This is a genomic window from Paenibacillus solanacearum, from assembly GCF_910593845.1.
GTDB classification, from domain to species: Bacteria; Bacillota; Bacilli; order Paenibacillales; family NBRC-103111; genus Paenibacillus_G; species Paenibacillus_G solanacearum.
In genome coordinates, this window is sequence record NZ_CAJVAS010000002.1 from 57,672 (window position 1) to 115,342 (window position 57,671).

General features: G+C 52.5%; 58 protein-coding genes (1 of these 58 only partly in view). All 58 read right to left on the bottom strand.

The genetic code is table 11. The features are described 5' to 3' along the window. Positions 1-183, bottom strand: partial view of an RNase P modulator RnpM gene (gene rnpM, locus KXG62_RS02570; RefSeq protein ID WP_218090361.1) — the 5' portion only. The gene continues 132 nt to the left of window position 1, outside the view; the window shows 183 of its 315 coding nt (coding positions 1-183); the start codon lies at positions 181-183; its stop codon lies off the left edge, out of view. Between the two features lie 33 nt (positions 184-216). Beyond that, on the bottom strand, positions 217-1,314 hold the full coding sequence (nusA, locus tag KXG62_RS02575; protein WP_218090362.1) for a transcription termination factor NusA: 1,098 nt from the start codon (positions 1,312-1,314) through the stop codon (positions 217-219). Between the two features lie 39 nt (positions 1,315-1,353). Further along, entirely contained in the window at positions 1,354-1,812 is a 459-nt protein-coding gene (gene rimP, locus KXG62_RS02580) for a ribosome maturation factor RimP (RefSeq protein ID WP_218090363.1), read from the bottom strand. A gap of 206 nt (positions 1,813-2,018) precedes the next feature. After that, positions 2,019-6,356 (bottom strand): PolC-type DNA polymerase III, encoded by a 4,338-nt coding sequence (locus tag KXG62_RS02585; protein WP_218090364.1) that lies wholly within the window; start codon positions 6,354-6,356, stop codon positions 2,019-2,021. A gap of 209 nt (positions 6,357-6,565) precedes the next feature. Beyond that, complete coding sequence (gene proS / locus KXG62_RS02590) at positions 6,566-8,014, bottom strand: proline--tRNA ligase (RefSeq protein ID WP_218090365.1); 1,449 nt, start codon at positions 8,012-8,014, stop codon at positions 6,566-6,568. A gap of 28 nt (positions 8,015-8,042) precedes the next feature. Further along, on the bottom strand, positions 8,043-9,299 hold the full coding sequence (gene rseP, locus KXG62_RS02595; protein ID WP_218090366.1) for an RIP metalloprotease RseP: 1,257 nt from the start codon (positions 9,297-9,299) through the stop codon (positions 8,043-8,045). Positions 9,300-9,479: 180 nt separating this feature from the next. Beyond that, on the bottom strand, positions 9,480-10,619 hold the full coding sequence (locus tag KXG62_RS02600) for a 1-deoxy-D-xylulose-5-phosphate reductoisomerase (RefSeq protein ID WP_218090367.1): 1,140 nt from the start codon (positions 10,617-10,619) through the stop codon (positions 9,480-9,482). A 24-nt stretch (positions 10,620-10,643) separates the two neighbouring features. After that, on the bottom strand, positions 10,644-11,432 hold the full coding sequence (locus KXG62_RS02605) for a phosphatidate cytidylyltransferase (RefSeq protein WP_218090368.1): 789 nt from the start codon (positions 11,430-11,432) through the stop codon (positions 10,644-10,646). A gap of 19 nt (positions 11,433-11,451) precedes the next feature. After that, a complete protein-coding gene (uppS, locus tag KXG62_RS02610) occupies positions 11,452-12,219 on the bottom strand; it encodes an undecaprenyl pyrophosphate synthase (RefSeq protein ID WP_218090369.1) in 768 nt (255 codons plus the stop codon). Between the two features lie 60 nt (positions 12,220-12,279). Then, positions 12,280-12,834 (bottom strand): ribosome recycling factor, encoded by a 555-nt coding sequence (frr, locus tag KXG62_RS02615; RefSeq protein ID WP_218090370.1) that lies wholly within the window; start codon positions 12,832-12,834, stop codon positions 12,280-12,282. 3 nt (positions 12,835-12,837) lie between these two features. Further along, a complete protein-coding gene (gene pyrH, locus KXG62_RS02620) occupies positions 12,838-13,563 on the bottom strand; it encodes a UMP kinase (protein ID WP_218090371.1) in 726 nt (241 codons plus the stop codon). A 226-nt stretch (positions 13,564-13,789) separates the two neighbouring features. Further along, positions 13,790-14,440, bottom strand: a complete 651-nt coding sequence (gene tsf, locus KXG62_RS02625; RefSeq protein WP_218090372.1) for a translation elongation factor Ts — start codon at positions 14,438-14,440, stop codon at positions 13,790-13,792. Between the two features lie 91 nt (positions 14,441-14,531). Further along, positions 14,532-15,230, bottom strand: a complete 699-nt coding sequence (gene rpsB, locus KXG62_RS02630) for a 30S ribosomal protein S2 (protein WP_218090373.1) — start codon at positions 15,228-15,230, stop codon at positions 14,532-14,534. Positions 15,231-15,455: 225 nt separating this feature from the next. After that, positions 15,456-15,959, bottom strand: coding sequence for an endolytic transglycosylase MltG (locus KXG62_RS02635; RefSeq protein ID WP_218090374.1), 504 nt, complete (start codon positions 15,957-15,959; stop codon positions 15,456-15,458). Further along, positions 15,946-16,554, bottom strand: a complete 609-nt coding sequence (locus KXG62_RS02640; protein ID WP_218090375.1) for a DUF6115 domain-containing protein — start codon at positions 16,552-16,554, stop codon at positions 15,946-15,948. Before KXG62_RS02640 ends, KXG62_RS02635 begins: the two co-directional genes overlap by 14 nt. A 25-nt stretch (positions 16,555-16,579) precedes the next feature. Further along, positions 16,580-16,900 (bottom strand): hypothetical protein, encoded by a 321-nt coding sequence (locus tag KXG62_RS02645; RefSeq protein WP_218090376.1) that lies wholly within the window; start codon positions 16,898-16,900, stop codon positions 16,580-16,582. Between the two features lie 46 nt (positions 16,901-16,946). Continuing rightward, the gene (locus tag KXG62_RS02650; protein ID WP_218090377.1) at positions 16,947-18,356 is read right to left on the bottom strand and encodes a flagellar assembly protein A; all 1,410 of its coding nucleotides are present in this window, start codon (positions 18,354-18,356) and stop codon (positions 16,947-16,949) included. A 26-nt stretch (positions 18,357-18,382) separates the two neighbouring features. Beyond that, positions 18,383-19,165: a FliA/WhiG family RNA polymerase sigma factor gene (locus KXG62_RS02655; protein WP_218090378.1), complete on the bottom strand. Its 783-nt coding sequence runs from the start codon at positions 19,163-19,165 to the stop codon at positions 18,383-18,385. Positions 19,166-19,182: 17 nt separating this feature from the next. Continuing rightward, on the bottom strand, positions 19,183-19,605 hold the full coding sequence (locus KXG62_RS02660) for a hypothetical protein (RefSeq protein WP_218090379.1): 423 nt from the start codon (positions 19,603-19,605) through the stop codon (positions 19,183-19,185). Between the two features lie 3 nt (positions 19,606-19,608). Further along, positions 19,609-20,103, bottom strand: a complete 495-nt coding sequence (locus KXG62_RS02665) for a chemotaxis protein CheD (protein WP_218090380.1) — start codon at positions 20,101-20,103, stop codon at positions 19,609-19,611. After that, a complete protein-coding gene (locus KXG62_RS02670; protein ID WP_218090704.1) occupies positions 20,100-20,708 on the bottom strand; it encodes a chemotaxis protein CheC in 609 nt (202 codons plus the stop codon). The genes KXG62_RS02665 and KXG62_RS02670 overlap by 4 nt, the downstream gene beginning before the upstream one ends. Positions 20,709-20,723: 15 nt before the next feature. Next, positions 20,724-21,185 (bottom strand): chemotaxis protein CheW, encoded by a 462-nt coding sequence (locus KXG62_RS02675; protein ID WP_218090381.1) that lies wholly within the window; start codon positions 21,183-21,185, stop codon positions 20,724-20,726. Positions 21,186-21,350: 165 nt separating this feature from the next. Beyond that, positions 21,351-23,414 (bottom strand): chemotaxis protein CheA, encoded by a 2,064-nt coding sequence (locus KXG62_RS02680; RefSeq protein ID WP_218090382.1) that lies wholly within the window; start codon positions 23,412-23,414, stop codon positions 21,351-21,353. Positions 23,415-23,544: 130 nt separating this feature from the next. Then, positions 23,545-24,669: a protein-glutamate methylesterase/protein-glutamine glutaminase gene (locus tag KXG62_RS02685; RefSeq protein ID WP_218090383.1), complete on the bottom strand. Its 1,125-nt coding sequence runs from the start codon at positions 24,667-24,669 to the stop codon at positions 23,545-23,547. A 48-nt stretch (positions 24,670-24,717) separates the two neighbouring features. Continuing rightward, positions 24,718-25,590: a MinD/ParA family protein gene (locus KXG62_RS02690; protein ID WP_218090384.1), complete on the bottom strand. Its 873-nt coding sequence runs from the start codon at positions 25,588-25,590 to the stop codon at positions 24,718-24,720. After that, positions 25,583-26,977: a flagellar biosynthesis GTPase FlhF gene (flhF, locus tag KXG62_RS02695; RefSeq protein WP_218090385.1), complete on the bottom strand. Its 1,395-nt coding sequence runs from the start codon at positions 26,975-26,977 to the stop codon at positions 25,583-25,585. Before flhF ends, KXG62_RS02690 begins: the two co-directional genes overlap by 8 nt. Next, entirely contained in the window at positions 26,974-29,007 is a 2,034-nt protein-coding gene (flhA, locus tag KXG62_RS02700; RefSeq protein ID WP_218090386.1) for a flagellar biosynthesis protein FlhA, read from the bottom strand. Before flhA ends, flhF begins: the two co-directional genes overlap by 4 nt. Positions 29,008-29,034: 27 nt before the next feature. Continuing rightward, the gene (gene flhB, locus KXG62_RS02705; RefSeq protein WP_218090387.1) at positions 29,035-30,120 is read right to left on the bottom strand and encodes a flagellar biosynthesis protein FlhB; all 1,086 of its coding nucleotides are present in this window, start codon (positions 30,118-30,120) and stop codon (positions 29,035-29,037) included. 15 nt (positions 30,121-30,135) lie between these two features. Then, entirely contained in the window at positions 30,136-30,915 is a 780-nt protein-coding gene (fliR, locus tag KXG62_RS02710) for a flagellar biosynthetic protein FliR (protein ID WP_218090388.1), read from the bottom strand. An 11-nt stretch (positions 30,916-30,926) separates the two neighbouring features. Then, on the bottom strand, positions 30,927-31,196 hold the full coding sequence (fliQ, locus tag KXG62_RS02715) for a flagellar biosynthesis protein FliQ (protein ID WP_218090389.1): 270 nt from the start codon (positions 31,194-31,196) through the stop codon (positions 30,927-30,929). Between the two features lie 25 nt (positions 31,197-31,221). Then, positions 31,222-31,986, bottom strand: coding sequence for a flagellar type III secretion system pore protein FliP (gene fliP / locus KXG62_RS02720; protein WP_218090390.1), 765 nt, complete (start codon positions 31,984-31,986; stop codon positions 31,222-31,224). Continuing rightward, positions 31,983-32,618, bottom strand: a complete 636-nt coding sequence (locus KXG62_RS02725) for a flagellar biosynthetic protein FliO (RefSeq protein WP_246627266.1) — start codon at positions 32,616-32,618, stop codon at positions 31,983-31,985. The genes fliP and KXG62_RS02725 overlap by 4 nt, the downstream gene beginning before the upstream one ends. A 56-nt stretch (positions 32,619-32,674) precedes the next feature. After that, positions 32,675-33,037, bottom strand: a complete 363-nt coding sequence (locus KXG62_RS02730) for a response regulator (protein ID WP_218090391.1) — start codon at positions 33,035-33,037, stop codon at positions 32,675-32,677. A gap of 34 nt (positions 33,038-33,071) precedes the next feature. Next, positions 33,072-34,388, bottom strand: a complete 1,317-nt coding sequence (gene fliY / locus KXG62_RS02735) for a flagellar motor switch phosphatase FliY (protein ID WP_218090392.1) — start codon at positions 34,386-34,388, stop codon at positions 33,072-33,074. After that, complete coding sequence (fliM, locus tag KXG62_RS02740) at positions 34,378-35,376, bottom strand: flagellar motor switch protein FliM (protein ID WP_218090393.1); 999 nt, start codon at positions 35,374-35,376, stop codon at positions 34,378-34,380. The genes fliY and fliM overlap by 11 nt, the downstream gene beginning before the upstream one ends. Before the next feature lie 43 nt (positions 35,377-35,419). Further along, positions 35,420-35,896, bottom strand: coding sequence for a flagellar basal body-associated FliL family protein (locus KXG62_RS02745; protein ID WP_246627267.1), 477 nt, complete (start codon positions 35,894-35,896; stop codon positions 35,420-35,422). Then, positions 35,897-36,118: a flagellar FlbD family protein gene (locus KXG62_RS02750; RefSeq protein ID WP_218090394.1), complete on the bottom strand. Its 222-nt coding sequence runs from the start codon at positions 36,116-36,118 to the stop codon at positions 35,897-35,899. It lies immediately after the preceding gene. Between the two features lie 59 nt (positions 36,119-36,177). Continuing rightward, positions 36,178-37,011 carry a flagellar basal body rod protein FlgG gene (flgG, locus tag KXG62_RS02755; protein ID WP_218090395.1) on the bottom strand — a complete coding sequence of 278 codons (834 nt, stop codon included), beginning with the start codon at positions 37,009-37,011 and terminating at the stop codon, positions 36,178-36,180. Positions 37,012-37,099: 88 nt separating this feature from the next. Next, complete coding sequence (locus KXG62_RS02760; RefSeq protein ID WP_218090396.1) at positions 37,100-37,486, bottom strand: TIGR02530 family flagellar biosynthesis protein; 387 nt, start codon at positions 37,484-37,486, stop codon at positions 37,100-37,102. Then, positions 37,483-37,923 (bottom strand): flagellar hook assembly protein FlgD, encoded by a 441-nt coding sequence (flgD, locus tag KXG62_RS02765; protein ID WP_218090397.1) that lies wholly within the window; start codon positions 37,921-37,923, stop codon positions 37,483-37,485. Before flgD ends, KXG62_RS02760 begins: the two co-directional genes overlap by 4 nt. A gap of 39 nt (positions 37,924-37,962) precedes the next feature. Continuing rightward, the gene (locus KXG62_RS02770) at positions 37,963-39,480 is read right to left on the bottom strand and encodes a flagellar hook-length control protein FliK (RefSeq protein WP_218090398.1); all 1,518 of its coding nucleotides are present in this window, start codon (positions 39,478-39,480) and stop codon (positions 37,963-37,965) included. Positions 39,481-39,507: 27 nt separating this feature from the next. Next, positions 39,508-40,437 (bottom strand): MotE family protein, encoded by a 930-nt coding sequence (locus KXG62_RS02775; protein WP_218090399.1) that lies wholly within the window; start codon positions 40,435-40,437, stop codon positions 39,508-39,510. Positions 40,438-40,469: 32 nt separating this feature from the next. Next, positions 40,470-40,910, bottom strand: a complete 441-nt coding sequence (fliJ, locus tag KXG62_RS02780; RefSeq protein WP_218090400.1) for a flagellar export protein FliJ — start codon at positions 40,908-40,910, stop codon at positions 40,470-40,472. A gap of 8 nt (positions 40,911-40,918) precedes the next feature. Continuing rightward, complete coding sequence (gene fliI, locus KXG62_RS02785; protein ID WP_218090401.1) at positions 40,919-42,241, bottom strand: flagellar protein export ATPase FliI; 1,323 nt, start codon at positions 42,239-42,241, stop codon at positions 40,919-40,921. Between the two features lies 1 nt (position 42,242). Continuing rightward, positions 42,243-43,064, bottom strand: coding sequence for a FliH/SctL family protein (locus KXG62_RS02790; protein WP_218090402.1), 822 nt, complete (start codon positions 43,062-43,064; stop codon positions 42,243-42,245). Then, positions 43,057-44,064, bottom strand: a complete 1,008-nt coding sequence (gene fliG, locus KXG62_RS02795; protein WP_246627288.1) for a flagellar motor switch protein FliG — start codon at positions 44,062-44,064, stop codon at positions 43,057-43,059. The genes KXG62_RS02790 and fliG overlap by 8 nt, the downstream gene beginning before the upstream one ends. 22 nt (positions 44,065-44,086) lie before the next feature. Next, entirely contained in the window at positions 44,087-45,682 is a 1,596-nt protein-coding gene (gene fliF, locus KXG62_RS02800) for a flagellar basal-body MS-ring/collar protein FliF (RefSeq protein WP_218090403.1), read from the bottom strand. Positions 45,683-45,725: 43 nt separating this feature from the next. After that, positions 45,726-46,025 carry a flagellar hook-basal body complex protein FliE gene (gene fliE, locus KXG62_RS02805; RefSeq protein ID WP_218090404.1) on the bottom strand — a complete coding sequence of 100 codons (300 nt, stop codon included), beginning with the start codon at positions 46,023-46,025 and terminating at the stop codon, positions 45,726-45,728. 26 nt (positions 46,026-46,051) lie between these two features. Next, positions 46,052-46,507, bottom strand: coding sequence for a flagellar basal body rod protein FlgC (gene flgC / locus KXG62_RS02810; RefSeq protein WP_218090405.1), 456 nt, complete (start codon positions 46,505-46,507; stop codon positions 46,052-46,054). 2 nt (positions 46,508-46,509) lie between these two features. Next, entirely contained in the window at positions 46,510-46,911 is a 402-nt protein-coding gene (gene flgB, locus KXG62_RS02815) for a flagellar basal body rod protein FlgB (protein WP_218090406.1), read from the bottom strand. A gap of 239 nt (positions 46,912-47,150) precedes the next feature. Then, positions 47,151-47,924: a GTP-sensing pleiotropic transcriptional regulator CodY gene (gene codY, locus KXG62_RS02820; RefSeq protein ID WP_218090407.1), complete on the bottom strand. Its 774-nt coding sequence runs from the start codon at positions 47,922-47,924 to the stop codon at positions 47,151-47,153. Positions 47,925-47,954: 30 nt separating this feature from the next. Beyond that, entirely contained in the window at positions 47,955-49,352 is a 1,398-nt protein-coding gene (hslU, locus tag KXG62_RS02825; RefSeq protein ID WP_218090408.1) for an ATP-dependent protease ATPase subunit HslU, read from the bottom strand. 246 nt (positions 49,353-49,598) lie between these two features. Then, positions 49,599-50,144: an ATP-dependent protease subunit HslV gene (hslV, locus tag KXG62_RS02830; protein WP_218090409.1), complete on the bottom strand. Its 546-nt coding sequence runs from the start codon at positions 50,142-50,144 to the stop codon at positions 49,599-49,601. 111 nt (positions 50,145-50,255) lie between these two features. Next, complete coding sequence (trmFO, locus tag KXG62_RS02835) at positions 50,256-51,584, bottom strand: FADH(2)-oxidizing methylenetetrahydrofolate--tRNA-(uracil(54)-C(5))-methyltransferase TrmFO (protein WP_218090410.1); 1,329 nt, start codon at positions 51,582-51,584, stop codon at positions 50,256-50,258. 47 nt (positions 51,585-51,631) lie between these two features. Further along, the gene (topA, locus tag KXG62_RS02840; RefSeq protein WP_218090411.1) at positions 51,632-53,740 is read right to left on the bottom strand and encodes a type I DNA topoisomerase; all 2,109 of its coding nucleotides are present in this window, start codon (positions 53,738-53,740) and stop codon (positions 51,632-51,634) included. A 36-nt stretch (positions 53,741-53,776) separates the two neighbouring features. Then, positions 53,777-54,880, bottom strand: a complete 1,104-nt coding sequence (gene dprA, locus KXG62_RS02845; RefSeq protein ID WP_218090412.1) for a DNA-processing protein DprA — start codon at positions 54,878-54,880, stop codon at positions 53,777-53,779. 141 nt (positions 54,881-55,021) lie between these two features. Beyond that, entirely contained in the window at positions 55,022-55,954 is a 933-nt protein-coding gene (gene sucD, locus KXG62_RS02850; protein WP_218090413.1) for a succinate--CoA ligase subunit alpha, read from the bottom strand. 76 nt (positions 55,955-56,030) lie between these two features. Next, complete coding sequence (gene sucC, locus KXG62_RS02855) at positions 56,031-57,191, bottom strand: ADP-forming succinate--CoA ligase subunit beta (protein ID WP_218090414.1); 1,161 nt, start codon at positions 57,189-57,191, stop codon at positions 56,031-56,033. Between the last annotated feature and the right edge of the window lie 480 nt (positions 57,192-57,671).

Here is a 57,671-nt window from a genome sequence, read left to right on the forward strand (position 1 = left end):
TTTCTTGGCCAGCTTGAAACAGGAGAGCTTCCCGCACAAGTAAGCGCCGCGTCCGGCTTTTTTGCCGGTCAAATCGATCAGGAGCTCGTCGTTTGGCGTTTTGACCACGCGAATCAGCTCTTTCTTCCCCATCATTTGCTGGCAGGCAACGCATTTACGCAGAGGTATTTTTCTTGGCTTCATCGGATTTCATCCCCTCCCCGCACCATGCGTTTCTTAATCGATGCTGACCGAATCCTGGTGCATGCCGTCGGATTCGGATTTTGGACGGCCGTACTCCTGCTCCGCTTGCGTTTCGCTCTTGATGTCGATTTTCCAACCGGTCAATTTCGCCGCCAGCCTTGCATTCTGGCCTTTAATCCCGATCGCCAGCGAAAGCTGATAATCCGGCACAATGACGCGAGCCATCTTCTCCGCTTCGAATACCTGCACCTCAAGCACCTTGGACGGGCTCAGCGCGTTGGCCACGTATTCTTCCACGTTCTCCACCCAGCGCACGATATCGATCTTCTCGCCTTTCAGCTCGGTGACGATCGTCTGTACGCGCAAGCCTTTCGGGCCGACGCAGGAGCCGACGGGGTCAACTTCCGCATTACGGGAATAAACGGCGATCTTGGAACGGAAGCCCGCTTCCCGGGCGACGGAACGAATCTCGACGACCCCTTGGAAAATTTCCGGAACTTCCAGTTCGAACAGCCGTTTCAGCAATCCCGGATGCGTACGGGACAAAATAATTTGCGGACCTTTGGTCGTGTTTTCCACCTTCGTGATGTAGGCTTTAACCCGGTCACCCTGCTTGAACTTATCCGTCGGCATCAGTTCGCCGAGCGGCATGGCCGCTTCGATTTTGCCGAGGTCGATATACAAATTGCGCTGATCCTGCCGCTGGACGATACCGTTGACGATATCTTCTTCCTTATCGACATAAGCGTTGTAAATCAGTCCGCGTTCGGCTTCGCGGATTCGCTGCGTTACGACCTGCTTGGCCGTTTGGGCGGCAATGCGCCCGAAATCCCGCGGCGTGACTTCGATTTCCACAATATCGTTCAACTGGTAGTTGCCGTTAATTTCACGCGCCGCGTCCAGCGAAATTTCAAGCCGTGCGTCCAGCACATCATCGACGACGGTTTTGCGGGCGTATACTTTGATTAACCCGGTGTGGCGATTGATGTCGACACGCACGTTTTGCGCCGTATTAAAATTCCGTTTATAGCTTGAGATCAGCGCCGCTTCGATCGCTTCGATCAAAATATCTTTGGCAATGCCTTTCTCTCTTTCAATTTCATTCAGTGCTTCGATAAAATCCATGTTCATTTGAACGGAGTTCCCCCTCTCATAAAATACGGCCGTGCGTTAAAATTGTATGGCTAATCGGGCGCTGGCCACTTTCGTATATGGAATGCTGTGCTTCTTCTTGCCGATCTCGACGACGACCGTCTCTTCATCGAACGAAGCAAGCGTACCTTCAAACTCCTTCAGCCCGTCGACCGGCTCATACGTCGTCAGGAAGACGTAGTCTCCGACGGCTTTATGGAAGTCTTGCGCTTTCTTGAGAGGACGCTCGGCTCCCGGTGAAGAAACCTCGAGAAAATAAGCGGCTTCAATCGGGTCTTTCTCATCCAGTCTTGCACTCAAATATTCGCTAATGCGTCCGCAATCGTCGATATCGATGCCGCCTTCTTTATCGACGTAGACACGTAAAAACCAGTTGCCGCCTTCTTTTACATACTCGATGTCGACAAGCTCAAATCCGTTCTCGTCCAAAAAAGGGCGAACGAGCTCTTCCACAGTGGATTTGATATGTGTGCTCAAACTGCTTTCCTCCTAACAGGTAGCGGTGAGTGCCGCTGTAAGCGATGCTCACGGCGATATGCCTTATACAAAATGTAAAGAGTGGGTTTCCCCACTCTCTGCTCACGAGATATTACATTGATACCGTAACAGATTATACCATAAGTGCCGTGTCAATGCAAGATTAGCCAATCGCGTCATTGTGCCGGTCTTTGGGCACGAAGCCGCTAAAACAGCGACAGCTGATTCGACTCCGGAAGCCCGCGGAAGCAGCCCATGCCGCCGAGCAGTTCGATGATGGTCTTCGACGCTTTGCTCCTCTTCTGAAAATCCTCGATAGAGAGGAACGAACCGTCGTCTTTCGCGTCAGCAATATTTTTGGCCGCATTTTCCCCGATCCCGGCCAGTGCGGAAAATGGCGGGATGAGCGAATCGCCGTCGATCAAAAACTTAGTCGCATCCGATTTGTACAGATCGATGCTTTTGAACGAAAACCCCCGCGCCGTCATTTCCAGCGCCATCTCGAAGATCGAAATCATATTTTTCTCTTTCGGCAGCGCCTGGAACCCTTTCTCCTCGATTTCGACCAGCCTGCGCAAAATCGCGTCATAACCTTGGCACAGCACGTCGAGCTCGAAATCGGTGGCGCGAACCGAAAAGTAAGTCGCGTAATAAGCAATCGGATGATACAGCTTAAAGTAAGCGGTGCGCACGGCGGAAATAACATAAGCCGAGGCGTGCGCCTTCGGGAACATGTACTGGATTTTCTCGCACGAATCGATGTACCAGAGGGGCACGTTGCATTTCTTCATTTCCTCTTTCCACTCGTCCGTGAGTCCTTTCCCTTTCCGCACGCTTTCCGTAATTTTGAACGCCAGCGCCGCATCCATGCCTGCTTTATAAATCAAATACAGCATAATATCGTCGCGGCACCCGATCACGGTCTTGATCGTACAAATGCCTTTCTTGATCAGTTCCTGCGCATTGTCGAGCCAGACGCCGGTTCCGTGGGAAAGCCCGGAAATCTGCAGCAAGTCGGCGAAGCTGGACGGCTTCGCTTCCTCAAGCATTTGCCGTACGAACTTCGTTCCCATCTCGGGAACGCCGTAGGTTGCAACCGTCGTCCGGATTTGCTGCGGCGTTACACCGAGCGAGTCGACCGAGTTGAACATGCTCATGACCTTCGGGTCGTTCATCGGAATCGTCGTCGGATCGACACCGGTCAAGTCCTGCAGCATCCGCATCATCGTCGGATCATCGTGCCCGAGAATATCGAGCTTGAGCAGATTCGCATCGAAGGCATGGTAATCGAAGTGCGTCGTCATCCACTCTGAGCTCGTATCGTCGGCCGGATACTGTACCGGCGTGATTTCATTCACATCGATGTAATCCGGCACAACGACGATGCCGCCCGGATGCTGGCCGGTACTCCGCTTGACGCCGGTGCAGCCGAGAGCCAGACGGCTCAGCTCGGCGCCGCGCCACTTCTTGCCTTGATCTTCCTCGTATTTTTTCACGAAGCCGAATGCTGTCTTCTCCGCGACCGTACCGATCGTCCCTGCACGGAATACCTGTTTCTCACCGAACAGCACTTTGGTGTAATTATGGGCGTGCGGCTGGTACTCCCCGGAAAAGTTAAGATCGATATCGGGCACCTTGTCGCCTTTAAAGCCAAGGAACGTTTCGAACGGTATGTCCTGGCCTTCGCCCTTCAATTTCTCACCGCAGTTCGGACAAACTTTATCCGGCAAGTCGAAACCGCTTGGGACGGAGCCGTCGAGTATCCAATCGCTGTGCTTGCAAGACTTGCAAATATAATGCGGCGGGAGCGGATTAACCTCGGAAATGCCGAGGAATGTCGCGACAACCGAAGAGCCGACCGATCCCCGCGAGCCGACGAGGTAACCGTCCGCGTTCGATTTTTTCACGAGCTTCTCCGAAATCAAATAGTTCGCGGAGAACCCGTATTTGATAATCGGCACAAGCTCCTTCTCCAGCCTGGCCGAAATGACTTCCGGCAGCGGTTCACCGTAGATCGACTTGGCCGTTTCGTAGCACGTACTGCGAATTTCTTCGTCGGCGCCATCGAAGATCGGCGTGAACAACCCGTTGTCCGTCGGACCGCCCTTGGTCGGGAACAACTCCAGCTCCTCGAATTGATCGGCCAGCTCGGACGTATTTTTTATGACGACTTCATAAGCGGTTTGCTCGCCCAAATAGCGAAACTCCTCGAGCATCTCTTTCGTCGTGCGGAAATGAACATCCGGCTTGCGGATATCTTTCAACGGGCTGAATCCGGTAATGCCGTGTATCGTGATGTCACGGCTAATTTTTTCACGCGGGTGCAAGTAGTGCACATTCCCCGTAGCGATGACCGGCTTGCCGAGCTTCCGGCCAATTTCGATAATTTTCCGGTTCGCGTCCTCCAGCTGGGCAGGGCTGCCGACAAGCCCTTTATCCACCAGATGCATATTGACGCAGGTCGGCTGAATTTCGAGCACGTCGTAAAATTCGGCCACCAGCTCCGCCTCTTCGACTGACTTGTTCAGCACGGTTTCGAAAAACTCGCCCTTCTCGCAGCCGGAAGATATGATCAAGCCTTCGCGCATCTCCGTCAGCTTGCTCTTGGGTATGCGAGGCTCGCGATGGAAATATTCCGTATGCGAAAGCGAGATGAGTGTGTACAAATTTTTCTTGCCGGTCATATTCTTGGCATAAATGCAGCTGTGAAACGGCCGTTGTGTATTGAGATTTTTGCCGACCTGATCGTTCAACTGTTCCAGTGTCGCATAGCCGCGATCGCCGGCGTCCTTCAGCAAATGATACAAGACGTGACCAAGCGCGATGGAGTCGTCGATCGCACGGTGATGATTTTCAAGACTGACCTTGAATTTGTCGGCCAGCGTATTCAGACGGTGGTTTTTCATCGTCGGGAACAGCAGTCTCGCCAGCTCCAGCGTATCCAGCACCGGATTTGGCACCTCGGGCAAGCCGAGCTGCTTGCAGTTCGCTTGGATGAACCCGATATCGAATCGGGCGTTGTGCGCCACCAGGATGCTATCGCCGACAAATTCGATAAATTTGGGCAGCATCTCCGCCAATTCCGGCGCGTCTCTGACCATATCGTCGTTGATGTTGGTCAGCTGCTGAATGTGATAAGGAATCCGCTCATGCGGGTTGATGAACGAAGCGAACCTTCCGACTTCTTTGCCTTCCTTCATCTTGACGCCGGCTATTTCGATAATTTTGTTGCTCGTGACGGAAAGCCCCGTCGTCTCAATATCGAAGACGACATACTCCGCATCGCCAAGCGGTATCGGGGCCCCGTTCATGACGACCTGCACCGAATCGTTGACGATGTTCGCTTCGACACCGTAAATGACTTTAATATGATGCTTATGCGCCGCATGGTTCGCTTCCGGGAAGCTCTGTATGCCGCCGTGGTCCGTAATGGCAATCGCCTTATGCCCCCACTGGGCTGCCGTCTTGATATACTGGTCTACCGACGTGATGCCGTCCATTGGGCTCATTGTCGTATGCAGGTGGAATTCGACGCGCTTTTCTTCGGCGTTGTCCCTGCGCTCCGGCGGAGCCATAATCTCATTTACGTCCGAAGGGATCATGACCAGCTCGGGAATTTGCATAAAGCGATCATATTCCACTCGGCCGCGCAGCTTCAGCCAAGTGCCGTTTTTGATCAGACTGTAAATTTTGACGTCTTCTTTCGTCTTGGCAAATACTTTCACCGACAACGAGTCGGAGAAATCGGTTATATTGAACGTAAACAAGGTGCTGCCGTTTCGAAGCTCTTTCGAATCCAGGCCGAACACGGTCCCTTGTATCGTAATTTTCTTTTCCTCGTCTTTCACGTCTTGCAGCGGCACGGCTTGTTCCTTGATGTCGTACCCGGCCATCAGCTTCACTTCCGCATCATCCTGCTGCGCTGCGGCATCGTTCTCCGCTTCTACCGCCGTCATGATGACACTCGTCACTTCTTTTTCTTCCTGCTCGATCTTCTTGGCGAATTTGACGAACTCTTCTTCCCGTGCGGCGTCCACGGTATATTTCACGATGAACTCGACGCCGAAATAATTGAGAAAGTAATTTTGAATCCATTGCCCGATATTTTTTTTCTTGGCCAGCTCCAGCCCGATCGTATCGAGCAAATGCAGCGTCAGGATGTTGCCCTGTACGTCGATCTTCGCTTTGGTCATCCAGCCGTTGATCGATGCCGCTTCTCGCTGCACCCATTCGAGGAACATATCCCAATATTCATGCGCGACTTCATCATGCTTGACGTCGCTCGTGTATTGCAGCACGAACCGTATCATCGCGATGTGGGCATATTTTTCCCGAATCATTTTGCAGAACGAACGATAAACGCCGCTGGGCACAATTTGGCTTTTAACGATATAGAACGTCCACTCTTTGTTTTTGCGGCTTGTTTCCACTTTGTCGATATACCCGTCCGAGAAAAAAGACTGCACGACGTCCTCCGGCACCCCGGCCTGATGCATCAGCATTTCAAACCGGTCCCGCTTTTGCGCCGAATTGCTATTGCTCATCCCGATCCTCCCCATAATCGGCAAACAGGACCGCCCATTTTCGATCCTGTCTCCGCCATGAACTCATCCGCGACGAATTCACGAATATGTTACGCGTCCGTCCTAAGACAAGGAAAGGGCAAAATGGAATCGATGATGTCGACAACCGCCAACGCTAGCGTTGTTGGAACGGCTGTAACGTCCTTCCCGTTTTTGCCCTTTATGTAATCTTAGTAAGCTCGGCCGAACACGACCGTATGCTTCGCTTCTTCCCCGCATACCAGACACTTCGATTTGGTCGCTTCCGGCTTGAACGGAATGTTCCGGCTCGTCGCTCCCGTTTCGTTCTTCACCTGCGCCTCGCAAGCGTCCGATCCGCACCATCCGGCAAGCGCGAAGCCGCGCTTTTCTTCCAGAAACGCCTTGAACTCGTCCAGCGTGTCCGCCTCGGTCAAATTCTCATCGCGAAACTTCTTGGCTCGATCATACATTTCCTGCTGCGTTTCCGTCAACAGTTTTTGCACTTCTTCCACAAATTTGTACTGCGGTACGACACGTTTCTCCCCGGTAATGCGGGATACGAGCACGACCTGTCCATTCTCCATGTCACGCGGTCCAAGTTCCACCCGAACCGGTACGCCGCGCATCTCATACTCGTTGAATTTCCAACCCGGGCTTTGATCCGGACGGTCGTCCACTTTGACCCGTACGCCAGCCTGCTTAAGCTGCGCATGCAGCTCGCCCACGCGGCCAACCACCTGCTCGCGCGTCTTTGGCGGTCCGATCGGGATCATGATGACCTGCGTCGGCGCCACTTTTGGCGGAAGCGCCAGTCCGCGATCGTCGCCGTGAATCATGATCAGCGCGCCGATCAGGCGGGTGCTGACGCCCCACGACGTCGTATGGCAAAACTGATGCTGGTTTTCGCGGTCCAAATATTTGATGTCGAACGCTACGGCGAAGTTCGTACCCAGATAATGGGAGGTACCCGCCTGTACCGCTTTGCCGTCCTTCATCATCGCTTCGATCGAATACGTATCGACCGCGCCGGCGAATTTCTCCGAAGGCGTCTTCTGCCCCATGATGACCGGAATTGCAAGGAAGTTCTCGGCAAAATCGCGGTAAATGTCCAGCATCTGCATCGTTTCTTTGCGTGCGTCCGCCTCATCCTCATGTGCCGTATGGCCTTCCTGCCACAAGAACTCGCTCGTGCGTAAAAACGGCAGCGTGCGCTTCTCCCAGCGAACGACATTGGCCCACTGATTGATCAGCAGCGGCAGATCGCGGTATGAGTTGATCCATTCGGCGTACATATGGCCGATCATCGTCTCCGACGTCGGGCGAATCGCCAGACGCTCCTCCAGCTTCTCACCGCCCGCCTCGGTTACCCATGGCAGCTCCGGATTGAACCCTTCGACGTGCTCCTTCTCCTTCTGGAAGAAGCTTTCCGGGATGAAGAGCGGGAAATACGCGTTGCGATGCCCCGTTTCCTTAAACCGGGAATCCAGCTCCCGCTGAATGTTCTCCCACAGCTCATAGCCGTCCGGCTTGAACACGATGCAGCCGCGGACCGGCGAGTAGCTCATCAGATCCGCTTTCTTGATCACATCGATATACCAGCGCGAAAAGTCCTCGCTCTGCGGCGTTATTTCCTTAACAAACTGCTTTTCGTTCGACATCGTTATCCCCCTACTGACGGCAACTCAATTACCCTTTAATCAATCTTAATATATCGTTATACGTTACGGCAATCATCAGGAGCATCAGCATCGCGAAGCCGACGAAATGCACCATGCTTTCCCGGTTCGGATCGACCGGCTTGCCGCGGAGCGCTTCCAGCAGCAAAAACACGAGCCGACTGCCGTCGAGCGCGGGAATCGGAAGCAGGTTGAACAATCCAAGGTACAAGCTCATGATCGCGGTCCACGTAATGTATTGCGCGAGTCCGGCGCTTGCCTGCTCGCTCGTGAACTCGACGATGCGAACCGGTCCGCCGAGATCGTCCATCTTAACCTGAAGCGTGGCGAGCTGCCTGAAGCCGTCCAAAATGATCATCGTTGCGGACGTCAAGCTGTGCCAGCCGTTCGTAAAACCTTCCGTGAGCGTAGCGGGCCGCGTCTGCGGAACGAGAATGACCCCGACGCGAATCGTCCCGTCGATCAGCTCCGGCTTCACTTCTTTTTGCAGCTGCTCCTTGTTCCGCTCCACCACCCAGACCATCGTCTTGTTCGGAGACTTCTTAATGAGCTGGGTCAGCTTGCTTTGATTCGCTCCGATCGATTCGCCGTCCACGCTCAAAATAATATCTCCGGCTTGCAGACCCGATTTTTGTGCAGGCATGCCGGCGGACGTTTCTTGAATTTTCACTTTGTCCGGAACGCCGGCGACAAATACGACCGTGACGAATAACACAAAGGCGAGGATGAAGTTCATCATCGGCCCGGCGAAAATGGACAGCGCCCGCTGCCCTACCGTCTTACTGCCGAACTGCCGGTTCCAAGGAGCAATCTGCGTTTCCTTGTCCTTGGCGACCATGAAAGCCTGCGGATGGACGGCATACCTCTCGATCACGCCGTCGACGTCCATGCGGATAAACAGCTCTTTCTCCAAATCAATCTGCTCGACAACGCCTTCAATGACATTGCTCCTGCTGTCGAACTCATTCAAATAAATGCGGGTTACCTGGTTATCGCTTAAAGCGACGGCGATGCGCTGACCCGGATTGATCTGCACAATTTCCGGATCTTCTCCGGCCATTCTGACAAAGCCGCCGATCGGCAACAACCGGAGCGTATATCGGGTTTCCCCTCGAACGAACGAAAACAGCTTCGGTCCGAAGCCGATGGCGAATTCCCGCACCAATATGCCCGCGCGCTTGGCGAAATAATAATGGCCCCACTCATGGATCGAGACGAGCACAAAAAACAAAAGTACAATTTGCAATATATTCTGTACTGTAGCCAATGCTTTGCGGCCTCCTTAAGCCCGAAATGTTCACGATCAGATCAGTCATTTGCTGCCTGGGCGCGGCTTTTCTTAAGATTAACATTAATGCCGCGGGGAATACAAGTTGACCCATTGTTATGAACATATTGTGGGGCCGCCAAAAACATACTTCCTCCGATCGCAAAAATCAATGCGCGATCAAGCGATCGTCGCAGTTTGCCTAGCCCACCGGTCGATTTCGATGATTTGCTCCAGTTCAGGGGAATCGACCGTCTCATGCTTGTCCAATGTTCTTGCGATGACATCCTCGATCTGCAAAAATTTGATTTCCCCCTGCAAAAACCGTTCGACGGCGACTTCGTTCGCGGCGTTGAACACGGAAGGTGCGGAGCCTCCGGCCCGGCCGCTCTCAAACGCCATCCGAAGGCACGGGAAGCGTTCGAAGTCCATCTCGCGAAAATGCAGCTTGCCGACTTCGGAAAGACGCAGCCGGCCCGTAGGCGTAGACAATCGCTGCGGATACGTGAGCGCATATTGAATCGGTACGCGCATATCCGGAAGCCCGAGCTGGGCGATAATGCTGTAGTCCTTGAATTCAACGAAAGAATGGATGATGCTCTCCGGGTGGATCAGCACCTCGATCTGATCGTAAGCGAGGCCGAACAGCCAGTGCGCCTCGATCACTTCCAGCCCTTTGTTGGCCATCGTCGCGGAATCGATCGTGATTTTCGCGCCCATCGACCAGTTGGGATGCTGGAGTGCCTCGGCTACGGTGACATCCTTCAGCTCATCTCGTGTACGGTCCCGGAAGGAGCCGCCGGAGGCTGTCAACGTAATCTTATGTATCGTATCAAGCGACTCCCCGTTCAAGCATTGGAAAATGGCCGAATGCTCGCTGTCGATCGGCAGCAGCTTCACCCCGTACCGGGCGGCGCGCTCCGTGACGAGATGACCTGCGCTGACGAGCGTTTCCTTGTTGGCAAGGCCGATCTCTTTGCCCGCTTCGATGGCGGCCAGCGTCGGCTGCAGCCCCTGGCTTCCAACCAGTGCGGTGACGACCATGTCCGCGTCCGTGCCGGCCGCGACCTCGAGCAATCCTTCCGGGCCGTAGAACAGCTGTACCCCCGCCGGAATTTGCGTGGCTAATTGGTCGGCAAGCGCCTTGGTTGCAACGGAAACCTTTTTGGGGCGAAAGCGGCGCACCTGCTCCGCCAGCAGCATCACATTATAGCCGCCCGCGATGCCTTCCACCGCGAAAAGCTCCGGGTGATGCGAGACGACATCGAGCGTTTGCGTGCCAACGGAGCCGGTCGAGCCCAAAATGCTTATTTTTTTCATACATTATTCACCTCAGGCGTCGTATTAAACGTGCGGAAGCAAGGAAAACAGGTGCAAAAACGGAAACACAATCAGCCAACTGTCCGTTCGGTCTAACACGCCGCCGTGTCCCGGCAGCAGCGTCCCTGTATCCTTAATCCCCTTGACGCGCTTATACGCCGATTGGATCAAATCTCCCATCTGACCGACGACGGCGATGAGCAGGCCGATATAGACCGCTTGCGTGTATGAAACAAGCTCCGGGCGCAAATAAGCGAATACAAGCGCGACGACGATCGACAGCACCGTCCCGCCGACGGCGCCTTCCACTGATTTTTTCGGAGAAATCGTCGGCCACAGCGGTGTCTTGCCGATAAACGAACCGGTAAAATACGCACCCGAATCGGTCGCCCATATGCAAAAAAACACAAAAAGCGTCCAAAACATCCCATCGCCTTCAATCCACCGGGTTGCAATCATGTAATGGAAGCCGATACCGACGTACAGCACGCCCAAAAAAGCCATTGCGATATGGTCGATGGTAATCTTATTTTTGGAAATGACCGTCGCGGCCATAAACAAGAACATCATCAGCCATGCCAGATGGGCAGCCGTCAGGCCGCTCCATCCCCACGGCAGCGTAAGCAGAATGACACCGGCGAAGCCGATTACTTGAACCGCCTTGCCGTTCTTGAGTCCATTCATGCGCAGAAATTCGTCATAACCGATGACGGACAGTGCGGCAATCAGCCCTGCAAACCAGTAACCGCCCAAATAGAGCAGGATAAAAAATCCGAGCCCTGCGATAATGCCAGTTGTGATGCGCTGCTTCAATTCGATTCCTCCATCATCTTTACAAACCGCCGTATCTTCTGGCGCGACGCTGGTACTCCAGAATCGCTTCATAGAAATGCTCTTGGGTAAACTCGGGCCAGCATAGCTCAGTGAACCACAGCTCCGAATAAGCCAGCTGCCACAGCATAAAGTTGCTGATTCGCAGCTCCCCGCTTGTGCGTATGAGCAAATCCGGGTCCGGCAGCGGATCTGTCAGCAAATATTTAGAAAATAGAGCTTCGTCGATTTGCTCAGGCGATATTTTGTGATCCTTTGCGTCCTGAACAAGTCTTTGAACGCCGCTTAACATTTCTTTGCGACTGCCGTAATTGAGCGCAAAATTCAAGATAAGACCGGTATTGTGCTTCGTTTGATCAATCGCATCCTCGATCGCCTTCAGAGTATAATCAGGCAAACCTTCCTTCCATCCTGTCATTCGGATTTGAACGTTATTGGCGATCAGCTCTTCGATTTCTTTCGGAAAAAATTCGAGCGGAAGCTTCATCAAATAATCGACTTCTTCCTTGGGACGCTTCCAATTTTCCGTAGAAAATGCATACAGCGTCAGCACCTGCACCCCGATATTGTTCGCAGCCATCGTAATTTTTTTTACGTTCTTCATGCCGGAATGGTGACCCGCGACCCGAGGCAAGCTCCGTTTTTGAGCCCATCGGCCGTTCCCGTCCATAATGACAGCCACATGGTTCGGAATATTGTCTGCAGAAAGCCGCGAGGCGACCTCATCGCCTTCCGTCTTGCTTCCAAACCATTTTTTGAAAGGTTTCATTCCCAATCCCCCATCAGGAAAGACTAAAAGCCCCCTTCAAAAAGGGGGATTCCTGCTTATTTACACTTCTGTAATTTCTTTTTCTTTCGCCTGCAGCACTTTATCAACTTCAGCGATATATTTGTCGGTAAACTTCTGGATGTCTTCCTGGTGCCGACGAGATTCGTCCTCGGAAATGCCGTTCTTCTCCAGCTTCTTGATCTCGTCGTTGGCATCGCGGCGAATGTTGCGGATAGCGACCTTCGCTTCTTCGCCGAACTTCTTGGTCATTTTGACAAGTTCGCTGCGGCGCTCTTCGGTTAATGCCGGAATGACGATTCGAATCGAAGATCCATCGTTCGAAGGCGTCAGTCCGAGATCCGATTTCATAATCGCCTTTTCGATGGCCGATACCGAGCTTTTGTCCCAAGGCTGAATCATGAGCGTCCGCGAGTCCGGCGTGTTGATGTTAGCCAGCTGGTTCACAGGCGTCATCGACCCGTAGTATTCGACTTGGACACGGTCAAGCAGCGCCGGCGTAGCGCGGCCGGCCCGCAATGTGGCCAGTTCCCGTTTGAGCGAACCAATCGCTTTATCCATACGTTCTTCGGCATTTTTCTTGATCGATTGCGGCATCGTTTACACGCTCCCTTTTACGATTGTGCCGATCTTCTCCCCGAGCACCACACGCTTGATATTGCCGCTTTCGGTGATGGAGAATACGATCAGCGGAATGTTGTTATCCATACACAAGGAGGATGCGGTCGAATCCATCACACCCAAGTTTTTGTTAAGCACTTCGAGGTAGGTCAACGTTTCGAACTTTTGCGCGGAAGGGTCTTTGAACGGATCGGCCGTATAGACGCCGTCCACTTTGTTCTTGGCCATCAGGATGACCTCCGCTTCGATCTCTGCGGCCCGAAGCGCCGCGGTTGTGTCGGTGGAAAAATACGGATTGCCCGTTCCCGCCGCAAAAATGACGACGCGGCCTTTCTCCAAATGGCGGATCGCTCTTCTGCGAATATATGGCTCCGCAACCTGCTGCATCGTAATCGAAGTTTGCACGCGTGTCGGTACGTCGATCGACTCCAGCGCATCTTGAAGCGCCAGCGAGTTCATGACCGTTGCCAGCATTCCCATGTAATCGGCTGTCGCACGGTCGATTCCTTTCGCGCTGCCGGCAATGCCGCGCCAAATGTTGCCTCCGCCTACGACTATGGCTACCTCTACGTTCAAGTCTACGACTTCTTTCACCTGCTGGGCGACCGTAGAGATCATTTCCGCGTCAATCCCGTACCCTTGCTGTCCGGCCAATGCTTCCCCGCTTAATTTCAGCACGACTCTTTTAAATCTCGGACGTTCCAACCTACATACCTCCATTTCGATCAAGCCCGCAAGCCAAGGATCACCCGCCTCGCCGCTGCGACGCCGCTGTCTCCTCAAGGAGACCATACCGGAGAATCCCGATGCACCTCGTGCGCGAGTCTAGCGAAGCGTTCGTGTCCTGGTGATCTACATTATTCGAATGACTTAAAAAAGAAGGAACACTAAGGTGTTCCCGCTGTTTGTGTATCTATTTAAAAGGTTCGGCTTACAGCTTCACTTGCGACATAACTTCTTCAGCGAAGTTTTCTTGTTTCTTCTCGAGACCCTCGCCAAGCTCGTAACGAACGAAACGGCGGATCGACAAGTTTTCGCCGATCGTTGCGATTTTCTCTTTCAGCAGCTGCTCTATCGTTTTATCCGGGTCTTTAATGAACGGCTGCTCGAGCAGGCAGTATTCTTCATAGTACTTGCTCAGACGGCCTTCCACGATTTTCTCAACGATTTTCTCCGGTTTACCTTCGTTGAGCGCTTGGTTCGTCAAGATTTCACGTTCTTTGTCCAACGCCTCTTGCGGCACTTCTTCACGACGGATGTATTTCGGGTTAGCCGCCGCGATTTGCAGCGCGACGTCGCGAACGAACTCACGGAACTGCTCGTTTTTCGCTACGAAGTCGGTCTCGCTGTTCACTTCAACCAATACGCCGATTCGGCCGCCGGCATGAATGTAAGACTCGATCAAACCTTCGGTCGCAACACGGCCTTCTTTTTTCGCCGCTGCCGCCAACCCTTTTTCACGCAAAATTTCGGCTGCTTTCGTCAGATCGCCGTTTGCTTCTTCCAAAGCTTTTTTACAATCGAGCATGCCTGCCCCTGTTTTTTCGCGCAATTCTTTTACTGCTGCCGCATTTACTGCCATGATGTGGCCTCCTCTAAAATGGTATGTACCTTAAAAAAGGGCGGTGAAAGGATTTTGCACCTTTGAACCACCCTTTCTTGTATGAACAAGCTTAAGCTGTAGTTTGCTCACCTTGCTGCGATTCGATTACAGCGTCGGCGATTTTGGCTGTAAGCAGCTTCACCGCGCGGATCGCGTCGTCGTTACCCGGAATCACATAATCGATTTCGTCCGGATCGCAGTTCGTGTCAACAATACCTACGATTGGAATACCGAGCTTGCGAGCTTCCGCAACAGCGATGCGCTCTTTGCGAGGATCGATGACGAACAACGCGCTAGGCAAACCTTTCATATGAGAGATACCGCCAAGGAATTTCTCGAGGCGATCTTTTTCTTTGCGAAGAATGATAACTTCTTTCTTCGGCAGCACGTCGAACGTGCCGTCCTCTTCCCATCTTTCCAGCTCGTGCAAACGATCAATACGCTTTTGGATCGTTTGGAAGTTGGTCAGCGTACCGCCGAGCCAACGCTGGTTGATGTAGTACATGCCGCAGCGCTCAGCTTCTTCCTTAACGGAATCTTGCGCTTGCTTTTTCGTACCTACGAACAGGATCGTGCCGTTTTCTTCCGCAATCGACTTAACAAAGTTGTAAGCTTCCTCAACTTTTTTAACTGTCTTTTGCAGGTCAATAATGTAAATGCCGTTTCTTTCAGTGAAGATGTATCGATCCATTTTCGGGTTCCAACGACGGGTCTGATGACCGAAGTGCACCCCAGCTTCAAGCAGCTGCTTCATGGAGATAACTGCCATCCTCACGCACCTCCTCTAATTTGGTTTTTTGGGTTCCTCCGCCAATCGCATCTTCGCGGTAAAACTCCCTACGGGAGCACCCTTACCGGAATTGATTCGCGTGTGGTTTTTAACACCGTCAATTAATATATCATAACTGACATAGGGATGCAACACCTTGTCGAATACGATGTCGAATCACCGGGAAAGCAAAGATCAGATCCGCGAAAAACCGGATCTGATCGTTTACTGCGCCGTTATGATGGCAATCACTTGCTGCAGATTTTGCGGTCCCTTGAACGCATGAAGCCCGCTGACGATTTTATCGTTCAACTGCTTCTTGACCATCTCGTCCTCGAACGCCTTGCGGTCCGTGATGACGCCGCTTTGGTACAACAGGTCGGCAACCTGGTAGGAGACAAGTCCTCTCGATATATAAATGTACGTTTCCTTTGGCGAAGCCGGCGCCTGGGCGGCAAGCTTGTCCTTTTCTTCCTTCAGCTTCTGCTGAACAGCCGAATCCAGCTGCTGCTGGCTGTACAGCTTCTCCGATTTGTCGAATACCTTATAATAGCGGGATGCCGCTTCCTTCAACTGCTTCTGATCCAAATCTAGTACTGTGGTCTCCGGAATCGCCGATTCGGGCATGGCGTGGCCGCCTGGAGAGGCCGCATTCATCAACTGCAGCAGGACGGCACCCAAAATGAGGCCTGTGCCCAGCCCATAAAGAAGCGATTTATTCGTGCGCATACGACCGCTCCTCCTGTTTGGCGAGCTGCAAAATCAGGCTCACTTCGCCTTTATTCATGTTCAGCTTCCTGGCGATGAACTCCGTAGACCTGCCCTGCTCATACAGCTGCAGCAGTTCGCGGTAGCGATCCCTGATGTGGAGCGGGGCTTCCGGCGGCTCGGCTGCCGCGCTCTCCTGTTCCGACCAGGCGGCGGTGAGCAGCGCGGCGGCTTGTCCGGCGGATTCGGAGCGTCCGGTCCCCCTTGCCTCCGGCTGCACCTCAAGAACGCCGCCGCGGTGCTGAAGCTGCTCCTGGAGGACGCCGATCCGACCGAGTTCCCCCTGCAGTCTTTCGTTTTGCTTCTCCAGCATTTCTACGCGCGAAGCCAGCATGGTGGAATACTGCTCGTACTCCTTCCTTGTATCGCCGAACATTTGAATGAGCGCTTTGTTTTGTTCCTCCAGCTCCGCGGCGAAATGATCCATCGTCGCTTCCACCTCGGTAAGCATCTGTTCATCGCGTCTTGCGGCCGGCGCGCCGTTCTTCGGCATGATTTTGGCATACACGATCAGAAGGAGTCCGAACAATACAATATAAACCCATGGTTTATCCATCAAGCTTCACCTGTTTCGTTGCAAATTAGAGCGATAAATCGATGTGACGCCCCTTATACGGATGCTCGCCGGCTGGCGGCGATTTCTTGTCTTCGGAGGCTGCTTCGGCTTCCCGGCGCTTGCCGGACCGCCCCTCTTGCTGGCGGGAGCCGTCGTCTTTGATCGAAGCCCGGTCCGTCTCTTCCGCCTTCCCGCTCACTTGTCGCTCCTTGACGGTATTTTTGTCTGCGGCGTCCGATAAAACCGCCTGATCCTGTACAGGCTTCTGCATCAACTGATGCTGCTTCAAGCCTGCCTGATCGTTTTTGTGAATCGCAAACTGCAATTCGACCGGTTTCAAACTCATGCCTCAACATCCCTCCCGCTGCCGGATGACCGTGCACTTTTATACCTTATATATAAGGAAGCATCGCGATGTCGCCGTCAACTAACTGAAATTTGACGCGCGGCGAAGTGTCTTTAATAAATTTCGTGTACCGGCCGATGACGATCTTCGTACCGCCATAGACGTTGGCGAACACTTCGACTTTCGCTTTGTCCGAATCTTCGAGCGATTTTTCGATTTCCAGCATCCGTTCTTTGGACGACGTCAATTCTTCGACGACTTGCTTTTTCGTATGATTCAGCTTGATCCGCATGGCTACTTTGTCGGGGCCGAGCTGTCCGGCTGCCGCCAACTGGTCGAGCAAGGTGAGCGCTTTCTCGGTTTTGTCCAGGTTATCGCTGAGCGATCGAAGCGTGATCCTCAGCTGCTGCAGCTCGTTGCGCAGCTCGGGCAATACGCCGACTTCGATGACGGTAACGGTGGACATCGAGTTGCCGATCGTTCGGCTCGCAACCAGCTCCCCCGCCTGAATCATGCCGCCGACGATCAAACCCTTCGTCCCTTTGCAAATGACGTTTTTGCCGGACCGGATATGCGAATGCATGATGCTCTGCGTCACCAGCACCTCTTCGTCGGCTTCTACGGTTGCATCCTGTATGAAGGAGCATTTCACCCGTTTACCAGCGCGAATGACGCTCTTGTTATGTCCCAGTATGCCCGAGGTGATCTCGATCGAACCGCCGGCCTCCAGCTCGCCTCCGTCAACGTTACCCGTAATGCGAATATCGCCGGCAGCCTTCACCTTGAAGCCCGTCAGCACGCTGCCGCGGATGACGACCGAGCCGACGAATTGGATATTGCCAATTTTATAATCTACATCCCCATTCACTTCGTATATCGGAAACACATTGATCTTATCACGGTCCGTCTTCGTGACCATGCCGTCAATCGCCGCATAAAGCGCCAATTGTTCCTGATCGGTCACGACGTTTTTTCCCAGCTTGAAGCGCGCTTCCTTCCCGTCCCTGGCAAACAGCGTTTCCCCGGTGACCGCGCGTCCCGGGGTGCCCTGCGCAGCCGGTGTCCGCTGGCCGATCAGCTGCCCCTTGCTGACGTTGTGAATCGAAGTGACTTCCTTGAAATCAACCGTACCGTCGCTGAGCTCCACCGGTTTTTTGGAACGGTCATCCAGGTCGTACAGCAGCTTGATGTATCCGTCCTTTCCATCCTGAGGCGGCTGGCCGGTAGCAATCAGCGTGCGCGTTAAAAAGAACGGCTTCGGATCTTTCACGATCGCATCCAGCTTTTCCTCGTCAAGGCCGAACACGATATGGTACGAATTCAAGAAATCGTCAAGCTGATCTCTGGTTAATTGCAGAGACGGATCCCCATTCATAAATTCCACATAAGCCTTCAGCTTGTCGTCCGAGAGCGTGATGTCCATATAATAGCTCAATGGCATCGCTAAATCGCTCATCTGATCCCCGCCTTTCCTAAACACCATTAGTCATGAAACAACTGCACCTTGTAACGGCCTAAAGAGCCTCTTAACCGTAAAATCGCTTTGGAGTGCAGCTGCGATATTCTGGATGGAGAAAGATTCATGACTTCGGCGATTTCACTCAAGGATAACTCTTCGTAATAAAAGAGCGACACTACGGTTCTTTCTTTTTCCGTCAATTTATCGATGGCTTTGGCCAACGTTTCTTTCAAATAAAACTCGTTTACTTTCGACTCGGGGTTTTTCGCTTTCTCGTCAATCAGGAGGGACAGTCGCGTTTCCGAATCTTCCTCGCGGATCGGCTCGTCAATCGAGCACACGGTCGTCACCGCAATATCCTGTACCATCTGCTGAAACTCGCTCTCGCTGACGCGGAGGTATGCGCTGATCTCGCTGTCGGTAACGGATCGCAAATATTGCTGTTCCAGCTGCTGGTACGCTTCTTCGATTTTTTTGGCTTTCTCCCGGACGGATCGCGGCACCCAATCGCCTTGGCGGAGGCTGTCGATCATAGCGCCGCGAATGCGCCAGGAGGCGTACGTTTCGAATTGAAGCCCGCGCTGGTAATCGAACTTTTCAATCGCATCGATGAGGCCCATAACGCCGCAGCTGGTTAAGTCTTCCTTGGATATGTTTTTCGGCAGTCCGATGGAAAGCCGTCCCGACACGTAATCGACAAGCGGTAAGTACGTTTCGATCAATGTCTTCTTCGAAGCAAGATCTCTCTCCTCCCGCCACGCTTTCCAAACATCCATATTCGATAAGTGAGTTTTTTGTCCAATCATGCCCGTCGACTCCCCCCTTATTCTTCAGACATTCGTCGGACGACCTGTGCGAGATCTTCTGGTCCCGCAACCCCTTTGGTCGTAAGCTTCGGCGGATTCAGAGGCGAGAATTCCACGCCGGGTGAAGCCCCATTCGCATTCATCGACTGCTTCAGCAGGTGATGAAGCTCTTCTTCCTCGTCAGGCGTCAGCGCGTCCACAGCGGTTCCTTTCCCTTCTTCTGCATCGGACGTTTCGTTATCAAGAACGGGAAGTCCGTTCAAACCGGCGAATGTGCCTAGCAAATAACGGAATCCGAAGACAAGAACAAACAAGAACACAAAGCTGTACAAGCTTCTAAGGAACGTCGTCAGCCAAATGTTGCTGCTCATTGACAAAAGAAACGTAAAAATGAATGCGACGCCGCCCACAATAAAGTTCCATCGAATCGATCCGATCATAGTTTACAATTCCTTCACTCCGTGTTGTACGCTGCGTATCAAGAGAACGCCCGTCGTGCAATCCAATTCGATCGTACGTCCGTAATTCGCCCCCGTATCCTCCCCTTTGACGGGAATCGCAAACCGCTGCAGCTGTTCTTTGCACGATTCCACATTCCGTGGACCGATGCGCATCGTGTCGGTCTGATTGCCAAAGGCGAACATTTGTGCCCCTCCGGCCAGCTTGGCCACCGTCCGCCGCGTCTGAGCCCCGAGCGCTTCCATGAGGCGAATCAGCTCGGGAATCGCGGTATCCGCGTATTTGGCAATATTCAGTGCACCTTCCCTGGCAATCTCCGAGCTCGGCAGCATGACATGCGCCATACCGGCTACTTTGGCGTGCGCATCGTACAGAGCAACCCCGACACAAGAGCCGAGTCCCGTCGTTTTGAGCACGCCGGCCATACTTGCAACATTCAAATCAGCCATCCCCACCTTAATGAAGCTGTCCTGGATCATGGCTGCACACCAAGGGCAACGAATATTTTACCGATCGATTCCGGGTCCGGAATGAGGAAGAAATGCCCCTTCATCTCATCCGGTCCATCCAAAAACTTCGTATCGATCAGCAGCGCCTGATCTCCCATATGTCCGAATTGAAGCACGCCGTAGCTCAATATCGCGCCCGCCATGTCGATGGCTAGAGACGGAACGGTAGGTGACATTTGCAAACGGGTAAAATCGGCCAGCGACGTTAAGTAAGAGCCGGCCAGGATGTTGCCGATCTCGGCAAGGGCAGATATTTCCAGCTCGCTGTACTCTTCGCCTTCGGCAACGTCGATTCCTGCAAGGCTGCGGAGCAGTTTTTTGGACGATTCGAACGTCAGAATGAAGAATAAATTGCCCGGCGTATCACCCTCGACCCGGAGGAAAATGGCGATCACGACCTGCTCCGGGCCTCCAACGCTGTCTGCAATTTCTTCAAAAGGAACAATCCGCACGCTGGGGACGAGCATATCTACCGGTTTATCCATTAGTTTGGACAACGCGGTAGCTGCATGACCGGCACCGATGTTTCCGATTTCCTTGAGCACGTCCATATGAAATTCGGCAAAATTGTTCATATCTTCCACAAAGCGTTACCCCTCTATTTGCTCTAATTGAACGATCTCGCTCTTGTTCAGCACTTCGTGCAGGTTCAGGAGCACAAGCAGACGGCTGTCGCCTACCTTGGCGATGCCCCGCAAATATTTGGCTTTGATGCCGCCCACAATTTCCGGTGGATCTTCGATCGTATCCGAATCGACGTCGATAACGTCATTCGCGGAATCGACGATGAGCCCCACTTCGATTTCGCCCACAGAGACAATGATGACCCGCGTATTCTCGGTATAATCGGCTTCCGGCAGACCGAAACGCCCCCGCAAGTCGATAACCGGCGTCACAACGCCGCGCAAATTAATGACACCTTTCACAAAAGCGGGTGTCTTCGGCACGCGCGTCATCGGCAGCATCCGCTCGATCGTTTTGACGCTGTCCACCTCTACCCCGTATTCCTCATGCGCTAGGGCAAATACGATTACTTTCAGTTCTTGTCCCATGGTTCAGCCTCCTATTGGAAATAGCTTCTGACCGAAGCTTATTCGATGAAGATACTTTTCGTGTCCAAGCTGACGCTTTTCTTGAAAGATCAGAAAGCTGAACCCCCGGTTCAAGCGTGTACTTTCTGATCTTATACACTATCGTTCGATCGCCGGTTAAGGCGGTTATTTAATCAGTGCATTCGTATCGATGATGAGCGCCACTTGCCCGTCCCCGAGGATCGTACCGCCGGATATCGCAAACAGCCCCGTTAAATATTTGCCGAGCGACTTCAGTACGATTTCCTGCTGTCCGATAAACTCGTCGACTTTCAGCGCTGCGATTTTATCCCCTTTGCGGATGATGACAAGCTGAATATCTTCGCCATCTGCGCTGTCTGCGCCGCCCGGCACCTCGAACAGCTTGGCCAGCGGAATTAGCGGCACGACACTGTTGCGGTACTCGACCATCAAGGAGCCGTGCACGGTGCGAAGCTGCTCTTTTTTGATCGCCATCGTCTCGACGATGGAGGTCAGCGGAATCGCGTATTTCTCGCCTGCCAGACGAATCAGCATGGCGGAAATAATCGATAGCGTCAGCGGAAGCTGTACGGAAAACTTGGAGCCTCTGCCCCATTTGGAGGTTACTTCCACATGACCGCCGAGGCTTGCGATTTTCGTCTTCACGACGTCCAGGCCGACGCCGCGTCCGGAGATGTCGGAAATTTTGTCCGCGGTGCTGAAGCCCGACGCGAAGATTAGCTGGGTGATCTCGGCTTCGGTCATTCGGGAAGCCTGCTCTTTGGTCAGGACGCCGTTCTGGATGGCTTTGCTCAATACTTTCTCGTGATTTACGCCGCGTCCGTCTTCCTCGATTTCGATAAATACGTGGTTGCCGCTGTGGAACGCGCGCAGGTGGATCGTCCCTGTCTCCGGCTTGCCTGCGCTGATCCGTTCCGCGGTCGGCTCGACGCCGTGGTCGACGGCATTGCGCAGCAGATGCACTAGCGGATCCCCGATTTCGTCGACCACCGTCCGATCCAGCTCCGTTTCCGCGCCGGTAATGATCAAATCGACTTTTTTATCGAGCGATTTGGCCACGTCGCGAATCATCCTTGGGAACCGGTTAAATACGGTGTCGACTGGAACCATCCGCAATTTCAGCACAATGTTCTGCAAATCGCTGCTGACGCGCGCCATATGCTCCACGGTTTCCGTCAGCTCGTTCCTGCGGATTTCGCTGGCAAGCTGCTCCAGGCGAACCCGGTCGATCAGCAGCTCGCTGAACAAGTTCATCAGCGTGTCCAGGCGATCGATATCGACACGGATCGTCCGGTTCGATACGGCCGCTCCCCCGGAGGCAGCCGGCTTCTTCGCCTCTGGCGCCTTGGCGGTTTCTGCTTTGCCCTGCTGCACCGCAGGCGAGGCGGAAGGAGCGGACGGCTTCGTTTCCGCGGCAGCCGGTTTCATCAACTCGTCCAGCTTCGCCTCGTCGAGAACGGCAATTTCCACTCGCTCGATTTCGGAGACGCTCGACAGCTGCTTCTCCAGCTCGTTATAGTCCGTTTGCGATACGAAATACACGACGAACGAACGGTCGAATTTTTCCTGTTCGATGTCTTCGACCGGAGGATTCGCTTTAACGACCTCCCCGTTCTGCTCCAGCACATTGAATACCATATAGGCGCGTGCCGCTTTCAACACGCAATCCTCGCGTACCGTTACGCCGATCCGCATCGCCATCATGCCCGCTTCAATCGTCTGCTTCAGGATCGAATATTGAAATTCATCCAACTCGGCTCCCGCACTGGCTGTAGAACCTGCCCCCGACGCTTTGCCTCCGGCAGCCGCGGCGCCGCCTTTCAAATAGTCACCGGAAACGACGGATTTGAGCGCGGTGACGATATCGGAAACGTCCGCTTGTCCAGTGCCGCCTTGAATAATATCTTCCACCATCGATTCGAGCGCATCCAGACTTTTGAACAGGCAGTCGAAAATAAATGAATCCATCGCCAATTTATGATTGCGCACAAGATCCAGCACGTTTTCCATCTCGTGCGTAAGCGAAGCCAGATCCTCGAAGCCCATCGTGGCGGACATCCCTTTCAGCGTATGCGCCGATCGGAATATATTTTGCACGATAGCAATGTCTTCCGGACTGTTCTCCAGCCCGAGCAGATGCTCGTTCATCGCCTGCAGATGGTCTTTCGATTCGTCTATGAACATCGACAGGTATTGATTCATTTCCATATAACCCACACCTCCGTCAATAATCGTTGCTATGTATGATTAGCGGAGAGTCCAAGGTCGAGCTCCCCGATAATGATCAATTTTATTGTGGCAAGAACTCCGAAGCCTGCCGATGCGGATATCGTCGCTGTCAGGATGACTGGATTACGGTTTGTACCAGATGGCCGCATATATCTTGCTGCGGCAAAATATGCGTTACGCATTTCAGTTCGACGGCTGCACGCGGCATTCCGTATACGATGCAAGTACTCTCTGCTTCGGCTATCGTCGTTACGGCGCCGGAGCGCTTCAAGGCCTGCATCCCTCTGGCTCCGTCCGATCCCATGCCCGTCATGAGGACGGCGTGGCGCTTCAATTCCTTGAGCGGCAGCAGCGACTCAAACAAGACGTCTACCGAAGGACGATGGCCGGACCGAGGGTCCTCCTTGGTCAAATGAATCCGGTAGGCGCGCGCCCCATTGCGGGCGATACACATATGGTAACCCCCGGGAGCGACGTAAGCCGTCCCCGCCTCCAGACTCATGCCGTTCTCCGCTTCTACCACCCGCAAATGCGAGATGGAGTCCAGACGCTGCGCCAGCGATCGGGTAAAGTTAGGCGGCATATGCTGTACGATGACCACCGGCGCGGGAAACTGCTCCGGAAAACCCGATAGCACTTGATGCAGCGCACGCGGACCGCCTGTTGACGTGCCGATGGCGATCAAATGCTCGAACCCCGCAGTCCGCTCTCGTACGGATGGATCCGCACTCCCATTCGCCGTTTCCTTCGCTTTGAATACCGGCTTCGGTGTCGGCTTTGGCCTTGGCGCGAGCTTCGGAGCCGGCGCGATTGGGCTGGCAAACTGCCTGGCTTTCGTTTTTACCGCCATATGCAGCTTCTCCAGCAGGAGCCGCTTCACTTTGTGCAAATCTAGCGAGATCGAGCCGGACGGCTTGCCGACAAAATCGACAGCGCCGGACTCCAGCGCCTGAATCGTCTCTTGCGCGCCTTCCTGCGTCAAGCTGCTGAGCATAATGACAGGAACCGGATGTTCTTGCATTATGACACGCAGCGCTTCCAGGCCGTTCATTTCCGGCATTTCGATATCGAGCGTAACGACGTGCGGGTTAAGCCGCTTCACCATCTCTACGCCTTCTTTGCCGTTCCTTGCGGTACCGACGACCCGAAACGCCGGGTCGTCGGAAATGAGATCGGATATGATTTTTCTCATAAACACCGAGTCATCCACTACCAGCACGTCAAAGGGCTGCATCGCCATCACTCCTCTTTGTTGTCCAATTTTCCGGCTAGCGGTCGATACTCACGGTTTAAGAAGCTTGATCATTTTGTTCAAAAACCCTTTGACCGCGCCGCTTTGCGCTTCGGCCGGCAACTGCTTCGCAAGGAAATCGTCCGCCAGCTCGTCGATCGCTCGCGAAGCCTCGCAGGAAGGATACGCAATCGTGAACGGAATTTGCCTTTTGACCGCCTTGGATACGTTTCGATCATCCGCAACGTACCCGAGGGTCGGAATATCGAGCTGCAAGAAGCGCTTGGCAACCATGCTGATTTTTTCAGCTGTCTGCCATCCTTCCCGCCGGTCCGCGACCCGGTTGACGACAAGGCGAAACGGAATGTCATGATCCATCGCATGCACCATTTTGATGATCGCGTAAGCATCCGTAATCGAAGTCGGCTCCGGCGTCGTCACGACGATCGTTTCCTCCGCCGCCAAAATAAACTTCAGCGTTTCTTTGGACAGCCCTGCGCCCGTATCGAAAATAATATAGTCGACGTGCCCGTTTAGCTGGCCTACTTGATCGGCGAAATCGTCAAGCTGCTCCTCGGTCAACCGAATCAGATCCTGGAATCCGGAGCCGCCGGCGATAAACTGAAGCCCTTCCGGACCGGTCTGAATGATTTCCCAAATCGTCTTTTCTTTTTTTAGTAAATGATACAAATTGTACTTGGCTGTCATGCCCATCAACACATCGATGTTGGCAAGTCCGATATCCGCATCGAACACGAGCACCTTGAACCCTTTTCGCTGCAAGGCTAGCGCAAAGTTAAGCGTGAAGTTGGACTTGCCGACACCTCCCTTGCCGCTGGTCACGGTAATGATCCTTGTTGATTTGAGAGGCTGCGCATCTCGGTTGCTGATCAGATTTCGAAGCCTTTGCGCCTGATCATTCATGTTGGTTTTCCTCCAAAATCAAATCGATGATTTGCTCCTCGTTCAGCTCGACGATATCGTCCGGCACATTTTGCCCGTTGGTCGTATAGGAGGTCTGCAAACCGTGATCGCGTATCAGATTGACAATCGCCCCGTACGAATCGGTCTCGTCCATCTTGGTGAACAACACCTTGTCCAGCTTGAAATTGCTGAAGTTGTTCGTTATGGCGCTCATATCTTTATATTTGGTCGTCATGCTCAGCACGAGAAATGTCTCGCTCTTCCGTTCGGAATGCAGCAGCGCGTTCAGTTCGGATACATACATTTCGTTGCGGAAGTTTCGGCCGGCCGTATCCATGAAGATCAAATCGCAATCCCGGAGCCGTTCGAACGCCTGGGTTAAATCAAGCGGTGAGAAGACAACCTCCAGCGGCACATTCAGTATCGTGCCGTAGGTCTTGAGCTGCTCGACTGCGGCGATCCGGTACGTGTCGGATGTAATGAAGCCGACTTTGCGGCGGTGCTTCAGCACCTGCTCTGCCGCGAGCTTGGCGATCGTCGTCGTCTTCCCGACGCCGGTCGGTCCGACAAAATGAGCGATGCGCGTATCCGGCGCGATCACTTTCTTGCCTCGCGGCTGCAGCAGCTCGCGCAGTTGACGCCGTATCGACCGAACCGCGAATTCGGCAGTCAGCGGGACGTCCTGCGCCTTCGCTTCTTCGGCGGCTGCGGCCAGCAGGTGCGCGGCGTAGTCCCGGTCAATTTCCTGCTCGATCAATCTTCGCTCGATCCGCGCCAGCTCCGGATCTACGGAAGGCGCCGCGTTCTGCGAGCCCGACAACTGCTGCATCAATTGCTTCATCTGCTTGATTTCCTCAAGCAGCAAGTCTTCTCTGCCCGGCGGCGTCTCTTCCCTGAACTCCTTGACCGCGACAGTGCCTTTCTTTGCCGCAGCGGCGGCATCGCGAAAAGCGGACCGCAGCACAGGAATGTCAGCCATAGCAGGAGCCAGTGCAGGCTCTGGGGCTGCGGCCGGCGGCAGCACATCGGGTACTTCCGGAAAAGCAAGCGGTACCTTCTCTTCGCGCTGCATTCCGTAGGCCGATGCCGCCGCCTGTCTCGACGTCTTCGGCGCTGCCGCCATGACCGTCGCCGCCGGATTGGCCGGCGCAGTTGTCGGTTTCATCGGCGCCGGCGCAGTTGTCGGTTTCATCGGCGCCTGCGCGCCGCCGGAAGCGGCGGTGTCCGTAGCTGCGATGACTTCGATTTTCTTTTTAGCGAACAATCCGAGAAAGCCGCCCGACCGTATCTCTTTCGTATTTAAAATAACTGCGTCTTTCCCCAGATCGGTTCTAATTTTTTGAAGGGCATCCGGCATCGAGTCTACAACATACCGCTTTACTCTCATAAATTCACAACCCCCATGCTTTGGATTTCGACATTCGGCTCGAGCTCACTGTAGGACAATACCGGAATATCCTGCATCGTTCGTTCCATCAGCTGTCTCAAATACATGCGGATTGTCGGGGATGTCAGCACAATCGGCTGCTGCCCCGCCTGCAATAGTTTGGTTACCTGATCGGTAATTTTCTGATAAATGAGCTGCGTGGAACTCGGGTCCAGCGCCAGATAGCTGCCCTGATCTGATTGTTGAACCGACTCGGCGATCTTTTTCTCCAGCGTCGGACCGACAGTAATGACTTTCAAGGAATCGCCGCTGGTCGTGAACTGCTGCGTAATTTGGCGGGAGAGCGCCTGCCGCACGTATTCGGTCAAAATCTCCGGATCTTTCGTATAGGTTCCGTAATCCGCCAGCGTCTCGAGAATGGTCACGAGATCGCGCACGGAAATTTTCTCTTTCAGCAGCTTCACCAGCACTTTCTGCACATCGCCCGTCGAGAGAATGCTCGGAATCAGATCGTCGACAAGCGCCGGATAGTTTTCCTTAACATTCTCGATCAACGCCTTCGTCTCCTGACGTCCAAGCAGCTCGTGTGCATGCTTCTTGATGATTTCCGTCAGATGCGTCGCCACGACCGACGGCGGATCGACTACGGTGTAGCCCGACAGCTCCGCCCGTTCTTTCGTCGCTTCGTCAATCCAGAGTGCCGGCAGCCCGAATGCAGGTTCCACCGTGTCAATGCCCGCAATGGATTCATCCTCGATGCCCGGGCTCATAGCGAGGTAATGGTTCAGCAGCAAGTCGCCGCGGGCGACCGTATTGCCTTTGATCTTGATCACGTACTCATTGGGTCGCAGCTGGATGTTATCGCGAATCCGGATAACCGGCACGACAATGCCCAGCTCAAGCGCGCACTGGCGGCGGATCAGGATGATCCGGTCCAGCAAATCGCCGCCCTGCTGCGTATCCGCAAGCGGAATCAGGCCGTAGCCGAATTCGAATTCGATCGGGTCTACCTGCAGCAAGCCGATGACACTCTCGGGGCTGCGCACTTCTTCAATCTGCTGCTCTTCTTCAAGCTGCACTTCCTGCTCTTGTCTGCGGGCCATCGTCTGCTGCATTTTAATAGAAGCAAACACCAGCAAACCGGCAATCGGAAACGTAGTGAAGAAATGGATCGGCGTAAAAATGCCAAGCGCGGCGATCGTGCCGGCCACAATATACAGCAGCTTCGGATACAAGAAAATCTGCGACGTCAAATCGGATGCCAGATTGCCGTCGGAGGCCGCTCTCGTAACGATAATGCCGGCTGCCGTGGAGATCAAGAGTGCCGGAATTTGACTGACCAGACCGTCGCCGATCGTCAGAATCGAGTACAGCTCTCCAGCCTCGGCCAGCGACATGCCTTTCATCGCCATTCCGATGACGAGACCGCCGAGGATGTTGATGAGCAGCATAATGATGCCCGCGATCGCATCGCCTTTGACGAATTTACTCGCTCCGTCCATGGCGCCGTAGAAGTCGGCTTCCCTGGCGATTTTTTCCCGCCGCTCCTTCGCTTGATGCTCATTGATGAGCCCTGCGTTCAAATCGGCGTCGATCGCCATTTGCTTGCCGGGCATGGCATCGAGAGTAAATCTCGCCGCGACCTCGGCAACGCGCTCAGAACCTTTGGTAATGACGATAAACTGCACCAATACCAAAATGATAAAGACAACAAAACCGACGACGATGTTGCCTTGGGCTACGAACGAACCAAAGGTTCTGACCACATTGCCGGCATCCGCATTCGCCAAAATATTTCTTGTCGTCGAGACGTTCAGCGCCAAGCGGAACAGCGTGGTAATCAGCAGCAGCGACGGGAAGATGGAGAACTGCAGCGCATCCTGCGTGTTCATCCCCACCAAAATAATCATGAGCGCAATCGATATATTGATGATCAAAAGGACATCCAGCAGCCAAATCGGCAGTGGAACAACCATCATAAGCACGATACCGATAATACCGATCAGCACGACCAAATCTCTCGCTTTCATGCCGATGCCCCCTTTCATGACGAATTATTATTTGCCTTTCATTTTGTACACATATGCTAATACCTCGGCCACCGCTTGGAACATGTCAGAAGGAATCGACTCGCCGATTTCCACTTGAGCATACAGAGCCCGGGCCAGCGGTTTGTTTTCCATCGTTATAATGCCGTTATCTTTGGCAACCTGTTTGATTTTGAGCGCAATGTAATCGGTCCCTTTGGCAATGACCGTCGGGGCCTGCATTTTGCCGGCGTCATACTGAATGGCAACGGCAAAGTGCGTCGGGTTGGTGATGACGACATCCGCTTTCGGCACCTCCGCCATCATGCGCTGCAGCGCCATCCTGCGCTGCTTCTCACGGATTTTCCCTTTGACGAGCGGATCGCCCTCCGACTTTTTGTATTCATCCTTGATATCCTGCTTGGACATTTTCAAGCTTTTTTCATGCTCGTACTTCTGGTATATATAATCCAAAATCGCCAGCACGATCAATACAAACCCGATTTTGATTCCGAGCCGAAGCGTAACGGCCGAAGCGTAAATAATAATTTCCTCGAGCGGCAGACGCGCCAGCTGCATGATATGCTCTCTCTCGCCCCACAGCGTCTGGTACACGACGATGCCGATAATCGTCATTTTCAGCATCGACTTCAGGAAATCGACCACCGCGCGCAGCGAGAATAGCTTTTTCGCACCTTCCAGCGGGTTGATTTTACTGAACTTCATCATGAGCGGATCGCCGGTCATCAAAAATCCGATTTGCAAATAGTTGCCGAGCACCGCAATAACGATCGAAATCAGAAAGATCGGCCCTAAAATCAGCAGCATCTGGAGCGAAACCGTCTCGAACAGCACCATGATGTTATTCATGGACAAATTGAGCGTTAAAAAGTTGTAAAAAATCGATTGAAAGAGCGACACCAGCTTCTCTTTCATATAGCCGCCAAGCAGAAAGAACGATAGAAACGAGAAAAACAGGATGAAGGCCGCCGGCAAATCCATGCTTTTCGCGACTTGGCCCTTTTTTCTGGCCTCTTGCCGTTTTTTCGGCGTCGCGGGCTCCGTTTTTTCCCCGGAAAACAGCTGCAGATCCAGTTGTAAGCGAAAAGACGACACAGCCGTTCCTCCGTTCTACGTTCTGAACAAACCGAAAAAATTTCCGACCGAATCGATCATGGAAGCGAACATATCTTTGAAAATCAATTCATAGCCGGGAAACAGCAGCAGCAGCAGCAAAAAACCGACGATGATCTTGATCGGAACCCCGACCACGAAAATATTGAATTGCGGAGCTACTCTCGCCAGCAAGCCAAGCCCCAGATCTGTTAGAAATAAGGCGACAACGATCGGTGCAGCCAGCTGAAAGCTTAAATAAAATACGGATGAAAACGTTTTGACCATGAATGTCCATAATTGACCGTTCGAATTTTTGACAAACAGCTCGTTGTCTAGCGGAATCCACTCATAGCTTCGCATGATGCCTTCAAGCAAGTAATGGTGACCGTTAAACGTCAGGAACAACAGAAGCGCAATGACATATTTGAAGTTCCCGATAATCGGGCTTTGCGCGCCTGTCATCGGATCAATCACGTTCGCGATGCCGAACCCCATCTGAATATCGATGAAAGCGCCGGCAATCTGGACGACCGTGAAGAACATGTAGGCGATAAAGCCGATACACAGACCGACCAGCAGCTCGCGAATAATCGCCAATATATAAAGCGAGTCCATAGCGGCCGGCATGTTCGTTCCGAAACCAAAGTATGCGATGAACGATACGAAGAATGCAAGCCCAATCTTGAACTGCCCGGGCACGTTCTGTGCCGAAAATACGGGCGAAAGAATAAAAAACGAACCGATCCGGCAAAAAAACAGCAGAAATCCAGGCAAATATTGCGTAACCCAATCCATCAACCCACTACCTATCCTACGTATTTGTAGAGATTATTCAACAGGTTATAGGTAAAGTCGGCCAGCGTCGTCAATATCCAAGGACCGAAGATAAGCAGTGCCAGTAGGACGACGACAATTTTCGGGACGAAGGCAAGTGTCTGTTCCTGGATTTGCGTCGTTGCCTGAAATACGCTGATGATGAGACCGACGACGAGCGCCAGCACCATCATCGGGGCACTTGCTTTTAACGTCGTGTAGACCGCTTCGCCGGCCAATCGGATAATGAATTCCGAACTCACATTATTTCTCCCCCTGACGGCCCGTTTATGTGTTGTAGCTTAACAAAAGTGACCGCACGACCAAATACCAACCATCTACGAGGATAAACAGCAGCACTTTAAACGGCAGTGAAATCATGACAGGCGGCAGCATCATCATCCCCATCGCCATCAACGTACTGGCCACAACCATATCGATGACGAGAAACGGGATAAAGATCATAAACCCCATCTGAAACGCCGTCTTCAGCTCGCTGATCGCATAAGCCGGAACTAGCGCCGTTAGCGGCGTATCCTCCACTCCGCTGGGCGGTGCCGCCTTGGAATAATCAAGGAACAGCTTTAAATCCTTTTGCCGCGTGTGCTGAAACATGAATTTCTTCATCGATACGGATGCTTTGTCCAGCGCCTCCATTTGCTGAATCTGACCTTTCAAATAAGGCTGGACGGCCGTTTCGTTAATTTCCCCGAAGGTCGGCGCCATGATGAAGAAGGTCAGGAACAAAGCCAGTCCGATCAGCATCTGGTTTGGCGGCATTTGCTGCGTGCCGAGCGAAGTCCGTACAAAACCAAGAACGATGACGATTCTCGTGAAGCTTGTCATTAAAATCAGGATCGACGGCGCGATGCTGAGTACGGTCACAAGCAGCAGAATCGTGATCGTACTGGATGCCCCCTCCGGGCTGTCCGAACCGCCAATATCGATATTGATACCCGGGATCGGATCCGCTGCGTGCGCGTGAAGCGGGAGCGCCAACAACAAGGACATCAGAACGAGCAACTGCATATAACGAATGCGCCTTGTTCTCATTTGTCATTCAACCGATCCGTCTGGTTCTCTTCCTGCAGCCATTCGTCCATTTGTTCCTTACGGACTTTCATCCCTTGCATTTTCTTTTGAAACACCTGTTGAAACGTCGCTGTCATCTCAAGCTCCTCTTCTGCCGCAGGTTTGTTCCGAAGCTTACCCAGCCAGCCTCCAAGCGTCTGGAAGGCTGGTCCGGTATAAGACGTCCCCGGGTTCATCATCTCTATAAGGGCCGCCGCTTCCTGTTCATCCGATATTTTCTCAAGCAGCTGAATATTATCGCCGACGCCTACGATATAGAGCGATTTGCCGATGACCACGACTTGTATTGATTTGTTTTGTCCGAGCGGTAATCCCCCAATGGAGCGGATAGAACGTCCGGATAAAAATGTAGATTTTTTAGCCAAGATCTTCACTATGACGAAAAAAATGCCGATAATAATGATAAGGAAAAAAAGCACTTTTACAATCATCATGAACGACTCCGCTGTGCCACTCCCCGTTAATGTACCCGGAGAATTCATAAAGCCGGTGTCCGGCGAGCCCGTCCCCGCTTCCCCATAACAAACAGCAGCCTTTGCTGTTTGTACCCACATGAAAACGGCTGCCGACAGCTTGGTTGCGAGTTTTTTCAAGGTTCACATTCCTTTCAGGCCGTGTCTCTTTTGCGGGTACGCCGGTTTCCCATTCATTATCCCAATGTTTTCTTGATTGCTTCGATGACGCGATCGGCCTGGAACGGCTTGACGATAAAGTCTTTGGCGCCGGCCTGGATCGCATCGATAACCATCGCTTGCTGCCCCATTGCGGAGCACATGATGACTTTGGCGTTAGGATCGATTTTCTTGATTTCTTTCAACGCATGAATGCCGTCCATTTCAGGCATCGTAATATCCATCGTAATCAGATCGGGACGAAGTTCTTTAAATTTCTCGATCGCTTGTGCGCCATCGTTTGCCTCGCCACAAACCTCATAACCGTTTTTCGTCAAAATGTCGCGGATCATCATTCTCATAAAAGCTGCGTCGTCTACAATTAAAATCCGGTTTGCCATGGGTTATTTTTCCTCCTAAGCGATTGCTTCGTTATTATTGTAATTTTTGAATACGATCCCACTGATTCACAATATCGGTAACGCGTACGCCGAAGTTTTCATCGATAACGACGACTTCGCCTTTCGCGATCAGCTTGTTGTTCACCAAAATATCCACCGGTTCGCCCGCAAGCTTATCCAATTCAATAATGGAGCCTAAGGAAAGTTCCAAAATATCTTTGATGACTTTGTTCGTGCGACCGAGCTCCACCGTTACTTTGAGCGGAATATCCAGCAGCAGATTCAGGTTCGTATCTTCCACCGGCGGGATGTTCCCTGGAGTAAAATTGGAAAATTGAGCAGGCTGTACATTGACATTGCGTCCAGTCGGAACGCCGTAAGTTGCCGGCTGCGCTGGCGGTTGCTGGTACATCGGTTGTTGATACATCGGCGGCTGCATCGGTTGCTGATACATGGGTTGTTGGTACATCGGCTGCTGATACATCGGTTGCTGCTGCATCGGCGGCTGCTCATAGATCGGCTGCGGGAACGGCTGCTGGTACATCGGCTGTTCCTGCATCGGCATTTGCGGCGGCACGGCCGGAGCGGGCGGTGCTGTCTGCGGAACCTGCGCCTGACTCGCGGCGGCCGGTTGTGCAGGGGCAACATCTTCCTGAATATCAGTGTCTCCCATCAGTATAGACACCATCTCTTTGGCAAACGTTACCGGCAGCAGCTGCATGATGGTCGAGTCGATCAAATCTCCAATCCTCAGCCTGAACGAAATTTTGATGAATACATCTTCCTGCGGCAGGTTGGATGCCCCTTCGCCCTCAGCCAAATTCAAAATATCGATTCCGGGAGGCGAAATGTTGACAAATCGATTGAATATAGTCGACATCGACGTCGCCGATGAGCCCATCATCTGATTCATCGCTTCCTGAACGGCGCTAATATGAATTTCCGACAGTTCCATATCTTGACCGGTCCCGTCTCCCCCCATCATCAAATCGGCGATCACTTGCGCGTCGCGCGTCTTGATGACCAGCAGGTTGATGCCGTCGAACCCGTCTACGTAATTGACGTGAACGGCTACATGCGGCTTCGGAAATTCCTGTACGAGCTCTGTCCGTGCGATGATGGATACTTTCGGCGTTGTAATGTCTACTTTTTTCCCCAGCAGCGTTGACAAAGCGGTCGCCGCGCTACCAAACGTAATGTTGCCGATTTCGCCCAGAGCATCCTGCTCAAGCGAAGACAAGTAATCTTCCACATGAGGCGTAAAGCCAGACCCCGAGGAAATGCTTTCGGAAGACTGCCGCAGCAGGGCATCGATCTCCTCTTGAGACAAATAATCTTTGTTATTCGTCATGTTCTTCTGCTCCTTCATTGACAATCTCGCTTATTTGCACAGCCAGCTTTCCCCTCGTCGTTCCCGGGCTGCCGTGAAACTTAAGCCGTTCGCCGATCCGTATATCAAGCGGTTCATCGACGGATTTGTTCAGCGTTATCACATCGCCGGTCGCAAGCGCCAAAAATTCGCGGACCGAGATTTGCGAACCCCCAAGCTCGGCGATGATCGGCAGCTTCGCTTTATGAAGCCTGGAGCGCAGCGCCGTCACTTCTTCCGGAACGCTCGTTTTCTTCTGGGAAACGAACCAGTGGTGCACCGATAACCTCGGCATAATCGGCTCGATGACGACATGCGGTATACAAAGGTTGATCATGCCCGTCGTATCGCCGATTTTGGTGCTGAGCGATATGAGCGCAATCGTTTCGTTGGGAGAAACGATCTGAATGAATTGCGGGTTCGTCTCCAGCGCCTCGAGCCGCGGCGACAAATCGACGACCGATCTCCACGCCTCTTGCAGACTTTCGAATGCCCTGCTGAAAATTCGCTCCATCACGATCGTTTCGATCTCGGTTAACGAATTGATCTTGGGCGGCGACGTGCCCCCTCCGCCCAGTAAGCGATCCAGCATCGCAAACGCGACGTTCGGGTGTACTTCCAGCACCATTCTTCCTTCCAGCGGCTCCGCTTCGAAAATATTAAGAATGGTCATCTTGGGAATCGACCGAATAAATTCGTCGTAAGGCAGCTGCTCGACCTGAACCACATTGATCTGCACAAACGTTCTCAGCTGAGCGGAGAAATAGGTCGTCAAATATCGGGCAAAGTTCTCGTGAATTCGAGTCAAGCTCCGGATATGATCCTTGGAGAAACGTACTGCTCGCTTAAAATTGTAGGTGCTGACCTTTCGGTTCGTTTCCTCTTTCTTGAGTTCCTCCGCATCCATCTCGCCGGAGGATAGGGCGGCGAGCAACGCATCGATTTCATTCTGCGAGAGTACATCTACCATCAGCGTCACCTCCTTTTATTCGTATCTCATGGCATGCTTGACACTATTGAATGACGATGTCCGTGACCAAAATTTGGTTCAGCTTCCCTAGTGAGAGAAACGGATTCATTTTATTCATGAGGGTCGAGGTCAAATTATCAAAGCCTTTGCTTCCCGAAACTTGCTCCGGCGTCATATCCGCCAGCGTCTGCACGACGATCGCCTTCATTTTGGAATCCAGCTTGTCAAATTCGTCTTTCGCCTTCTTGTTTTCGAGTTCAAATGCGATGCTCACTTTAACAAATTTGCTGCTGCCGGCTAAATTAGTCAATATGTCTTTCATGACCGTGGTGTTTTCCTTGACTTGATCCGGCGTCAGTTTTTTTGGCGCTTTCACTTCTCGCGCCGAGTTTTGCGCTTGTTCCTGCAAATTTTGACTGGATTTGTCCATGTAATTCAACAGGACGAATGCTGCGGTTAATATGAGCGTGATTGCGATCAAGATCGCCACGACCATGATGAAGACTTTGCTCTTAAACAACTACGACCCCTCCGAATTCAAGCTCTTTAACGTACTACTCACGAGACCGATCGACTGGAAAAAACGCTGTACGGCTTCGGTCACTTCGGGCACCGTCTCCAGCACCATAAATTTTTTGCCGATGATCAGTGTGATCATCGTGTCCGGCGTTTCCTCGATCGATTCGATCAATAGCGCGTTGACCGTAATTTGTTTTCCATTAAGCCGCGTGAGCCGAATCATCAGCTATCCTCCAAACTGGCGTGAAATCGGGGAGGCGCCGAACCTCCCCACTGCTTCTATTATCGTTTCAGGTTAACAACCTCTTGGAGCACTTCGTCAGATGTAGTAATAATCCGGGAGTTCGATTGGAAGCCCCGCTGAGCGACGATCATCTCCGTAAACTCCGAAGTCAAGTCTACATTGGACATTTCAAGCTGTCCAGCGACAATCGCGCCGGTGCCCATGGCGATGTTATTGGCTCGTGCATCGTCGCCGGTCGGCAAATCATCCGTGTTGGAGTTCGGCGTCGTACGATAAAGATTTCCGCCTATTTTATCGAGACCCGCCGGGTTGGGTACTTTCACTACCGCGATAAAACGGGCGCTCGGTACGGATTCACCGGCTTCGTTGACGGTTACAATTTCACCGTTGCTCGAGATGGAAAATGCAGTTACAGTTCCGAGGTCATCCAAATCGATGACCGCACCATCAGAATCAAGAACAAACATGCCGTCTGCCGTGACAAGTTGATTATTCGCATCGACGACAAAGTTCCCCGCACGCGTTAAATAAGGTACTTCTTGATCTTCCGTGCTTTTTACGGTGAAAAATCCGTCCCCGTCAATTCGCAAGTCCGTCGGCACGTTCGTTGTCATCGCACTGCCTGGCGTATGTATCGTATCAATCGCACCGACAGTTACACCCAGTCCGATTTGTTTGGAATTCATACCGCCTGTCGGCGTGTCCGTCGGTCCCGTTACACCAGCTACCGTCTGGCTCAAAATATCTTTGAACATGACGCGGCTCGATTTAAAGCCTACTGTGTTTACGTTGGCGATATTGTTGCCGATGACGTCAAGCTTCGTTTGAAAGCCTCTCATCCCCGAAACGCCGGAGTATAGCGATTTTAGCATAGGCTTGCTGCCTCCTATAATGATTAATAACGGCTGCTTCCGTCGATCCGCAGCCTTGGGCCTCCGATTCGGGCCAGCCCTGTATGTTCTACGAAATGATCATGGCGCTGTCGATTTGCGTAAATACGTTGTCTTTCATAGAATCGCTGTCGATCGCCGTGATGACGGTCCGATTCTTAATATTGACGATCAGCGCCGTATCGTTAATCAGCACCAACGAATCTTTAGCGCCTTTCGTAGCCGCTTTGTCGATCGCCGATTGGATCTTTGCAAGCTGTTCCGGCTGAAAGCGAATGCCGCGCTGCTTCAGCCTTTCTTCCGCATGATGGCTGAACCGGACATCAAGCTGCTGCTGGAGCAATTGGTCGAACGTCCCGGCCGGCTGCGATGTGCTGCCGCTGCTGCCGGTCCGCCTGCTCGCGGGCGACGAGACGGCGTTCGGATACAATTGGCCAAGCGTTATTCGATCCGTCATTGACTGGCCTCCGGATTCGAAATTTCGCTGATTTTGCTGAGCGGCACTTCTTCCCCGCCGATTTTGACCAGCTGTTCGCCGTTTTTCATGACGATCGAATCGACGATTCCCGACTGTATCGTCGTATTGCCAGTATCACTGCTCCAGGTTACGTTTTTCCCGATCAATCCCGAAGCAAATCCAAGCGATTGACGCAGAAGCTTCATTTCGCTATTCATGTTAGTAAGCTGCTCCACCGACGTAAACTGCGCCATTTGGGCAATAAATTCTTTGTCCTGAAGCGGCTGCGTCGGATCCTGATTTTGCATTTGCGTCATCAAGATTTTTAAAAACTGATCCTTCCCCAGCTCGTTGTTCTTGCCGGTTGCCGCTCGCTGAACATTGCTCTTATCGTAATAAGGCCATACGTTTTTGGTACTGATGATCGAATCGGACATCGTTTCACCTCCCATTAAACCAATGATCGTTAGCCGGCATTACGCCGTGATGTCAATCGATCCATTGTTTGCGCTGCGTACGGTCGCAGCCGCGTCGCCGGACTCTTCCGCCGATGCTTCTTCGACTGCTTCTGCTCGGCCGCCAGACGACTTTTGCTGCTTGGCCGATTGTCCCGGCTGCTGCTGCTGCCGACCGTCCTGGAACATTCCCGATTGGAAGCTCTGGCTCTGGCTGACTTCCAGTTTCTCGACCTGGATCCCGTGGCTCTGAAGCGCTGTTCGCAATTGCGAAAGCTGATTTTCGAGCATCTCTTTGCCTACGAGGCTGTCCGCAACAAATTGCGCTACCAGTTGCCCGTTATGCATCGTCAATTTGACGTCGACATGACCGAGATGCTGAGGATACAGCGAAATTTTCGCTTCCGTGAATCCGTCGGCCGAAGCCTCCATGACGAAGGAGGAAACGACGAATTGCGTCATATCATCCGTGAACGTCGAAGCGGGCATATGCAGTACAGGCATTTTTACGGAATGTCCGTTTTGCGTCTGTCGCATAAACTCTTGAACCGTGATCGGCTGCGCCGCCGTTTCGTTCGTATCCTGACTGACTAACGGCTCGAATAACGGCTTGTCGTCGTCCGAAGCGGATTCCAAACGGCTCGTAACCGGTACGTGTTTATTCGCGAGCATCTCCAAGTGCTTTGGCCGGATCGAGACGATTTGCCCCAAGTCTGTCATAGCGTCAGCATTGTTCTGAGCATCAACCGATTTAGCTTGGTTTACGTTCAGCACAACGGACGACGACGCTGCGGAAGACTTATGTATGTGTGCCATATTGGCCGCGGCCGTCACCGAAGCGAGCACGACCGGCAATTCTTTCAGCAGTTGCTTGGTTTCCGAATCATGACTGCCGGACTGAATCCAATCCTTCAGTTGATGAAGCAGTTGAACCGCCTGTCCTCCAGTTAAGGAAGCCTGCTTCTGATCCTCCTTCACATCCCCGAGATCGGTTAGATCCGAGCCGTTGTCAGCGATCGGTACAAATAACAGCGGATCGAGCGCAGCCAGGCTGAGTGGATCCACAGCCTCCTCCGCAGCTTCCGTGTCCGGTTCTTCGGTCGAGCCGACATTCGCTTGCTCGGCATCCGACTGATCTTCTTCCGCGGATGGGCCGCTTCCGTTCGACGCAACAAGCGCCTGAAGCTGCATGAACCAAGCCTGCAGGTCCGGATTGCTCAGCAATGCGTCCGCTTGCTCCGGCTGCTGAAGCAGTTCGGCGAGTGCGCCGATCGATTCCGCGCTTCCATCTAACGCTGCTTCGTTACTAGCCAGCAACGAAGCGAGAAGCGGATTGAGCAGTTGAACCGCGGTCTGCGCGTTTTGAACACCCGCGGCGGTCGACCCGCTGTTGCTTGAATTCCCGGACATCATGCCATTCAGCGTCGTGGCAAAAGGCGCTTGCGTTCCGTTTGAAGCCGCATTCGACGCGGTTCCGGAGTTCCCTCCTGCCGCCGCCCCCGTTCCACCTGCGATGACGGATTGAGATTGAATTTCCATAATTATTAATTCACCTCCTTTCGTAAATTATTGAACGAGTCGGGCCGAGATTAATGCAGCGGTTTCCTTCGACTGATCGGACAAGGCCGACAGCACTTTAGAGCGCCCTGCGCTATCCATCGAACTTAAAATCGAAATGACTTTGTCCGGATTCGTCTTTTGCATTTCCAGTAAAACTGCAGCCGAGCTTTTCGGCGTCATGTTGGCGAACGTTGCGCCAAGGTCATCCTTCGTCAGCTTATCTGACGTTTTCGCATCAGGCCCCGACAGTTGGTTCACCCGTTCCTGCAGCGCCGCAATTTGGGTATCGCGGACGCTGGTTTGGTCTTTGAGCAGAATCGACGCGTCGGCTGCTTTTTTCGGGTCCATTTTTTCCAAAACTTTAACCCGGTCGTCCGTTTTCATCATGCTTAGTACGAGCACCAGCTCGCGAATTGTCAAGTTTTCCATAATCGGAGCCGCCTTGGAAGCGGTCATCTTGGAATACATCGTCGCTAACTGCTGAATTTGATTCGTATATTCGTCTTCCGTCAGCGTCTTGGTCTTCACTTTTTCTTCCAGACTGCTGTTTTTCAGCTGCAAATCTTTTATTTGCAAATCCCGCTGCTGCAGTGCCGCTTCGGCTTTCTTGAGATCGGCGCTTTGCTGATCGAGCTTGGCCTGAAGCTGCGCCAGTTTGTCGTCCTGCGAAGGCGCCGCCGCGCTCCCGGAAGGTGCCGGTGCGTTCGTCTGCTCCGCGCTGCTATCCGCCGGCTTCGTCTTCGGATCGGGAATGATCGTATTCACCACGGGAATTTTGTTCGCGGCCTTTAGCACGCCGTTCAACACATCATAGTCAAATATCGTAAGCAGCACGCCCAGTAAAACAGCGGTAAAAACAAAAGGGATGAGGAACCAGATCAAAAAGCGCTCCATCGCACCGTAAGAAGAGGATTGCTCCGTACCCGTGTTTGCCATATTCGCCCCCCACCTCCTTCGTTAAGTTGCGATCAGGATAATCTTCTGAACCGGTTGGTCGCCATTTCGTCCAGATTGTCCTGTTCCTTCTTCAGCATTTGCGCCGAGAAACGCTGGAACGCCCGTTCCTTCGCTTTGGTCCACACCTTTTCCTCGAGCATTTTGCCCGTCAGATCATTCTGCTTGATTTGGACGTCCGATTGCGCCGATTGCAAATCTTTATGCTGCGCTTGAATGCGCTGATCGATCTGCTCTACGAAGCTTTGCAGCAGCAGCAAGTTCGAGACGGTCGTTCGCTGCCCGGCCACATCGTGAAGCTCTTGCTGCATTTCCGTCTTGGCATGCTCCAATTCGTGTAACTTGGACTCTTCTTCCTTGAGCTTGACGATGGCATCGGATAATATCCACTCCGCTTGCGTCTTTTCATTGGTTTTCAAGTCGACGATTTTTTGAAAAGAGTAGCGAAACCTCATATTTGAGCTCATCCCCTGTAAAATTGTTCAATCAATCGCTCTGTCGCTTCCGTATACGACAGCTTTTCATCCACACGCTGCTTCGTGTAGTCCCATATCATCTCGATCGATTCGAGCGATTTGTCAATTTCCGGATTCGACCCTCGCTGGTACGCCCCTATATTGATCAAATCTTCCGAATCTTTATAGACAGATAACAATCGTTTCAAATTCTCCGCTGCCCGCTGCTGCTCCGTCGGGACAATCTCTTTCATCACGCGGCTGACGCTGGCAAGCACATCAATGGCCGGATAATGTCCGCGATTGGCAATCTGACGGTCGAGCACAATATGTCCGTCAAGAATCCCGCGCACGGCATCTGCAATCGGCTCGTTCATGTCGTCGCCGTCGACCAGCACCGTGTAAAATGCAGTGATCGACCCTTTGGGCCCGGTGCCCGAACGTTCGAGCAGCTTGGGCAGCATTGCAAATACGGAAGGCGTATAGCCTCGTGTGGCAGGAGGTTCGCCTACGGCCAGTCCGACTTCGCGCTGAGCCATCGCAAAACGGGTAACCGAATCCATCATCATCATCACATTCAAGCCGCGGTCGCGAAAATATTCCGCGATGCTCGTCGCAATAAGCGCGCCTTTCAGCCTGATGAGTGCCGGCTGGTCCGATGTCGCTACGATGACCACGGACCGTGCAAGCCCTTCAGGCCCCAAGTCCCGCTCGATAAAATCGAGCACCTCTCGTCCGCGTTCGCCAATCAAGGCGATAACGTTCACGTCGGCTGACGTATTCCGGGCGATCATGCCCATCAGCGTACTTTTGCCGACGCCGGATCCGGCGAATATACCGACGCGCTGCCCTCTGCCGATCGTCAGCAAGCCGTCGATGCAGCGTACGCCAACGCTGATCGGTTCAAGTACCCGCGGGCGTTTGAGCGGATTGCTCGGCATATTGTTGGTCGAGTAATGCGTCATCCGCGATGGCAGGAACGTTCCATCGAGCGGCTGTCCGAGACCGTCGAGCACTTTGCCCAGCAGCTCATGTCCGACTTGAACGGTAAGCGGCTTGCCCGTTCCGACGACGTCGCAGCCAGGACCTACGGATTGAAGATCACCAAGGGGCATTAAAATGACCTTATTGTTTTTAAAACCGACCACTTCAGCCTTTAACGGCTTGTCCGATTTTAACGGGTAAATATAGCACACATCGCCGATGCTGGCGTCCGGTCCTTCGGACTCCACGGTCAAACCGATGACCTGCGTTACTTTTCCATTGACCCGTACCGGGTCCATCTGGCGTAAATGTTCCAAATACTTTGCTGCCGAGGGCACCTGCTGCATCCTAGTTTTCCTCGCTTCGTAACGCTAACTGCTGAAGCGCGTTTTTGATTTCCTTCAATTGCGTGTCGATCCTAGCGTCGATGCTTCCGTAAGACGATCGGACGACGCAGCCGTGATCATGAACCGAAGCATCCGGGATAATTTGCAGTTCGGCTTGCGAATCGATGTGCAACAAAAGTTCTTCTCGTGCGTCTTGTATATAGGAGAAATGAGCCGGCGCCACGCACAAGGCGATAATTCCTTTCTCCCTGCGGCGTGCAAGCACAGTTTGGATCAGGTCGATGATCCACTCGGATTCCAGTGTGAGCTGCCGGTGTACGATTTTCTCAGCAATGGAGCAGCTCAGTTCGATCAAAAACGGTTCGGACTCCTGTATGATTTGCTGCTTAAGAATGTAGGATTGCTCCAAAATTTGCGAAGCTTCCTGCAGCATGCCCTCGTACTGTGCGCGCAGCTCGCTCGCAGCTTTCGTTTGCCCTTCGGCATAGCCTTCGCGAAAGCCTTGCTCCTTCGCCTGATGGGCGGTCTGCTCGTCCTGCAGTCTGCGGTCATGCCACCACTGCTCGATTTCAGCTTGAGCCTGCTGCTTGCTCGCAGCCGCTTCGTCCATTGCTGCGCGAACCTGTTCTTCAGCGAACGACTGCGCATCCTGCAAGATTTGGTCGCGCATTTGCACGATCTCTTCATGCTCCTGCTGCCTCACCAAAGACTCGCGATCTTCCGTTTGTTCTTCATTGAGAACATGCGAAGACGAAACGGGCGGCTCGACGATTTTCAAATCTTCCACAGTCACGTATTGGAAATATTTGATGACATTAGACAATAATATCATCTCCTCCACCGCGTGCGATAATGATTTCTCCAGCTTCTTCAAGTCGGCGTATCGTAGCTACGATGCGGGTTTGCGCTTCTTCTACGTCACGCAGCCGAACCGGACCCATATATTCCATTTCTTCCCGGAACGTTTCGGCCATCCGTTTGGACATGTTTTTGAAAATCGTTTCGCGCACTTCCTCGCTCGCTACTTTTAGCGCCAACTGAAGATCCACATTCTCGATGTCGCGTATGATCCGTTGAATCGAACGGTTGTCGATATTGACAATGTCCTCGAAAACGAACATGCGCTTCTTGATTTCTTCCGCCAGCTCGGGATCCTGGATTTCGAGCGAATCCAAAATGGTCCGTTCCGTGCCGCGGTCGACGCCGTTCAAAATTTGAACGACAGCGGAAATGCCTCCGGCATTCGTATAATCCTGGGTGACCGTTGCCGACAGCTTCTGTTCGAGGACGCGTTCCACTTGGCTGATCACCTCCGGGGACGTACTGTCCATCAAGGCGATCCGCTTGGCTACGTCCGCTTGCTTCTCTTGCGGAAGCGACGACAGGATAATGGAAGCTTGCTCCGGCTGCAAGTACGATAACACCAGCGCGATCGTTTGCGAGTTCTCGTTTTGAATAAAGTTCAATATTTGTGCCGGGTCGGCTTTCCGGGCAAAGTCGAACGGTCTGACCTGCAGCGTTGCTGTCAACCGGTTAATGATGTCGAGCGCCTTCTGGGAGCCGAGCGCTTTCTCCAAAATTTCTTTTGCGTAAGAGATACCGCCTTGCGATATGAACTCTTGCGCCAGACAAATTTGGTGAAACTCAGCCATAATGGCTTCCTTCTCATGGTTGTCGACTTTGCGTACGTTCGCTATTTCCAACGTTAGCTGTTCGATTTCTTCGTCCCGCAAATGCTTGAAGATTTGAGCTGAAACTTCCGGCCCCAAGCTGATTAACAATATCGCAGCCTTCTGGCGGCCCGATAACATCGGTTGTTGCATTTTTGCCAAGCGCTGCACACCTCTATTCGTCTACTAACCAAGTGCGAAGCAGATTAACGAAATCTTCCGGTTTTCTCTTCGCAAGCTGTTCAAGCTGTTTGCGCACTTGATTTTCATTGTTCACATTGTCGATATCGATGGTCGGAAACTCGACCTTCGGCGTTTCTTCAAGCAATTCTTCTTCCGCTTCCGCAGCCGCCTTGCGTCTGCGCATGAATAAATATCCACCGCCCGCAAGCAATGCGAGTGCAACACCGCCCAATCCGCCATACAGCAGCATCGCGTTGGAGCTAGCGCTTTGTCTTTCGTTCGTACGAGCGAACGTATGGGGAAACACCGTCACTTTTTTCGTCAAATCTTCATCCGTCAACGTTTGTTTGCTATCTGCGAGCGCAGCCCGCACGACGTTGACCAATACTTGGCGAACCGCTTCTATCGTTTGCGGCGTCAATGAATTCGGGTCGTTCGGATCCGGCGGCTCCACGCCGACATTGATCGTTAAATCTTTGACGACGTAAGGCGTCAGCTCGATCTCGTTCGTAATCCGGTTCACTTCGCGGTTGACGGTACGCTGCATCTCTTCGGAGTTGGACTTCCCGTTGTTGCTGCTGCCCGGATAGCCCGGAACATCCGTCGCTCCCGTCCCCGGCACGCCGCCTTGCGGAGCGCTGTTGTCGCTGTTGTAACTTTTCTGAATTTCCTGAATGGAAATATCGAGTCCAGCTTGATCGACGGTATTCGGTGCCGTGACCAAATTTTGAACCGTCTTCGTCTGATCGAAGTTCATCGTTGAAAACACGCTGACGATCACTTTATCCCGGCCGAGAATGGCACCGAGAAGCTGCTGCACATTGGTCTGAACTTCCTTCTTGAACTGGTTGTTGATCTCGAACTGCTGCACGGCGAGCGTCGCCGACCCGGTAGATTTGCTCTTTCCTTTCGAATATTCAAGCATATCGCCGTTCTGATCCGAGATCGTAATGTTCTCCGCCGGCAGCCCTTTGATGCTGTGGGAAACCAGGTTGTACATCGTATCGATCTTCGCCTGATCCAGCGAGTAACCCGGCTTGATATCGAGGACGACGGAAGCGGTCGCTTTATCGGGCTCGGCGCCTTTTGGCAGAAATACCGTTTCTTTCGGCAAGGAGATGAGCACCTTCGAGCTGCTGATCGCATTATTCGAGTTAATGAGCTGCTGAAGCTCGCCTTGAACGGCATTTACGTATTTGACGTCGAACTCCCTGTCCGTCGTGCCGAATGTGCTGCTCTGGCTGAACGCCCCGTACCCGATGCTGCCGTTTTTGTTCAAGCCCTGCGATTCAACCGCGAGCTTGACGCTCGCTACCTGGCTGCGCGGCACGCCGATGCTTTTGCCGTCATCGCTGAGCTGATACGGAATTTTGGCCCCGTCAAGGTACGATTTGATCGCTGCCGCATCCGAAGGCTGCAAATTCGTATAAGCGAGCGCGTATTCTGTTTTCGAAAAATTATAGCTTATTATACCGATGGTCAGTATGATCAAGATCACAGTGGCAACAATTGTATATTTTTGCGTTTTACTAAATTGAGTCCAATATTGCTTTAATCGATTCCAATATTGGGATACATTCTCATTCACTATTTCACCCCATCCAATCGCCTCTCAGTTGATCACTCGCTGATTAGACCTGCATTCTCATGATTTCCTGGTACGCTTCGATTACCTTGTTGCGCACCTGAACGGTCAGCTCCAGTCCTAGCGATGCTCTCTCCGTCGCGATCATCATCTGGTGTACGTCGGTCATGTCCCCTTTAATGAATTGCTCATTCAAACCGTCGACCGTCTTTTGGCTATTGTTCAAATCTGCAATCGCATTACCGAGAAATTTGCCGAATTCATCGGACATCTGTACGGCTCCCGCGTTTTTCGGTACCGCAGGACCCGTTATTTTTGCGGGAAGCAGGTTCAGCTTCTCAATCATCGTCTTGACCCCTTTTTATCAGCTTATTACTTCCCGATCTCCAGCGCTTTGCCAATCAACGCCTTCGATGCGTTCAGCGCGGTGACGTTCGCCTCGTAAGAGCGGGTGGCAGAAATCATGTCCACCATTTCCTTCAGCACATCGACATTGGGCAATAATACAAATCCGTCCTCGTTCGCATCCGGATGCGTCGGATTGTAGACTTGCTTGAAGGGCGAAGTGTCCTCGATCACTTTCGTAACCCGAACGCCTTCCCCGGCAGCTTCCGTCTCCCCGTTCATCGCATTTTGCAGCGATTGCGCGAAGCTCGGCTGCTTCGGCTCCATCGTCACAAGCTTTCGTTGATACGGAACCCACTTGCCGTTGACCATTCGCGCCCTCGTCGAGTCGCTGTTGGCGATATTGGAGGAAATTACGTCCATCCGCAAGCGCTGCGCCGTTAAAGCGGAGGAGCTGATATCAAATCCGTTCGTAAGCTTCATGGTCAACCTCTCCCGTTAATAGCGGTTCTTAGCTTCTTTATTTCTCCGTTCACCTGCTGAACCATTACATTGTATCTTAGTTGGTTTTTAGCCATCAGTGACATTTCGTAATCGATATCCACGTTGTTCAAGTTGTTATTAAGCAGCGTTTGATTGTCCTGAACGATTTGCGGCTCCGGTTTGGCCGAGCGGCCAATATAGAAATGGCGGGGATCGGTTCGATAACCTTCAATCGATTTACCATTCAGCTCCTGCTGCAGCAATTCCTCGAATTTCACTTCGGATCTCTTGAAATAAGGCGTATCGACGTTGGCCACGTTGTCGGCGATGACCTTATGCCGCAGCACAGCTGCATTCAAAGAGCGTTCCAACGATTGAAAACCAGGCTTGTTTAACAATTGCATGATGCTCGTTCCCACTTTCCAAAAAGATCTGAGTTTAGATATTCAACAAATGAAACTTAATCTCCTCCTTTTCTTCGACAACATTAGCAAAAAAAATATTGTAATTTGTCACTTCTTCATAGTATCTCAGAACTATATCTATATTGAGTAATGATGGAAATGATTACAATATGAAAAAAGACCTATATTTTGGAATATAGGTCTTTAAAACCGAGAAAATATTGTAAAATAAGGCTTTTTTATGACTTCATACTCTGAATGCCCGACATCAGCTGGTCGTTCTGTATGCGAATATACGTTCCCTTCATACCTAAAGACCGGGTCTCGATCACGCCGGCGCTTTCCAATTTCCGCAGTGCGTTCACGATGACCGATCGCGTAATTCCGACACGATCTGCTATTTTGCTTGCCACAAGCAGCCCTTCCGAGCCATCCAGCTGTTCGAATATATGTTCGACCGCTTCCAGCTCGCTGAACGACAGCGAGCCGACAGCCACTTGCACAACCGCTTTGGAGCGGGCTTCCACTTCGATCTGCTCCGCCTTCTCCCGCAAAATTTCCATGGCCACGACCGTTGAGCCGTATTCTGCCAAAATCAGGTCGTCATCGATAAACTGCCCGTTCCGTTTGGTCAGCACAAGCGTTCCAAGCCGCTCGCCGCCGCCAAGCACCGGAACGATCGTAATCAAAAAGCTGGAATCGCCCGAATGATCGCCAAAGACGTCAAATTCGCTTCCCGCCGAAAGATTGGAGGACGTTTCCTGTACCTTCAGCAGAAGCTCGTTGTATTCCGAGGGAAAGCGGTTTTCCTGAATGACGGACTCACTCGCAATGACAGCGTCCTTCACCGAAACGAGCGCGCTGCCCAGCACCTTTCCTTTCCGGCTGACGACAAAAATATCCGATTGCAAAATATCGCTCAACACGGCAGCCATATCCATAAAGCTCACCGTTTTGCCCGCTTCATTTTGCAGCAACTTGTTCAGCCTTCTGGTTTTCATTAACAATGTCATGATAATGCCTCCTAAAAGTAACGACGACGATTACAAAATGTACTGACTTAAATCGCGGTTCTGGACAATGCCGGACAGCTTCTCTTTCACATATTCAGGTGAAATAACGATGGATTCCAGCGTAATGTCCGGCGCTTCGAATGACAAATCCTCCAGCAGCTTCTCCAGAATGGTATGCAGCCGTCTGGCGCCGATATTGTCCGTGTTTTGATTGACCTCCGCGGCGATCCGCGCAATTTCCAGTATGGCTTCGTCGGAAAATTGCACCTGAATGCCTTCCGTTTCAAGCAACGCGGTATATTGTTTGGTCAGCGCGTTTTGGGGCTCCTTCAAAATAAGCACGAAGTCTTGCTGCGTTAAGCTGCTGAGCTCCACGCGAATCGGAAACCGTCCTTGAAGCTCCGGGATCAGATCCGACGGCTTGGCGATATGGAAAGCGCCTGCGGCGACAAACAGCACATAATCCGTTTTCACGGGGCCGTATTTGGTCATGATCGTCGAACCTTCGACGATTGGCAGAATGTCGCGCTGCACGCCTTCCCGGGATACGTCCGGACCGTTGCCGCGGCTCGAGCTGCAAATTTTATCGATTTCATCGATGAAAATAATGCCGCTCTGCTCGGCGCGCTTGACCGCCTCCTGGATCACTTCATCCATATCCAGCAGTTTCTGCGCTTCTTCCTGCAGCAGCACCTTGCGCGCTTCCTTAATCGGAAGCTTACGCTTCTTCGTCCGCTTCGGCATCAGGCTGCCGAACAGCTCCTGCATGTTCATCCCGGCCTGCTCATTGCCTTGACCGGCCAGCATATCAAACATCGAAGGCGCGTTGTCTTCCATCTCGATTTCGATGACCTGATCCTCAAGCTCGCCTGCCTGCAGCTTCCGTTTCATTTCTTGACGCCGGGAGAGCAGCGAAGCATCCTCTTCCGGCTCCGGCTCGACTGCCTGCTGGTTTTGCCCGCCGAACAACATCTCCAGCGGATTGCGCTGGCTGCGCGGCTTGGAAGGGTTAGGCACAAGAATGGCGGCGATCCGGTCGATGACCATCTGCTCCGCCCGGTCTTTCAGCTTCTCGGTCTTATCCGCCTTCACCATGCGAATCGACGTTTCCACCAAATCTCGGACCATGGATTCCACATCCCGGCCGACATAGCCGACCTCGGTAAACTTGGTTGCTTCCACCTTAATGAACGGGGCGTTTACGAGCTTCGCCAGCCGTCTTGCAATCTCCGTCTTCCCTACGCCGGTCGGGCCGATCATCAGAATGTTTTTGGGTACGATTTCGTCGCGGATCGACTCATCGAGCAAACTTCGGCGGTGCCGGTTCCGCAGCGCCACGGCGACCGATTTTTTAGCTTGCTTTTGACCAATGATATATTTATCGAGCTCCGCTACGATCGCTCGGGGGGTTAAGGCTGCTGGTTTCAAATGTCATAACCTCCTACATTGCAACTGTATAACGTTGAAGCGGCGCTGACAGTTGTTAATAATCTGCAACTGTTCAACGGGGGAACGACGCTAGCAGTTGTCAATAATCTGCAACTGTTACATAGGTGAAGTTTTATAGTCGATTGTAAAATATTCACAGCAGCGGCAACGATGAAGCGGCGTCGCTCGAAGTCGACTGCCTGAATCACTGGCATCGAATCCGCGTTGTCCGCGCCTTCCGCCGGTTTATTCGATTTCTTCCACGATAATGTTATGGTTCGTGAACACGCATATTTCAGCCGCCGTCGTAAGCGCGGCGTGAGCAATTTCCCTGGCGCTGAGCTGCGGGGCGTAACGGTTCAAGGCTCTGCCCGCGGCAAGCGCAAAGCTGCCTCCCGAGCCGATGGCCAAAATGCCGTCGTCCGGCTCGATAATTTCGCCGTTGCCGGAAATGAGCAGCAGTCCCGAGCGGTCCATCACGATCATCATCGCCTCCAGGCGGCGCAATATGCGATCCTGGCGCCAATCCTTGGCCAGTTCGACGGCCGAACGCTGCAGGTTCCCGTGATGCTCCTCCAGCTTCGCTTCGAATTTCTCGAACAGCGTTATCGCATCCGCGACCGAGCCGGCAAACCCGGCAATCACGTTGCCGCGATACAGCCGCCTGACTTTCTTCGCCTGCGCTTTCATCACCATGCTGTTGCCGAAGGTGACCTGTCCGTCACCGGCAATGGCCCCTTTCCCCTGATGCCTGATCGCAAAGATCGTCGTTGCGTGAAAGGTTTGCTCCATATCCCGCGATTCCTCCTCCATTCAAGACGAAAACTAAGCTGTGCAGCTTAGTTTTACGGGCGTTATGTACGGACCGACATATAACGGGTATATCGTATCATAGTACATGTTTTATTTACAAGGCGAATTGTATACATTTTGTGAAAAATTCTGAATTTTCTCAATTGCTCGCTCAGCGATCTTTTCATTTTTCAGCTTCTTGTTGCGGATTTTCTCTCCGAGCGGAGGGAAAAGGCCGAAATTGGCGTTCATCGGCTGAAAATGGTTGAAGTCCGCCGTCGTAATATACTGCGCCATGCTGCCAAGCGCCGTATCCGGAGGCAGCACGAAACAATCTTGGCCCAGCGCATACTGCGCTGCGTTCATTCCGGCAATGAGACCGGAAGCGGCAGACTCGACATACCCCTCCACTCCAGTCATTTGACCAGCGAAGAACAGGCTGTCCCGCTCGCGGAATTGGTAGGTCGGACGCAACAGCTTCGGCGAGTTGATGAATGTATTGCGGTGCATGACGCCGTAACGAACGAACTCGGCATTTTCCAGGCCCGGGATGAGCGAGAATACCCGTTTCTGCTCGCCCCATTTCAAGTGGGTCTGGAAGCCAACCAAATTATATAATGTGCCGGCGGCATTATCCTGCCTCAGCTGGACGACAGCGAATGGCAGCTCGCCCGTATGCGGATTGATGAGGCCAACCGGCTTCATCGGCCCGTACAGTGCGGTTTGACGCCCGCGCTTCGCCATTACCTCGATCGGCATGCAGCCTTCGAAATATATTTCTTTTTCGAATTCTTTGATCGGTGCCGCTTCCGCCGTAATCAGCGCTTCGTAGAAAACGTTGAACTCCTCTTCCGTCATCGGACAGTTGAGGTAGGCGGCTTCTCCCTTGTCATACCGGGAAGCAAGATACACCTTGCTCATATCGATGGAATCTTTCTCGACGATCGGCGCCGCCGCGTCGTAGAAGTACAGATAATCTTCCCCGGTCAGCTCCTGCAGATGCTTCGACAAGGCGGGTGAGGTGAGCGGCCCCGTCGCAACGACGGTAATGCCGTCCGGCAATCGTTCGAGCTCCTCGTTGCGCACCTCGATCAGCGGATGATTGCGCAGCAGCGAGGTGACTTCTCCCGAAAATCCATCCCGGTCTACGGCCAGCGCACCTCCGGCGGGAACGGCATGCTTGTCCGCCGCGCGCAAAATGATCGAATTCAGCAGGCGCATCTCTTCTTTCAGTACGCCTACTGCGTTCGTTAAGCCGTTGGCTCGCAGCGAGTTACTGCACACGAGCTCGGCGAACTTGTCGGAAATATGCGCCGGTGTTTTTTTCACCGGACGCATTTCATATAATATAACCGGAACGCCGCGGCTGGCGATTTGCCAAGCGGCCTCGCTGCCGGCGAGGCCCGCTCCGATGACGGTTACTGCTCGTATATCTGACAACTTGCTTTCCTCCTGGCACCATGCATAGCGTCGCCCGCCTGCAACCGTTAATCTTCCAAGGCGTCCGCTTCTTCCCTGGCTTCTTCTTTAAAATCGCATTGAACACATTGGACAAACGTCCCTGACTTGTTCCGCTTCTCGATCATCATCGCCCCACAGCTCGGACAAGGCTGCTCCACCGGCTTATCCCACGAAACGAATTCGCACTCCGGATACCGGTCGCAGCCGTAGAAGATACGGCCTTTTTTGCTGCGGCGCTCAATGATTTTACCCTGCTTGCACGAAGGACAAGTTACTCCCGTATCTTTGACGATCGGCTTCGTATTGCGGCATTCGGGAAAACCAGAGCAAGCTAGAAACTTGCCGAACCGGCCCATCTTGAATACGAAATGGCGTCCGCATTTCTCGCAAATTTCATCGGAAACTTCGTCCTGAATTTCAACTTTTTCCATTTCTTCTTCGGCCACTTCCAGGCGCTTCTCGAACGATTCGTAAAATTCGCTCAACACCTGCACCCAATCTTCCTTGCCTTCCTCGATATGGTCAAGCCCTTCCTCCATCTGGGCGGTAAACTCCACGTCCAGTATTTCCGGAAAAAACTCGATCATCAGCTCGATGACAAGTTCGCCGAGCTCGGTCGGCACAAACTTCTTCTCTTCAATCGCAACGTAACCGCGCTTTTGAATCGTCTCGAGCGTAGGCGCGTACGTACTTGGCCGTCCGATTCCCATCTCCTCCAGCGCACGGACCAGGCGTGCTTCCGAGTAGCGCGGAGGCGGCTGTGTAAAATGCTGCTTCGGATCGATCTGGTTCTTTACCGCTTGATCGCCCTGCTTGAGCGGCGGCAGCAGCTTCTCATCGTCGCCAGTGTCCGGCGCGGCGTCATCCGTGCCTTCCACGTACACTTTCATAAAGCCGTGAAATTTGATTTTCGAGCCCACGGCGCGGAACACCGTCCGCCCGGCCGACAGATCGACCGTCATCGTGTCAAGTACCGCCGAGGCCATCTGGCTGGAAACGAACCGTTCCCAGATCAGCTTATAGAGCCTGTATTGGTCACGGCTCAAGTATGACTTGATTTGCTCCGGTTCGCGAAGCACGGAACTCGGACGAATGGCTTCGTGCGCGTCCTGCGCATTCGCGTTTTTCTTGATGTAGTTTCTTGGCGTTTCCGGGTAAAAATCGGCGCCGTATTTTTGCAAAATATATTCTTTGGTTTCCTCCTGGGCTACCGGAGATATACGGGTCGAGTCGGTACGCATATACGTAATGAGACCTACCGTTCCTTCGCTGCCCAGATCGATTCCTTCATATAATTGCTGTGCTACGGACATCGTCTTCGCCGCGCGGAAATTTAACTTTCGCGCCGCTTCCTGCTGCAAAGAGCTCGTAATGAACGGCGGAGACGGATTGCGCTGACGCTCCTTCTCCCTTACTTCCGTGACAACAAAGTCGGCTTTCTCCAGAATGGACATCACTTCTTGGACTTCCGCCTCATTGTGCAGCTCTTTCTTGCTGCCGTCTACGCTATAAAAGCGGGCTTCGAACTCCGCTTTGCCTACGGCAAGCTTCGCCGTGATCGTCCAATATTCTTCCGGCTCGAACGCTTTGATTTCGTTTTCGCGATCGTAAATGAGCTTGACGGCAACCGATTGCACCCGCCCGGCCGACAGCCCTTTTTTCACTTTCTTCCACAGCAAAGGGCTGATTTTGTAACCGACAAGCCGGTCTAAAATTCGGCGGGCCTGCTGCGCGTTAACCAGATCCTGATTGATTTTGCGCGGCGTCTTGAAGGCATCCTTCACCGCCTGCTTCGTAATTTCGTTAAATACAACGCGACATGCGTCTTGGTCGGACAGCTCCAAATAATGTGCCAAATGCCATGCAATCGCTTCCCCTTCGCGATCAGGGTCAGCCGCGAGGTATATTTTTTTAACGCGCTTGCTGGCATCCTTCAATTCCTTGAGAACAGATCCTTTGCCGCGAATCGTAATGTATTTAGGTTCGAAATTTTTCTTTACTTCTACGCCAATCTGGCTTTTCGGCAGATCCCGGATATGACCCATCGAAGCTTTGACAATATATTTGCTGCCCAAATACTTGCTGATCGTTTTCGCTTTTGCGGGTGACTCCACAATGACCAACGAATCCGCCATAACGGTGCTTCCCCCTCCGACTGATGATGATATATATCAAATAATCATATAGACTGAACCTGGCAGTTCGACGACTCTCCGCGTCAATAGTAAATTTATCAGAACTGAATGCAAATGTCCAAACGTAAATTGACTTTGGGTCAAGAGCTCGTCGACGCCCATCGGCTTGCAGGCGAGCAAGTCCAGCACTTTTTGTTCGTCTTCGCCTACGGGAACGGTCGTTTCCGTTGTATGATTAATGTATGCGGATCGTTCCAAACATATCCGGCCCGCGTATTCTTCCATGATGTCCTGAGCTCCCGTGACAAGTTTGGCTCCCTGCTTCAACAGCGACAGCGTGCCCTGACTCTTGGGCGATGTGATCGGACCGGGAACCGCGAATACGTCTCTGGATTCATCAAGCGCCAGGTCGGCCGTGATGAGCGATCCGCTCTTCTCCGCAGCTTCCACAACGACAATGCCGAGGCTCAGCCCGGCGATAATGCGGTTGCGCTGGGGAAACAAGCCGGGATGCGACTTGGTGCCGATCGGATATTCCGATACCAGCAGCCCTTTGGTGCCAATGTTCCGGTACAGCGGCTTGTTCTCCGGCGGATACACTTCATTGATCGCGCAGCCTAGAACGGCGATCGTGCTTGCCTTTTCGCGAAGTGCTCCTTCATGCGCGGCACTGTCAACCCCGCGCGCCAAGCCGCTGACAACGCAAAATCCGTTTGCGGACAGCGATTGCGCCAGCCGTTCTGCCGTCGTCCGTCCGTAAGCCGTCGGCGTGCGCGTGCCAACGATCCCGATGCAAGGCTGTGACATCAGCGCGATGTCGCCGATGTAGTACATGATCCACGGCGGGCTGGCCGTTTCCAGCAGCAGCTGCGGATAAGAATCATCCCATACGGTAATCCATCCGATGCCCCGCTCCGTATACTGCTTCATTGTCGCTTCCAGCCGCTGCGGCTCAAGCGCATCCAACCCTTTCCAAAGCACCTCGGCTTTGGCCGCTTGCAAGCCGAAGCCGATCCAGTCGTCTTTCGTAAAAGCAAGCATATCCGTCAACTGCGTAAACGTTTCGGTAAGCCGGCTAATCGTCTTAAAACCAATGCCTGCCATATGATGCAAAGCAAACAGCAGATCGCGGTTGTTCATCTAGTATATTACACTCCTTTGTATGGAAACAACTTTTGGGAATCGAAGATCATGGCGAAAACAAGAAAAAGCCTCCCATCACCGTCTTAATGAACGGAAATGAGAGGCTTCTTGCCCAGCTCGTTTATATCGGAAACCTTATTATTTCTTTGTAGTGCACTTTTCGAGCAGCCCTTTTTCTTCAAGCACGCTCACAAGCGTGGAGCCCATCTCGGAAGGCGTCGGAGCGACTTTAATGCCGCAGCGCTCCATTGTTGCCACTTTCTCAGCCGCCGTGCCTTTGCCTCCGGAAATGATGGCGCCGGCATGGCCCATCCGTTTGCCTGGAGGCGCCGTTTGACCGCCGATAAAGCCGACAACCGGCTTCTTCATGTTCGCAGCGATCCATTCGGCCGCTTCTTCCTCAGCCGTACCGCCGATCTCGCCGATCATGATGACCGCGTACGTATCCGGATCTTCATTATACAGTTTCAAAATATCGATAAACTCGGAGCCTTTCACCGGGTCGCCGCCGATACCAACAGCGGTGGATTGACCAATACCGCGGGTAGTCAGCTGATGTACCGCTTCATATGTCAGCGTTCCGCTTCGGGAAACGACGCCAACGTGGCCAGGGGTATGAATATATCCCGGCATGATGCCGATTTTGATTTGACCCGGCGTGATGACGCCCGGGCAGTTCGGCCCGATCAGGCGAGTTTTCTTGCCTTCCATATAGCGGGCAACTTTCACCATATCGAGTACCGGAATGCCTTCCGTAATGCAGATGACGAGATCCAGTTCAGCGTCTACCGCTTCCATGATCGCGTCTGCAGCGAATGCTGGCGGAACGTAAATGACGGATGCCGTAGCGCCTGTTGCATTTTTCGCTTCCAGTACGGTGTCATACACAGGAAGCGTTACGGTCGTACCGTTTTCAAGCTCGAAATCGACGTTCATGCCGCCTTTACCAGGAACGGCACCGGCTACCATTTGCGTGCCGTATTCCAGACCGCCCTTGGTGTGGAACATCCCTGTTGTACCGGTCATGTTTTGTGTGATGACTTTCGTATTTTTATCGATCAAAATACTCATTTCATTGTTCACATCCCTTGATTTTTTTGACGAGTAATATAATGAAATCACGTTCCCTGCACAGGGAAAGCGGAAATTACTTCACGAGAGCAACGATTTTTTGCGCGCCGTCAGCCATCGAATCGGCTGCAACGATATTCAAACCGGACTCATTCAAAAGCTTTTTACCGAGTTCTACGTTCGTACCTTCCAGGCGTACAACAAGCGGACGGGACAAGCCAAGCTCTCTTGCAGCCGCTACAACGCCTTCCGCAATAATGTCGCACTTCATGATGCCGCCGAAAATGTTGACAAAGATGCCTTTGACGTTTTCGTCGGAAAGGATGATTTTGAACGCTTCGGTTACTTTCTCTTTCGTCGCACCGCCCCCTACATCAAGGAAGTTGGCCGGTTCGCCGCCGTAGTATTTGATAATGTCCATCGTTGCCATGGCAAGACCTGCGCCGTTGACCATGCAGCCGATGTTGCCGTCGAGCGCGATGTAGCTCAAATCGTATTTCGACGCTTGAATTTCCTTCTCGTCTTCTTCATCCAGGTCGCGAAGCTCTAGAATATCCTTATGACGGAACAGCGCGTTCGAATCGAAGTTCAATTTGGCGTCCAGCGCCATGACATTGCCGTCGCCCGTAACGACAAGCGGATTGATCTCGGCGATCGAGCAATCTTTTTCGACAAATGCAGCATACAGCGCCAGCATGAATTTGACCGCTTTATTAACAAGCTCTCTCGGAATGTTGATCGCATAAGCGAGCTTGCGCGCTTGGAATGCTTGCAGACCTACAGCCGGATCGATGACTTCTTTGAAAATTTTCTCAGGCGTATGCGCGGCAACTTCTTCGATCTCCGTGCCGCCTTCTTCGGATGCCATCATAACGACGCGACCGGTGCCGCGATCCACGACAACGCCCACATAATATTCTTTCTTAATATCGCAGCCCTGTTCGATCAACAGGCGCTTAACTTCTTTGCCTTCCGGTCCGGTTTGATGCGTTACGAGGACTTTACCCAAGATTTCGGAAGCATATGTACGAACATCGTCGAGATTTTTAGCTACTTTTACGCCGCCTGCTTTACCGCGACCGCCCGCATGAATTTGCGCTTTTACGACGACGACCGGAGTACCCAGCGATTTCGCTGCTTCCACCGCTTCGTCCACCGTGAAAGCAACCTTTCCTTCAGGTACGGCAACCCCGTACTGCTTCAGCACTGCTTTGCCTTGATACTCATGGATATTCATTTAGCAAAATCCTCCTATCAGTAATGGCTTACTATATGGATTCGACGGGTCCGCCAGCGGAGCCTATCGAAAGCTAACGAAGATTGTGAACACGGACGCCCGCTTGTCCTTGAAACACAAACTTTAATTATTGTACCACTTTTTGTCGACGGTTTCCTTATATTTTGTGTTAAATACCCTTTTTTTCAATTGATTTTTTTTATTGAGATTGAAAAGAAAGGTTATTTGCAAAATAAACCTTTTTCTATCTCAATAACAGATTCTTCCTCTACTACGCGGTCGATCCTCGTCGAATGAACTCGAATTGAATTTGTTATAACGGAACAAAGCTCCAGCCTGCCCGATCATAACATGCCCAATTGCAGTTATATTATTTGTTCGCGGCCTCCCCATCACCAAGCATAAGCAAGACTCTTGATTAAGCCTTTCTTTAAAAAATCATCGTGGTTTCGCGTACGCTTGCTCCAACGATCCGAATGG

Coding starts and splice junctions, on each gene's coding strand:
- nusA (WP_218090362.1), bottom strand. CDS start 1,314: ATGAACATGGATTTTATCGAAGCACTGAATGAAATTGAAAGAGAGAAA.
- KXG62_RS02585 (WP_218090364.1), bottom strand. CDS start 6,356: ATGAGCAATAGCAATTCGGCGCAAAAGCGGGACCGGTTTGAAATGCTG.
- proS (WP_218090365.1), bottom strand. CDS start 8,014: ATGTCGAACGAAAAGCAGTTTGTTAAGGAAATAACGCCGCAGAGCGAG.
- KXG62_RS02600 (WP_218090367.1), bottom strand. CDS start 10,619: ATGAAAAAAATAAGCATTTTGGGCTCGACCGGCTCCGTTGGCACGCAA.
- uppS (WP_218090369.1), bottom strand. CDS start 12,219: ATGAAACCTTTCAAAAAATGGTTTGGAAGCAAGACGGAAGGCGATGAG.
- frr (WP_218090370.1), bottom strand. CDS start 12,834: ATGCCGCAATCGATCAAGAAAAATGCCGAAGAACGTATGGATAAAGCG.
- tsf (WP_218090372.1), bottom strand. CDS start 14,440: ATGGCAGTAAATGCGGCAGCAGTAAAAGAATTGCGCGAAAAAACAGGG.
- rpsB (WP_218090373.1), bottom strand. CDS start 15,230: ATGGCAGTTATCTCCATGAAGCAGCTGCTTGAAGCTGGGGTGCACTTC.
- KXG62_RS02635 (WP_218090374.1), bottom strand. CDS start 15,959: ATGCGCACGAATAAATCGCTTCTTTATGGGCTGGGCACAGGCCTCATT.
- KXG62_RS02640 (WP_218090375.1), bottom strand. CDS start 16,554: ATGGATAAACCATGGGTTTATATTGTATTGTTCGGACTCCTTCTGATC.
- KXG62_RS02645 (WP_218090376.1), bottom strand. CDS start 16,900: ATGAGTTTGAAACCGGTCGAATTGCAGTTTGCGATTCACAAAAACGAT.
- KXG62_RS02650 (WP_218090377.1), bottom strand. CDS start 18,356: ATGAGCGATTTAGCGATGCCATTGAGCTATTATATGGACATCACGCTC.
- KXG62_RS02655 (WP_218090378.1), bottom strand. CDS start 19,165: ATGATTGGACAAAAAACTCACTTATCGAATATGGATGTTTGGAAAGCG.
- KXG62_RS02660 (WP_218090379.1), bottom strand. CDS start 19,605: ATGATCGGATCGATTCGATGGAACTTTATTGTGGGCGGCGTCGCATTC.
- KXG62_RS02665 (WP_218090380.1), bottom strand. CDS start 20,103: ATGATCCAGGACAGCTTCATTAAGGTGGGGATGGCTGATTTGAATGTT.
- KXG62_RS02670 (WP_218090704.1), bottom strand. CDS start 20,708: ATGAACAATTTTGCCGAATTTCATATGGACGTGCTCAAGGAAATCGGA.
- KXG62_RS02675 (WP_218090381.1), bottom strand. CDS start 21,185: ATGGGACAAGAACTGAAAGTAATCGTATTTGCCCTAGCGCATGAGGAA.
- KXG62_RS02680 (WP_218090382.1), bottom strand. CDS start 23,414: ATGGAAATGAATCAATACCTGTCGATGTTCATAGACGAATCGAAAGAC.
- KXG62_RS02685 (WP_218090383.1), bottom strand. CDS start 24,669: ATGCAGCCCTTTGACGTGCTGGTAGTGGATGACTCGGTGTTTATGAGA.
- KXG62_RS02690 (WP_218090384.1), bottom strand. CDS start 25,590: ATGAATGATCAGGCGCAAAGGCTTCGAAATCTGATCAGCAACCGAGAT.
- flhF (WP_218090385.1), bottom strand. CDS start 26,977: ATGAGAGTAAAGCGGTATGTTGTAGACTCGATGCCGGATGCCCTTCAA.
- flhA (WP_218090386.1), bottom strand. CDS start 29,007: ATGAAAGCGAGAGATTTGGTCGTGCTGATCGGTATTATCGGTATCGTG.
- fliR (WP_218090388.1), bottom strand. CDS start 30,915: ATGGATTGGGTTACGCAATATTTGCCTGGATTTCTGCTGTTTTTTTGC.
- fliP (WP_218090390.1), bottom strand. CDS start 31,986: ATGAGAACAAGGCGCATTCGTTATATGCAGTTGCTCGTTCTGATGTCC.
- KXG62_RS02730 (WP_218090391.1), bottom strand. CDS start 33,037: ATGGCAAACCGGATTTTAATTGTAGACGACGCAGCTTTTATGAGAATG.
- fliY (WP_218090392.1), bottom strand. CDS start 34,388: ATGACGAATAACAAAGATTATTTGTCTCAAGAGGAGATCGATGCCCTG.
- fliM (WP_218090393.1), bottom strand. CDS start 35,376: ATGGTAGATGTACTCTCGCAGAATGAAATCGATGCGTTGCTCGCCGCC.
- KXG62_RS02750 (WP_218090394.1), bottom strand. CDS start 36,118: ATGATTCGGCTCACGCGGCTTAATGGAAAACAAATTACGGTCAACGCG.
- flgG (WP_218090395.1), bottom strand. CDS start 37,011: ATGCTAAAATCGCTATACTCCGGCGTTTCGGGGATGAGAGGCTTTCAA.
- KXG62_RS02760 (WP_218090396.1), bottom strand. CDS start 37,486: ATGACGGATCGAATAACGCTTGGCCAATTGTATCCGAACGCCGTCTCG.
- flgD (WP_218090397.1), bottom strand. CDS start 37,923: ATGTCCGATTCGATCATCAGTACCAAAAACGTATGGCCTTATTACGAT.
- KXG62_RS02770 (WP_218090398.1), bottom strand. CDS start 39,480: ATGGAAATTCAATCTCAATCCGTCATCGCAGGTGGAACGGGGGCGGCG.
- KXG62_RS02775 (WP_218090399.1), bottom strand. CDS start 40,437: ATGGCAAACACGGGTACGGAGCAATCCTCTTCTTACGGTGCGATGGAG.
- fliJ (WP_218090400.1), bottom strand. CDS start 40,910: ATGAGGTTTCGCTACTCTTTTCAAAAAATCGTCGACTTGAAAACCAAT.
- fliI (WP_218090401.1), bottom strand. CDS start 42,241: ATGCAGCAGGTGCCCTCGGCAGCAAAGTATTTGGAACATTTACGCCAG.
- fliG (WP_246627288.1), bottom strand. CDS start 44,064: ATGCAACAACCGATGTTATCGGGCCGCCAGAAGGCTGCGATATTGTTA.
- fliE (WP_218090404.1), bottom strand. CDS start 46,025: ATGATTGAGAAGCTGAACCTGCTTCCCGCAAAAATAACGGGTCCTGCG.
- flgC (WP_218090405.1), bottom strand. CDS start 46,507: ATGAAGCTTACGAACGGATTTGATATCAGCTCCTCCGCTTTAACGGCG.
- flgB (WP_218090406.1), bottom strand. CDS start 46,911: ATGCAATTGTTAAACAAGCCTGGTTTTCAATCGTTGGAACGCTCTTTG.
- codY (WP_218090407.1), bottom strand. CDS start 47,924: ATGACATTGTTAATGAAAACCAGAAGGCTGAACAAGTTGCTGCAAAAT.
- hslV (WP_218090409.1), bottom strand. CDS start 50,144: ATGGAGCAAACCTTTCACGCAACGACGATCTTTGCGATCAGGCATCAG.
- topA (WP_218090411.1), bottom strand. CDS start 53,740: ATGGCGGATTCGTTGGTCATTGTGGAGTCACCCGCAAAAGCGAAAACG.
- dprA (WP_218090412.1), bottom strand. CDS start 54,880: ATGAACAACCGCGATCTGCTGTTTGCTTTGCATCATATGGCAGGCATT.
- sucD (WP_218090413.1), bottom strand. CDS start 55,954: ATGAGTATTTTGATCGATAAAAATACGAAAGTCATCACACAAAACATG.
- sucC (WP_218090414.1), bottom strand. CDS start 57,191: ATGAATATCCATGAGTATCAAGGCAAAGCAGTGCTGAAGCAGTACGGG.